56 protein-coding genes and 1 tRNA gene (1 of these 57 only partly in view) are annotated in these 56,058 nt (G+C 66.8%); 31 read left to right on the forward strand and 26 right to left on the reverse strand.

Annotation, left to right across the window (positions count from 1 at the left end; translation table 11 throughout):
* Both ACP7AB_RS14500 and ACP7AB_RS14505 read left to right on the forward strand, forming a co-directional pair.
* On the forward strand, positions 1–147 hold a 147-nt coding region (locus ACP7AB_RS14500), incomplete at its 5' end, for a hypothetical protein (protein WP_426046170.1).
* A 57-nt stretch (positions 148–204) separates the two neighbouring features.
* Positions 205–1,530, forward strand: coding sequence for an acetyl-CoA hydrolase/transferase family protein (locus ACP7AB_RS14505; RefSeq protein WP_425990498.1), 1,326 nt, complete (start codon positions 205–207; stop codon positions 1,528–1,530).
* A gap of 232 nt (positions 1,531–1,762) precedes the next feature.
* Here the strand turns inward: ACP7AB_RS14505 and ACP7AB_RS14510 are convergent, their stop codons facing one another.
* A complete protein-coding gene (locus tag ACP7AB_RS14510; protein ID WP_425990500.1) occupies positions 1,763–2,407 on the reverse strand; it encodes a YoaK family protein in 645 nt (214 codons plus the stop codon).
* 163 nt (positions 2,408–2,570) lie between these two features.
* On the opposite strand from ACP7AB_RS14510, the gene ACP7AB_RS14515 reads away from it, so the two are divergent.
* On the forward strand, positions 2,571–3,341 hold the full coding sequence (locus ACP7AB_RS14515) for a spermidine synthase (RefSeq protein WP_425990503.1): 771 nt from the start codon (positions 2,571–2,573) through the stop codon (positions 3,339–3,341).
* Here ACP7AB_RS14515 and ACP7AB_RS14520 read toward each other — a convergent pair.
* Both ACP7AB_RS14520 and ACP7AB_RS14525 read right to left on the reverse strand, forming a co-directional pair.
* On the reverse strand, positions 3,247–3,498 hold the full coding sequence (locus ACP7AB_RS14520; protein WP_425990504.1) for a helix-turn-helix domain-containing protein: 252 nt from the start codon (positions 3,496–3,498) through the stop codon (positions 3,247–3,249). The genes ACP7AB_RS14515 and ACP7AB_RS14520 overlap by 95 nt on opposite strands.
* A 40-nt stretch (positions 3,499–3,538) precedes the next feature.
* On the reverse strand, positions 3,539–3,979 hold the full coding sequence (locus tag ACP7AB_RS14525; RefSeq protein ID WP_425990506.1) for a hypothetical protein: 441 nt from the start codon (positions 3,977–3,979) through the stop codon (positions 3,539–3,541).
* Positions 3,980–4,219: 240 nt separating this feature from the next.
* Here ACP7AB_RS14525 and ACP7AB_RS14530 point away from each other — a divergent pair, with 240 nt between their 5' ends.
* The 4 genes from ACP7AB_RS14530 to ACP7AB_RS14545 are packed head-to-tail and all read left to right on the forward strand — an operon-like array spanning position 4,220 to position 7,690.
* Positions 4,220–4,591 carry a DUF983 domain-containing protein gene (locus ACP7AB_RS14530; RefSeq protein WP_425990508.1) on the forward strand — a complete coding sequence of 124 codons (372 nt, stop codon included), beginning with the start codon at positions 4,220–4,222 and terminating at the stop codon, positions 4,589–4,591.
* A 57-nt stretch (positions 4,592–4,648) separates the two neighbouring features.
* On the forward strand, positions 4,649–5,014 hold the full coding sequence (locus tag ACP7AB_RS14535; RefSeq protein ID WP_425990510.1) for a helix-turn-helix domain-containing protein: 366 nt from the start codon (positions 4,649–4,651) through the stop codon (positions 5,012–5,014).
* Positions 5,011–5,382, forward strand: coding sequence for a DUF983 domain-containing protein (locus ACP7AB_RS14540; RefSeq protein WP_303696851.1), 372 nt, complete (start codon positions 5,011–5,013; stop codon positions 5,380–5,382). The genes ACP7AB_RS14535 and ACP7AB_RS14540 overlap by 4 nt, the downstream gene beginning before the upstream one ends.
* Before the next feature lie 13 nt (positions 5,383–5,395).
* Positions 5,396–7,690, forward strand: coding sequence for an NADP-dependent malic enzyme (locus ACP7AB_RS14545; RefSeq protein ID WP_425990512.1), 2,295 nt, complete (start codon positions 5,396–5,398; stop codon positions 7,688–7,690).
* Positions 7,691–7,957: 267 nt separating this feature from the next.
* Here ACP7AB_RS14545 and ACP7AB_RS14550 read toward each other — a convergent pair whose 3' ends face one another.
* The gene (locus tag ACP7AB_RS14550; protein ID WP_425990514.1) at positions 7,958–8,956 is read right to left on the reverse strand and encodes a helix-turn-helix domain-containing protein; all 999 of its coding nucleotides are present in this window, start codon (positions 8,954–8,956) and stop codon (positions 7,958–7,960) included.
* A gap of 144 nt (positions 8,957–9,100) precedes the next feature.
* Here ACP7AB_RS14550 and ACP7AB_RS14555 point away from each other — a divergent pair, with 144 nt between their 5' ends.
* Complete coding sequence (locus ACP7AB_RS14555) at positions 9,101–9,919, forward strand: DUF2306 domain-containing protein (RefSeq protein ID WP_425990516.1); 819 nt, start codon at positions 9,101–9,103, stop codon at positions 9,917–9,919.
* A 61-nt stretch (positions 9,920–9,980) separates the two neighbouring features.
* Here the strand turns inward: ACP7AB_RS14555 and ACP7AB_RS14560 are convergent, their stop codons facing one another.
* Complete coding sequence (locus ACP7AB_RS14560) at positions 9,981–13,286, reverse strand: amidohydrolase family protein (protein WP_425990517.1); 3,306 nt, start codon at positions 13,284–13,286, stop codon at positions 9,981–9,983.
* 157 nt (positions 13,287–13,443) lie between these two features.
* On the opposite strand from ACP7AB_RS14560, the gene ACP7AB_RS14565 reads away from it, so the two are divergent.
* Positions 13,444–15,168, forward strand: a complete 1,725-nt coding sequence (locus tag ACP7AB_RS14565) for a DUF1800 domain-containing protein (protein ID WP_425990519.1) — start codon at positions 13,444–13,446, stop codon at positions 15,166–15,168.
* A gap of 10 nt (positions 15,169–15,178) precedes the next feature.
* Positions 15,179–16,729, forward strand: a complete 1,551-nt coding sequence (locus ACP7AB_RS14570) for a DUF1501 domain-containing protein (RefSeq protein ID WP_425990521.1) — start codon at positions 15,179–15,181, stop codon at positions 16,727–16,729.
* On the opposite strand, the gene ACP7AB_RS14575 is transcribed toward ACP7AB_RS14570, so the two are convergent.
* The 6 genes from ACP7AB_RS14575 to ACP7AB_RS14600 all read right to left on the reverse strand — a co-directional run bounded on the left by ACP7AB_RS14575 (position 16,726) and on the right by ACP7AB_RS14600 (position 22,151).
* Positions 16,726–17,247: a hypothetical protein gene (locus ACP7AB_RS14575; RefSeq protein WP_425990523.1), complete on the reverse strand. Its 522-nt coding sequence runs from the start codon at positions 17,245–17,247 to the stop codon at positions 16,726–16,728. The two genes, ACP7AB_RS14570 and ACP7AB_RS14575, sit on opposite strands and share 4 nt — an antisense overlap.
* Positions 17,248–17,257: 10 nt before the next feature.
* A complete protein-coding gene (locus tag ACP7AB_RS14580; protein ID WP_425990525.1) occupies positions 17,258–18,700 on the reverse strand; it encodes an MBOAT family O-acyltransferase in 1,443 nt (480 codons plus the stop codon).
* 1 nt (position 18,701) lies between these two features.
* Positions 18,702–19,502: a GDSL-type esterase/lipase family protein gene (locus tag ACP7AB_RS14585; RefSeq protein ID WP_425990527.1), complete on the reverse strand. Its 801-nt coding sequence runs from the start codon at positions 19,500–19,502 to the stop codon at positions 18,702–18,704.
* Entirely contained in the window at positions 19,499–20,377 is an 879-nt protein-coding gene (locus ACP7AB_RS14590) for a DUF459 domain-containing protein (protein ID WP_425990529.1), read from the reverse strand. The genes ACP7AB_RS14585 and ACP7AB_RS14590 overlap by 4 nt, the downstream gene beginning before the upstream one ends.
* Before the next feature lie 93 nt (positions 20,378–20,470).
* Positions 20,471–21,442 carry a peptidase gene (locus tag ACP7AB_RS14595; protein WP_425990530.1) on the reverse strand — a complete coding sequence of 324 codons (972 nt, stop codon included), beginning with the start codon at positions 21,440–21,442 and terminating at the stop codon, positions 20,471–20,473.
* Positions 21,443–21,620: 178 nt separating this feature from the next.
* A complete protein-coding gene (locus ACP7AB_RS14600; protein ID WP_425990532.1) occupies positions 21,621–22,151 on the reverse strand; it encodes a peptidase S1 in 531 nt (176 codons plus the stop codon).
* Between the two features lie 213 nt (positions 22,152–22,364).
* On the opposite strand from ACP7AB_RS14600, the gene ACP7AB_RS14605 reads away from it, so the two are divergent.
* The 5 genes from ACP7AB_RS14605 to ACP7AB_RS14625 are packed head-to-tail and all read left to right on the forward strand — an operon-like array spanning position 22,365 to position 25,897.
* Positions 22,365–23,069, forward strand: coding sequence for a CoA transferase subunit A (locus tag ACP7AB_RS14605; RefSeq protein ID WP_425990533.1), 705 nt, complete (start codon positions 22,365–22,367; stop codon positions 23,067–23,069).
* Positions 23,062–23,469, forward strand: a complete 408-nt coding sequence (locus ACP7AB_RS14610) for a carboxymuconolactone decarboxylase family protein (RefSeq protein ID WP_425990535.1) — start codon at positions 23,062–23,064, stop codon at positions 23,467–23,469. Before ACP7AB_RS14605 ends, ACP7AB_RS14610 begins: the two co-directional genes overlap by 8 nt.
* Entirely contained in the window at positions 23,466–23,930 is a 465-nt protein-coding gene (locus ACP7AB_RS14615; RefSeq protein WP_425990537.1) for a hypothetical protein, read from the forward strand. Before ACP7AB_RS14610 ends, ACP7AB_RS14615 begins: the two co-directional genes overlap by 4 nt.
* A gap of 2 nt (positions 23,931–23,932) precedes the next feature.
* Complete coding sequence (locus ACP7AB_RS14620) at positions 23,933–24,592, forward strand: 3-oxoacid CoA-transferase subunit B (RefSeq protein WP_425990539.1); 660 nt, start codon at positions 23,933–23,935, stop codon at positions 24,590–24,592.
* A gap of 42 nt (positions 24,593–24,634) precedes the next feature.
* Complete coding sequence (locus ACP7AB_RS14625; protein ID WP_425990541.1) at positions 24,635–25,897, forward strand: toxic anion resistance protein; 1,263 nt, start codon at positions 24,635–24,637, stop codon at positions 25,895–25,897.
* Here the strand turns inward: ACP7AB_RS14625 and ACP7AB_RS14630 are convergent.
* The 8 genes from ACP7AB_RS14630 to flgK form a co-directional block, all read right to left on the reverse strand.
* Positions 25,894–26,499 (reverse strand): ABC-type transport auxiliary lipoprotein family protein, encoded by a 606-nt coding sequence (locus tag ACP7AB_RS14630; protein ID WP_425990543.1) that lies wholly within the window; start codon positions 26,497–26,499, stop codon positions 25,894–25,896. The genes ACP7AB_RS14625 and ACP7AB_RS14630 overlap by 4 nt on opposite strands.
* On the reverse strand, positions 26,496–27,434 hold the full coding sequence (locus ACP7AB_RS14635; RefSeq protein WP_425990545.1) for an MlaD family protein: 939 nt from the start codon (positions 27,432–27,434) through the stop codon (positions 26,496–26,498). Before ACP7AB_RS14635 ends, ACP7AB_RS14630 begins: the two co-directional genes overlap by 4 nt.
* Before the next feature lie 9 nt (positions 27,435–27,443).
* Positions 27,444–28,262: an ABC transporter ATP-binding protein gene (locus ACP7AB_RS14640; RefSeq protein ID WP_425990547.1), complete on the reverse strand. Its 819-nt coding sequence runs from the start codon at positions 28,260–28,262 to the stop codon at positions 27,444–27,446.
* Positions 28,259–29,377, reverse strand: a complete 1,119-nt coding sequence (locus ACP7AB_RS14645) for an MlaE family ABC transporter permease (RefSeq protein ID WP_425990549.1) — start codon at positions 29,375–29,377, stop codon at positions 28,259–28,261. Before ACP7AB_RS14645 ends, ACP7AB_RS14640 begins: the two co-directional genes overlap by 4 nt.
* A gap of 107 nt (positions 29,378–29,484) precedes the next feature.
* Positions 29,485–31,080, reverse strand: coding sequence for a UdgX family uracil-DNA binding protein (locus tag ACP7AB_RS14650; RefSeq protein ID WP_425990552.1), 1,596 nt, complete (start codon positions 31,078–31,080; stop codon positions 29,485–29,487).
* Entirely contained in the window at positions 31,080–32,321 is a 1,242-nt protein-coding gene (locus ACP7AB_RS14655; protein ID WP_425990554.1) for a putative DNA modification/repair radical SAM protein, read from the reverse strand. The genes ACP7AB_RS14650 and ACP7AB_RS14655 overlap by 1 nt, the downstream gene beginning before the upstream one ends.
* 66 nt (positions 32,322–32,387) lie before the next feature.
* The gene (locus tag ACP7AB_RS14660; protein WP_425990556.1) at positions 32,388–33,344 is read right to left on the reverse strand and encodes a flagellin; all 957 of its coding nucleotides are present in this window, start codon (positions 33,342–33,344) and stop codon (positions 32,388–32,390) included.
* Positions 33,344–35,464 carry a flagellar hook-associated protein FlgK gene (gene flgK / locus ACP7AB_RS14665; protein ID WP_425990558.1) on the reverse strand — a complete coding sequence of 707 codons (2,121 nt, stop codon included), beginning with the start codon at positions 35,462–35,464 and terminating at the stop codon, positions 33,344–33,346. The genes ACP7AB_RS14660 and flgK overlap by 1 nt, the downstream gene beginning before the upstream one ends.
* A 396-nt stretch (positions 35,465–35,860) precedes the next feature.
* On the opposite strand from flgK, the gene ACP7AB_RS14670 reads away from it, so the two are divergent.
* The 8 genes from ACP7AB_RS14670 to ACP7AB_RS14705 all read left to right on the forward strand — a co-directional run bounded on the left by ACP7AB_RS14670 (position 35,861) and on the right by ACP7AB_RS14705 (position 42,788).
* Positions 35,861–37,294, forward strand: a complete 1,434-nt coding sequence (locus tag ACP7AB_RS14670; protein ID WP_425990560.1) for a flagellar hook-length control protein FliK — start codon at positions 35,861–35,863, stop codon at positions 37,292–37,294.
* Positions 37,295–37,298: 4 nt separating this feature from the next.
* Complete coding sequence (locus tag ACP7AB_RS14675; RefSeq protein WP_425990562.1) at positions 37,299–38,054, forward strand: flagellar hook assembly protein FlgD; 756 nt, start codon at positions 37,299–37,301, stop codon at positions 38,052–38,054.
* A 12-nt stretch (positions 38,055–38,066) separates the two neighbouring features.
* Positions 38,067–39,506 (forward strand): flagellar hook-basal body complex protein, encoded by a 1,440-nt coding sequence (locus ACP7AB_RS14680; RefSeq protein ID WP_425990564.1) that lies wholly within the window; start codon positions 38,067–38,069, stop codon positions 39,504–39,506.
* A gap of 173 nt (positions 39,507–39,679) precedes the next feature.
* Positions 39,680–39,964, forward strand: coding sequence for a DUF1153 domain-containing protein (locus ACP7AB_RS14685; RefSeq protein WP_271085516.1), 285 nt, complete (start codon positions 39,680–39,682; stop codon positions 39,962–39,964).
* A gap of 100 nt (positions 39,965–40,064) precedes the next feature.
* Positions 40,065–41,294 (forward strand): tRNA 2-thiouridine(34) synthase MnmA, encoded by a 1,230-nt coding sequence (gene mnmA, locus ACP7AB_RS14690; RefSeq protein WP_425990567.1) that lies wholly within the window; start codon positions 40,065–40,067, stop codon positions 41,292–41,294.
* Positions 41,295–41,395: 101 nt separating this feature from the next.
* Complete coding sequence (locus tag ACP7AB_RS14695; protein ID WP_425990569.1) at positions 41,396–41,599, forward strand: hypothetical protein; 204 nt, start codon at positions 41,396–41,398, stop codon at positions 41,597–41,599.
* Between the two features lie 212 nt (positions 41,600–41,811).
* Positions 41,812–42,303 (forward strand): hypothetical protein, encoded by a 492-nt coding sequence (locus ACP7AB_RS14700; RefSeq protein ID WP_425990570.1) that lies wholly within the window; start codon positions 41,812–41,814, stop codon positions 42,301–42,303.
* Between the two features lie 275 nt (positions 42,304–42,578).
* The gene (locus tag ACP7AB_RS14705; RefSeq protein ID WP_425990572.1) at positions 42,579–42,788 is read left to right on the forward strand and encodes a hypothetical protein; all 210 of its coding nucleotides are present in this window, start codon (positions 42,579–42,581) and stop codon (positions 42,786–42,788) included.
* Positions 42,789–43,092: 304 nt separating this feature from the next.
* Here the strand turns inward: ACP7AB_RS14705 and ACP7AB_RS14710 are convergent, their stop codons facing one another.
* Complete coding sequence (locus ACP7AB_RS14710; RefSeq protein WP_425990574.1) at positions 43,093–43,371, reverse strand: hypothetical protein; 279 nt, start codon at positions 43,369–43,371, stop codon at positions 43,093–43,095.
* Between the two features lie 155 nt (positions 43,372–43,526).
* Here ACP7AB_RS14710 and ACP7AB_RS14715 point away from each other — a divergent pair, with 155 nt between their 5' ends.
* The gene (locus tag ACP7AB_RS14715) at positions 43,527–44,093 is read left to right on the forward strand and encodes a hemerythrin domain-containing protein (protein WP_425990576.1); all 567 of its coding nucleotides are present in this window, start codon (positions 43,527–43,529) and stop codon (positions 44,091–44,093) included.
* Positions 44,094–44,221: 128 nt separating this feature from the next.
* Here ACP7AB_RS14715 and ACP7AB_RS14720 read toward each other — a convergent pair whose 3' ends face one another.
* Together ACP7AB_RS14720 and ACP7AB_RS14725 are read right to left on the reverse strand one after the other, a co-directional pair.
* Entirely contained in the window at positions 44,222–44,980 is a 759-nt protein-coding gene (locus ACP7AB_RS14720; RefSeq protein WP_425990578.1) for a glutathione S-transferase family protein, read from the reverse strand.
* Positions 44,977–45,480 (reverse strand): winged helix-turn-helix transcriptional regulator, encoded by a 504-nt coding sequence (locus ACP7AB_RS14725; RefSeq protein WP_425990580.1) that lies wholly within the window; start codon positions 45,478–45,480, stop codon positions 44,977–44,979. The genes ACP7AB_RS14720 and ACP7AB_RS14725 overlap by 4 nt, the downstream gene beginning before the upstream one ends.
* Positions 45,481–45,696: 216 nt before the next feature.
* On the opposite strand from ACP7AB_RS14725, the gene ACP7AB_RS14730 reads away from it, so the two are divergent.
* From ACP7AB_RS14730 to ACP7AB_RS14740, 3 genes are all read left to right on the forward strand, one after another.
* On the forward strand, positions 45,697–46,557 hold the full coding sequence (locus ACP7AB_RS14730; RefSeq protein ID WP_425990582.1) for an acyl-CoA thioesterase: 861 nt from the start codon (positions 45,697–45,699) through the stop codon (positions 46,555–46,557).
* Positions 46,558–47,013: 456 nt separating this feature from the next.
* Positions 47,014–48,123, forward strand: coding sequence for a tRNA guanosine(34) transglycosylase Tgt (gene tgt / locus ACP7AB_RS14735; RefSeq protein ID WP_425990584.1), 1,110 nt, complete (start codon positions 47,014–47,016; stop codon positions 48,121–48,123).
* Position 48,124: 1 nt separating this feature from the next.
* On the forward strand, positions 48,125–48,430 hold the full coding sequence (locus tag ACP7AB_RS14740; protein ID WP_425990586.1) for a hypothetical protein: 306 nt from the start codon (positions 48,125–48,127) through the stop codon (positions 48,428–48,430).
* A 146-nt stretch (positions 48,431–48,576) separates the two neighbouring features.
* On the opposite strand, the gene ACP7AB_RS14745 is transcribed toward ACP7AB_RS14740, so the two are convergent.
* The 3 genes from ACP7AB_RS14745 to ACP7AB_RS14755 all read right to left on the reverse strand — a co-directional run bounded on the left by ACP7AB_RS14745 (position 48,577) and on the right by ACP7AB_RS14755 (position 50,015).
* The gene (locus ACP7AB_RS14745) at positions 48,577–49,110 is read right to left on the reverse strand and encodes a hypothetical protein (protein ID WP_425990587.1); all 534 of its coding nucleotides are present in this window, start codon (positions 49,108–49,110) and stop codon (positions 48,577–48,579) included.
* Positions 49,111–49,122: 12 nt separating this feature from the next.
* The gene (locus ACP7AB_RS14750) at positions 49,123–49,788 is read right to left on the reverse strand and encodes a hypothetical protein (protein ID WP_425990589.1); all 666 of its coding nucleotides are present in this window, start codon (positions 49,786–49,788) and stop codon (positions 49,123–49,125) included.
* Between the two features lie 150 nt (positions 49,789–49,938).
* Positions 49,939–50,015, reverse strand: a tRNA-Lys gene (locus ACP7AB_RS14755).
* Between the two features lie 115 nt (positions 50,016–50,130).
* Here ACP7AB_RS14755 and ACP7AB_RS14760 point away from each other — a divergent pair.
* Positions 50,131–51,201, forward strand: a complete 1,071-nt coding sequence (locus ACP7AB_RS14760) for a CaiB/BaiF CoA transferase family protein (protein WP_425990617.1) — start codon at positions 50,131–50,133, stop codon at positions 51,199–51,201.
* On the opposite strand, the gene ACP7AB_RS14765 is transcribed toward ACP7AB_RS14760, so the two are convergent.
* The gene (locus tag ACP7AB_RS14765) at positions 51,198–52,937 is read right to left on the reverse strand and encodes an ATP-binding protein (protein ID WP_425990619.1); all 1,740 of its coding nucleotides are present in this window, start codon (positions 52,935–52,937) and stop codon (positions 51,198–51,200) included. The two genes, ACP7AB_RS14760 and ACP7AB_RS14765, sit on opposite strands and share 4 nt — an antisense overlap.
* Positions 52,938–53,095: 158 nt before the next feature.
* On the opposite strand from ACP7AB_RS14765, the gene ACP7AB_RS14770 reads away from it, so the two are divergent.
* The 3 genes from ACP7AB_RS14770 to ACP7AB_RS14780 form a co-directional block, all read left to right on the forward strand.
* Positions 53,096–53,356: a hypothetical protein gene (locus ACP7AB_RS14770; protein ID WP_425990621.1), complete on the forward strand. Its 261-nt coding sequence runs from the start codon at positions 53,096–53,098 to the stop codon at positions 53,354–53,356.
* A 91-nt stretch (positions 53,357–53,447) separates the two neighbouring features.
* Positions 53,448–55,265: an autotransporter assembly complex protein TamA gene (locus ACP7AB_RS14775; protein ID WP_425990623.1), complete on the forward strand. Its 1,818-nt coding sequence runs from the start codon at positions 53,448–53,450 to the stop codon at positions 55,263–55,265.
* Positions 55,262–56,058 carry the 5' end (the start) of a translocation/assembly module TamB domain-containing protein gene (locus ACP7AB_RS14780; RefSeq protein ID WP_425990625.1) on the forward strand. It continues 3,448 nt past the right edge of the window, so 797 of the gene's 4,245 nt are visible here — the first part of the coding sequence; its start codon is at positions 55,262–55,264; its stop codon lies beyond the right edge, outside the window. Before ACP7AB_RS14775 ends, ACP7AB_RS14780 begins: the two co-directional genes overlap by 4 nt.

A 56,058-nucleotide genomic window follows, 5' to 3' on the forward strand; every position in this document is an offset into this window, starting at 1 on the left:
CCCGGCCTGCCCAAGACCCGATCCGGCAAGATCATGCGGCGGATCCTCAGAAAGATCGCCGAGAACGATCTGGGGTCATTGGGGGATACGTCGACGCTGGCCGATCCGTCAGTGGTCGACGATCTGGTGAAGACACGGGGTGAGTAGGCCGCTTCCATCGAACCCGGCGAGGGTCCAACGTCGGCCGCAATCCGGAGCGTCTCATTGACCGCCATCGACACCCTTTACCGCCAGCGCCTGATGAGCGCGGCCGATGCTGCCGACCTGATCCCCTCGGGCGCCAGGATTGCCATGGCCCTGGGCGTCGGCCAGCCGCCCGCCCTGCTGAAAGCGCTCGCGGACCGTGCCGAGGCCGGACAGGTCGACGATCTTCGGCTCTACTATCTGCTGTCGACCTCGATCGCGGGCGACACCGTCCTTCGCTACGAGCTCATGGATCGCATCCACCCGTGCAGCCTGTTCCACAGCGCCATCGAGCGCCGTCTGAATGCGCGGGCGCGCGAGGACGGTCGCCCGGCCGTGGTGCAATTCATCCCGACCGGGTTCCAGCAAACACCGCGTATCCTGTGCCAGGAGATCGGGGTCGATACCCTGATCGCCACGGTCTCGCCGATGGACGCTGACGGCAACTTCTCTTTCGGCACCAATACCGACTACGCGCAGCCCGTTTCCAGAACGGCGAAACGGGTCATCCTTGAGGTCAATCCGCACATGCCGCGCGTGTTCGGCGACTGCACGGTCCATGTCTCGCAGGTCACCGCTCTGGTCGAGAACGCCGTCGCGCTGCTGGAAGTCGCCAAAGCCGCGCCGCAACCGGCCGACACGGTCATCGGCGGGCTGATCGCCGGTCTCGTCGAGAACGGCGCGACGCTGCAGATGGGCATCGGCGCCCTGCCGGATGCGGTCTGCGCCGCCCTCAAGGATCATACGGACCTCGGCATCCACACCGAGATGCTGACGCCGGGACTGGTCGAGCTGATGAAGGCCGGCGTCGTCACCAATGCGAGGAAGACCCTGCATCCGGGCAAGTCCGTCTTCGCCTTCTGCATGGGGGATCGATCGACCTACGAATACCTCGACCACAACCCGGCCCTGGAGGCCCATCCTGTTTCGTACGTCAACGATGTCCATGTCATCGGGCGGAACGAACGGATGGTCTCGGTCAATGCGACGCTGGAGATCGACCTGGACGGGGCCTGCTGTTCCGAGCACCTGAACGGCCACCAGTTCACGGGATCGGGCGGCCAGCTTGATTTCGTGCGCGGCGCCTATCTCTCGAAGGGCGGCCTGTCGATCATCGCCTGTCACGCGACCGCAAAGGGCGGCGCCGTGTCGCGTATCGTCCCACGGCTCTCGGGTCCGGTGACGACACCCCGCAATGACGTGCACATGGTCGTCACCGAATATGGCGTCGCCAATCTCAAGGGCCTGAGCAGGTCCGAGCGCGCCCGCGCCATCATCTGCCTCGCCGCCCCGCAGTTCCGCGACGAACTGGCTTCCCGTGTGAACGCGATGGGTGGGAGTCTCTAGAGGGGGATACTTCCAATGACCGGGATGAGACGATCTCCGGACCTTGGCCCCCGTCATGGCTGGGCTGGGAACGTCCCGGGCAGGTCTCCGAGCGAGGGGCCGGCGTCCGGGTCGGCAGACACGATGTCGGAGTCGGCCCGGACGCCGAGATTGTCGGCCTCGCCCTGTCAGACGATGATGTTGTTGCTTCGGCTCAGCACCTTGCGAGATCGCCGTGGGCGCGACCGAACCGTCACCGGCCGCGATCGAGGTCCAGCCTGGCTGTGACGAGCGTCAGCGTCGCCATGATGAGCACCGCTCCGAGAAGGGCGTGGACCCCAAAGCTTCTGTAGGCCAGCGCGCCCGTGACAGCGCCGGTCAGAAGGCCAAGCCAAAGCAACAGGAACGGCGCCCAGCCCAGGGGATCGCCGCCCAGAAGCGCGGCCGTGAGCCGCTTGCCGAGTTTCACCAGTGTTCCGGTCATATAGGTCAGGCCGATCCTGACCTCGCCATCCTCGGCAAAGACCGTGTTTTCCGCGCCCATAGCCAGCACCATCGGGATCACCGCCAGAACACCGGCGCCGAGCGTGTGAGCGAGCAAGGCCGTGGCCAGCAAGACCGTGACCAGGCCCAGGACGGCTGGGCGACGACGGGCCTTGGCGATGCGACCGGTGAGTGCGCCCAGCATCACCCCGACCACGAAGGTTGCCAGCAGCGCGGCTGCGAAGCCCGCCGTGGACGATCCGTCCGCAAGACCGATCCCCAATCTGGTGGAGTTTCCGCTCATGAACGAGACGAAGAAGCCGCCCGTCATCAGGAACCCGATCGAGTCGACATAGCCCGCGACACACGAAAAGCACGCGGCGAGGCCCCGGACCCGGCGGTCGTACTGCATCATCGGGGAGCCTCTCCGCTGGGCATCAGACTCATGCCTCCACCGAACAACAAGAAATCTGAAAACCGCACTTGAACATCTGATACATTATAAGTGATATACAACATATCATAACATGGCGCTTTCCCCGCAAGGTTGATGCGCCAACGGCGGGGGATTGACGCACATGATCGTGGTCCACGAGGTCAACGACGGCGGGCATTCAATCCGCATTACGGAATCGCTGAGGGATGGCGCCCGCCGCTATTTCGATGGTCCCGCCCTTTATACGGAGGTCGACGTCAACGGCGAGAACCGTCTTGGCTACATCGCGGCGATGGAGCGGCAGATGACCGGTGCATCGAACCTGCTGCTTCTCGGAACCGCCGGCGGCGCTCTGGCCACTCGCTTCAGCCGGGCAGGACGGGCGGTCACGGCGATCGACAACCGCGCGACGGTTTTCGAGATCGCCCGGAACTGGTTTCATATGCCCGACGAGGTCGAGTGCATATGCGCCGACGCGGTCGATTTCCTGCGTTCGAACACGCGTCGCTGGGATGCCGTCGCCGTGGACATCTTCCGTGGGACCGAGATTCCCGACTCCATGTTCGCCGCCGAGGTTGGCGAGGCCTTGCGGCGAGCCGTTGCGCCCGGGGGCGTCGTGGTCTGGAATGTAGCCGACAGTCAGAACGCCTGGCCCGTCTATGTCATCAGACGGATCATGCGCGTCGCCGGATTCGTGCCTAAGGTCGTCCCGGTCCTGGATATGGACATCGGCAATACCCTGGTGGTTTGCCGTGCCGACCTCGCACCCTCGTCGCCTACGGTCGGCGGGTCCCGGCCAGATCCCGGATCACCATCGGCTAATCACGTTCCAGAAGTCGCACGCCTCGCCCGGAACCTTCGCTCCGTCCTCCAGGCGCAATCAACTCCACCCCGGCCTCGTTCAGCGCATTGATCACCTTCTCCAGACTGTCGACAACAGCCCGCACGACACCCGTGCTCGCCTCCATGCGCTGAATTGTCGGGAGCGACAGTTGCGCCAGGCGCGCCAGTTCCTTCTGGTCGATACCGAGAAGCGCGCGGGCGGCCTTCATCTGAGAACCTGTGATCATGGGTCGGTCTATAATGATGTGTGGAACATCATCAACCGGGTCATGCCGGCCGGGCGGACGCGGATAGCACCGTCACGCCGCCGTCGATGACCAGATCTCTCCATTCGTGACTCCTCTGGCCGATGCCCGTCCTCGACATGTCGAGACCGGCGCTGGCCCACCCCGGGGCCTGCTTCAAAAGGCTCTTGACGGATTCCAGCGCCGAGGGACCATCAAAATTCAGAACCATCCGGTCGTGCCAGGCCGTGATGATCAAAGTCGTCGGCGTGGCGCGCTCGACCTCGACTTCGCGTGAAATGGGGATTGCGGACAGGCCGGTGTCCGGGTCGAGGAAGATGATCCGCCAGTTTGTGACGAGCGCCAGTCCGGGTCGGCAGACTGACCCATAGTCGCGAGACACGGCATAGCCCTCGAACAGCAGTTCGTCGGCCAGCAGTTTCACTGCCTGCTTCATGTCCATCAGCCGGCGCGTGATTTCCACGATGACATCCTCATGCGAGATACAAAAGTCGATATCCTAGATATCGATACTGATGTTTAGACCCTCGGCCTCACGAGGTGCAAGCGCGCTCCGGGTCAGTCTCGCTCCCGGGCCGGAGATCGACCTGCGCCATTGGAGCGAGTGATGTAAAATATCATTATTGACGCTTGAAACATCACTACAAGAGGCACATATGTCTCCTCGCGGGATCAAACCGCTTACCGGTGTGGAGCGTCTGTCGTGAAGAGTCCCAATCCCTTTTTCGCGGGGGCAAGGTGCAGATGCCCGCGGTGTGGAACGGGAGCGATCTTCTCCGGATTCCTGACGATACGGCCAAACTGCACCGTCTGTGGACTCGACCTCGCCAAGGCTGATCCGGGCGATGGGCCCGTCGTTTTCATCCTCCTGAGCGTCGGCGCGATCGGCTGCTTCGGGTTGTTGTTCACCGAGATGACGTTTCACCCCCCGGCCTGGCTGGAACTCGCTTTCTGGCTGCCCATGATGGCGATCCTCAGCCTCGGCGCGCTGAGGCCGTTCAAGGCCATCATGATCGCGCTTCAATTCCAGAATGCCGCCTCCCAGGCGCAGAACGACGAGACCGGGGATGTCTGACGCCCGGACAAACAGCCTGTCATTTCGCCATCCGGACCGTCTCTGGAAGTCGGCCCAATGATTTCGGGAAGTCAGGTTCGTGCGGCCCGGGCCCTCCTCGGCATCGATCAGAAACAACTCGCCAGTCTTGCGGGCCTGTCGCTCCCGACGGTCCAGCGGATGGAGCGATCCGAGGGGTCCGTAAGGGTCATCGTCGATAGCCTGGAGAAGGTGTTGCAAGCCTTCGCCATCGCGGGTGTCGAACTGATAGCCGACGGGTCTCCGAGCGCCGGGCGAGGCATCGGGGTGCGTCTGATCTTGCGCAACCAGAAAGCCCTGCCCGAGACGCGATCATCAACCAACACCTCCCGGGCGTCTCTGGACGCTCCCGAGTCCGCCGAGAGCGCGGGTTGTGGGGCTTGCTCGCCGGAACGGCTAGCATGACCGATGACGCGCCAGTCAGACGCAGCCCCTTCGCCGGCCTCAAGCGCGGGGCTCGGGGTCAATGCCCAAACTGCGGGAAGGGCCGGCTTTTCAGAGCGTACCTGAAGATCCGGCCGATCTGCGAGATCTGTGGTCATGACAACGGCCAGTATCCTGCCGACGACGCACCACCGTATTTCACCATCCTAATCGTCGGACATCTCGTGGTCGGTCCGTTGCTGGCCTTCCACGTCATCTTCACCTGGCCGCCCGGGCTCGTGCTTGCCGTGCTCCTGCCCGGCCTGACCGCCCTGATGCTGTTCATGTTGCCGATCGTGAAGGGCGCCGTGGTCGGCGTTCTTTGGGGCGTGGCCAAGCCCGCCCCCTGAAAAAATCCCCGCCATGACGCCTCAAGACCGCCGCGCGCGTGCCGACCAGGAAGCGCTCGATTTCCACCGTTGCCCCCGGCCCGGCAAGATCGAGGTCAATGCGACCAAGCCGATGGCGACGCAGCGTGATCTCAGCCTGGCCTATTCGCCCGGCGTGGCCGCGCCGGTTCTGGCCATCGCGAACGATCCGGCCGCCGCCTACGACTACACCTCCAAGGGCAACCTGGTCGGCGTGATCTCCAATGGAACGGCCATCCTCGGCCTGGGCAATCTCGGCGCTCTCGCCTCCAAACCGGTGATGGAGGGAAAGGCGGTCCTGTTCAAACGCTTCGCCGACCTCGACGCCTTCGACATCGAGGTCGCCACCGAGGACGCCGACGCCTTCATCGAGGTCGTCCGCCACATCGGCGCGACCTTCGGCGGCATCAATCTGGAGGATATCTCGAGCCCCGACTGTTTTCGGATCGAGGCGCAGTTGCAGGATCTGCTCGACGTCCCTGTCTTCCATGACGATCAGCACGGCACGGCCATCATCTGTTCGGCCGGTTTGATCAACGCCTGCGAGGTCACGGGCCGCCGACTGGAGGACGTCAAGCTGGTCCTGTGCGGCGCCGGGGCCGCCGGGCTCGGCTCCATCACCCTGATGAAGGCGCTGGGCGTCCGGGCCGAGAACACCACCCTGGTGGACATAGACGGGGTCGTCTATCGCGGCCGACCTCACGGCATGGACCAATGGAAATCGGTCCATGCCACGGACACCCCGCACAGGACTCTGGCCGATGCCCTGGTCGGGGCCGACGTGTTCATCGGCGTGTCTGCGAAAGGGGTCCTGACCCAGGCCATGGTCGCTTCCATGGCCGCCAACCCGGTCATCTTTGCGATGGCGAACCCCGATCCTGAGATCACGCCGGAGGAGGTTCTGGAGGTTCGGCAGGACGCGATCGTCGCCACGGGCCGGTCCGACTATCCCAACCAGGTCAACAATATCCTCGGATTTCCCTACATCTTTCGGGGCGCTCTGGACGTTCAGGCGAGCGCCATCAATCACGAGATGAAGATCGCGGCGGCGCGGGCCTTGGCCATGTTGGCGCGTGAGGACGTGCCGGACGAGGTCACTCTCGCCTACCAGGGCAAGAAGCTGAAATTCGGCCGCGACTACATCATTCCATCGCCCTTCGACCCGCGTCTGATCTGGTTTGTGCCGCCCTTTATCGCCGAGGCGGCGATGGCGACCGGGGTTGCCCGGCGGCCGATCGCGGATATGGACGAATATCGCGCCTCGCTCCGGCGTCGCCTCGATCCGTCGGCGGGCCTTATTCAGACCATTACCGCCAGCGTGCAATCCGCACCCAAACGGAAGGTCGTGTTCGTCGAGGGCGAAGAGCCGGCCGTCATCCGGGCGGCATACGCGTTCGGCGCCGAAGGTCTGGGGACGCCGATCCTCCTGGGTCGCGATGATGTCATTCGAGCCAATGCTCTCGATCTCGGCTTCGACGACGTCGGCGTAAGCGTTCAGATCGTCAACGCCCGACTGTCTCGGCGAAACACCGACTACGTCGATTTTCTGTATGGACGACTACAGCGCGAGGGCTACCTGCGCCGCGATGTCCAGCGTCTGGTCAATGTCGATCGAAACAGCTTCGCGGCCGCCATGGTGGCGCTTGGCGACGCCGACGCGCTCGTCACGGGCGTGACCCGCAATTTTGATCAGTGCCTCGAGGATGTCTCAAGAGCCATCGACCCCGAAGCAGGGGGCCGCATGTTGGGGCTCTCCGTACTGCTGGAGCGAGGGCGTACGATATTCGTCGCTGACACCTCGATTTCCGAACTGCCCACGCCGGAAGACCTGGTGGAGATTGCGTGTCAGGCTGCGGCCGCTGTGCGTCGCATGGGGCATACCCCGCGCGTCGCGTTTCTCTCGTCATCGAGCTTTGGCCATCCGCGCGGCGAGCAGCCGGCGCGCATGCGACGCGCCGTGACGCTGATGGACGAGCGGACGGTCGATTTCGAGTATGAGGGTGAGATGCCGCCGGATGTCGCCCTCGATGACCGTCTTTGGGCCAGCTATCCGTTCCAGCGATTGAGCGAGCCCGCCAACGTGCTGATCATGCCGACCATTCATTCCGCCACCATCTCCACAAAGCTTGTCCAGGCCATGGGAAGGGGCACCGTGGTCGGCCCCCTGTTATACGGTCTCAGCAAACCGGTTCAGATTTGCAGGCTCGGAGCCTCGGTTTCAAACATCCTGACGTTGGCGACCCTTGCCGCCTACCAATGCCCCCCTTCTGGCCAACCGGTCTTGAGGTAGGAATGGGTGTCCACTGATCCGCCCCCCTGAAACCGGATCACTGGACGGTGGAGTTTTCTGTTGGGATTTCCGGGGCTGGGGATCTGCGCCAATCGCGCAAGCCACACCGGCCGGTCCGCCACCCCACGGCGGTGTCCTTGCGCTTCTCCGGATTGCAGCTGATCGCCGGCCACGGGTCCATCAGCGCAGGCCTGGCTCTCCGGCGATGTCCAGCGTCGGCAACGGGACGCGACATAGCCCGGTCTTCGGATCAAAGCGCACCGTCGCTCAGGCGCCTTCGAACCGGCTCCGGACGGCGGCCCTGCGGAAGGCCCGGGGGGTCGAACCGACCTGATCCTTGAACGCCCGGTTGAAGGGACCGATCGACCCGAAACCACAGTCGAAGGCGATTTCCAGGATCGAACCGGTCTCCGCCGGATCGGTCAGCCGCGCCTTCGCCCGCTCGACCCGATGGTGGTTGATCAGGCGGTTGAAGTTCGCGAACCCCAGGGCCGCGCCGATACAGTGCGAGACCCTGTACTCGGGCTCCCCGAGCCGTGCGGCGACATCGCCGATCCGCAGGTTCGGCTCGCTGTCGATTCCTTCCGTCTGCAACAGGCGCATCAGCCGGTCGGCCAGACGTCTGTCCTCCTCGGTGGGCGCGCGTCGGACCGGCGAAGGTTCCGCGAGCGGATGCCGCACCCGGAACCAGACCGCCACCGTCGCCGCGCCGAGACCGACGAGGGCGCAGGCGCCTTTGATCAGGTTGTCGCGGAGCGCGTCTTCCGAAGCCCGGAACCCCAGGACGGACGCTCCGACCAGGAGGGCGTAGATCACGAGGAAGGCGAGCCGGAACCGCTTCTCTCCGGCGGGCAGGTCGCGCCTGTAGCGATGAAACGGCTCGACGAAGGTGAGCAGCAGGGCCGCCGATCCGCTCATCGCATAGAGGTTACCGGCCACCCGGGACGCCGCGCCTCCCGATGGGGCCAGCACCGCGACAGCGGCGCTCACCGCGACGAACAGGACGACGATCCGCGGCCACCAGGCGTCGCGCGCGGAGGAATCGAACAGGGCCCGGGTCAGCAGCCACGCCCAGCCGCAGGCCCCCAGGCCGAACACCGCGAAGGCCGTGGAGACATCACCCGTGGTGAGCCTGTAAAGGATGTAGCTGACGAACGACCCCGCCGCGGCCGCCGCATAGACCCGCAGCCGACCCGGTGACCGGCCGGGGCCTTGTTCGCTCGCACCCATCGCTGTCGAGCCGCTGAACGGCGTCGTGGTGAACATCCGGTCCTCCCCGGGGACGCCTTTTCATGACCGGGGCGCGCCGGCGAAACAAGAACTTCTGGCCGAATTCCAAATCGGCGAGACCCGGCGCGGCGCCGCCCGCATGCCTGTCGATGACCTCGATCGGAGGCCTCGGGAGATTCCATGTCGACGACTGATCAAACGCCGCCCGTGCGCGGCCTCGCCTCGAAAGCGCTGCGCTGGTCGGGCATGCTCTGGTTCATCGTCGCCGCCGTCGGCCAGACGGCCTTCATCGGCTTCATCGTCGCCTTCTACGGGGTGCGGACCGTTACCGGCGACTTCGCAGGCTGGAACGACAAGCCGCTGATCGACGGCTATATCGAGGGCGACCATACCGGCAATCTGATCTTCGCCGCCCACGTCCTGCTGGCCGCCGTGGTGACGCTCGGCGGGCTGATGCAGCTGATCCCCGTGATCCGCCGCAAACTGCCCGGCCTGCACCGCTGGACCGGCCGAACCTTCCTCGTCATCGCCGGTTTCATGGCGTTGAGCGGCATCTGGCTGGCCCTGGTGCGGGGCACCTATCTGTCGGTCATCTCGAACGTCGCCATCCTGATCGACGCCCTGCTCATCCTGGTGTTCGCCGGGTTCGCCTGGCGCAATGCCATCAAGCGACGCTTCGAGCCGCACCGGATCTGGGCCATGCGGACCTTCATGGTGGTAAGCGGCGTCTGGTTCCTGCGCGTGGGCCTGATGGGCTGGGTCATCGTCAACCAGGGCCCTGCGGGTCTGACGAAAGACATGAGCGGCCCGATCGACAGCATCATGACCTTCGGCAGCTACCTGATCCCCCTGACCCTGCTCGAGCTCTATTTCGCGGCCCAGCGCAGCAGCGGCGGCACCCTGAAGATCCTCGCCGCCCTCGTCGTGGTCGCGGCCGCCGCCTACACGGCGCTGGGCGTCGTGGGGACCGTCGCCTTCATGTGGGGCCCCTATCTCTAGGCCACTCGCCGGTTCCGAGCCTCCCGGACCGGAACCGGCGATCATGTGTCAGAGCGGCGACTCAGTCTCCGTTGTGCCCGTGCCCTTCCGCGTGGGTGGAGCCGACCGCGAAGCCCTGGTCGCCCTCACGCTCGAACCAGAACGGCGCCCTCGCCCGTTCCCGCAGCCCGACCTCGTTCATGTGGTCGTCGTAGAGGCGGCCGTTGGCCAGCGTGTACCGGATCGAGGTGGTGTTGCGGATATTCTCCAGCGGGTTGAAGTCCAGCACCACCAGATCGGCCAGCTTGCCGACCTGCAGCGAGCCCACATCCCGATCCAGCCCCAGCGCCCTCGCCCCGTTCAGCGTGCCGGCTCTCAGCGCCTCCAGCGGCGTCATCCCGCCCTGGGCCATCATCCACATCTCCCAGTGCATGCCCAGGCCCTCACGCTGTCCGTGGGCGCCGGTCGAAACGATCACGCCGAGGTCCAGAAGGCGTTTGGCCTCGCGCGCGATGGAGATGTGGTTCCACTCGCCCTCGGGCGCGGTCACCGGCCGCCGGGCGCGGGCGTCCAGCAGGCGGCGCGGCACATACTGCGTCAGGATCGGATGGTTCCAGACCTCGCTCTCCTGGTACCAGTAGTTCTCGCCGAACGCCCCGCCATAGGCGACGATCAGCGTCGGCGTATAGGCGACGTCCGACTGGCTCCACAGGTCGTGAACATCGTCGTAGAGGTTGGCCAGCGGGATCGAGTGTTCGATCGTCGTGTGGCCGTCGACCACCATGCTCATGTTGTGGTGATACAGGGACCCGCCTTCCGGCACGACGTTCATGCCAAGCTGGCGCGCCGCCTCGATGATCTGCTGGCGCTGTTCCCGACGCGGCTGGTTGTAGCTCTTCACGCTCCAGGCCCCGATCGCCTGCATCCGCCGCAGCGTCGACAGGGCGTCGTCCAGACTGTTGACCACCGCCGTGATCGGCGTCGCCGCGCCGTACAGGATCGTGCCGGTGGAGAAGATCCTCGGCCCGACCACCCGGCCGGCGCGGGCCAGCTCGGAATGGGCGAAGATTTCCGACGAGTCGTTCGAGGGATCGTGGATGGTCGTCACGCCGAAGCCCAGCGCCGCATAGTTGACCCAGCTCTGCTGCGGGATGATCTCGTCCGATCCCATCGAGCCGTGCCAGTGGGCGTCCACCAGGCCGGGAATGATGGTCTTGCCGGTCATGTCCACGACCGTCGCCCCAGCCGGAATCGTCACCTCGCCGCGTGCGCCGATGGCCTCGATGCGATTGCCGTTGGTGACGATGACACCGTCCTCGATCACCGTATCGCCGTTCATGGTGACGATCCGCGCGCCGGTCAGGGCCAGGCGTCCTTCGGGCCGATCGGCGACCTGCTGGAAGCCCAGGTTGATGCCGCTTTCCGGCGGCCTCGGCAGTTCCGCCGGCGCGCCTTCGACGAAGGCGAAGCCCTGATTCAAGTCGCGGCTGAACAGCTGCGGCCCCAGCGACCAGCTCAGCCGGCTTGAGTCACCCGACCAGTGCAGCCAGTCCCCTGCATCGCGCGTGAACCGCGTCTGCGGCAGGGCCTTGCCGTCCGACGACAAGGTCACCGGCCGCCCGGTCCGGGCGAAGGGCGCCACGAAAGCGTTGAAGCGCTCGGTCCAGGCGATCCAGTGCTCGTCCGGCGACAGCACATACTCCGCCGCCCATTCCGAGGTCAGGTGCACCCACTCGTCGTGGCCGCCCAGATCGACCGACTTCAACGCCGAGTTCCGCTCCACCCGGCCGGTGAAATAGATGCGCTCGTTCGAGGCGCCGAACTGGGGCGCGACGCCGCCATCAGTGACGAAGGTCGCCTCGCCGCCGGCAGCCGGGATGCGATAGATGCCCGGTTCGCGGCTCCACAGGCCCGAGGTCAGGAAGCCGTCCGCCACCTTGCGATAGACGATGGTCCGGCCGTCCGGTGAGAAGGTCGGCTCGATGTAGTGGCCCGGATTCGAGGTCACGACGCGGCTCTCGCCGCCGCCGGCCGGGATCACGCGAATGGTCCCCAGATCCTCGTCGTCCCAGGTCGTGTAGACGATCGACCGGCCGTCCCGCGACCAGGCGGGATAGAGCTCGAAATGGTCCGACTGGCGCGTCAGGCGACGCGGCGTCCCGTTCGGAAGGTCCTTGATCCACAGATTGCCGAGGGCCTCGTAGACCACACGCGATCCGTCCGGCGACGTCCGCGCCCAGCGCACCATTTTCACATCGAAGGTGTCGGGCGCCACATCGACCGGGAAGCGCACGGCCTCCTCGACGCGACGGGTGTCTGCGACGTGGAACGGGATGTCCGCCACCTCGCGCGAGGCGACTTCAATGCGGCGGATCTTGCCGCCGGCCCAGAAGACGATGGCCGAGTTGTCGGGCGTCCAGCTCATCGCCGGATAGACGCCGTGGACGGCCCAGGTTTCCTGCAGGTCGCGGTCGAGACCGGAATAGATCGCCGTCTCGCGTCCGCTCTCGATGTCCATCACGAACAGGGTCGACTGGTAGCGAACGCGCCGGACGAAGGCCAAACTCTTGCCGTCGGGCGACGGCGTCGGGCGGATCGATCCGCCCGGCCCGCCCAGGAACTCCTCGACCTCGCCCGTCTCGCGATCCAGCCTCTGGATGACATAGATCTCGGTGTTCACGTCCTTGGAATATTCGAACACCTCGCCCGTGGTGTTGTCGTCACTGAAGTACAGATAGCGACCGTCCGGCGAGAAAGCGGGTTCCCCGGAGTCCTTCTGCTGCGTCCGCCGCGTGGTGAGCTGGACACCGCCGCCGCCCGAGCGGTGATACATCCACATCTCGCCGGCCCCCAGCGACCGGGACGAGGTGAAGTGTTTGCGCGCCACGATGAACTCGCCGTCCGGCGACCAGTCGGGCGAGTTCAGCAGACGGAAGCTCTCGTCCGACACCTGCGTCGGGTTCGATCCGCCGCGGTTCATGACCCAGATATTGTCGCCGCCGTCACGGTCGGAGGTGAAGGCGATCTTCGTCCCGTCCGGCGAATATTTCGGCTGCATGTCCCAGGCGACGCCGGATGCGATGGCCCGCGCCTCGCCGCCGCCGATCGGCATGACATAGATGTCGCCCAGCAGGTCAAAGACGATCTCGCGGCCGTCCGGGCTGACGTCCAGCGCCATCCATGTGCCTTCGGTGACGTCGATGGCCGCGTCGTGCGCAGGGCCCGGCGGGTTCTGTACGTCCCACCCGGGCGTCTCGGCCTCGTCTTCAGCTCCCGGCAGAGCGGCCGGCGTGATCGCGGGTTCCGGCGGCGGCGTCGCAGTTTGGGCCCACCCCGTACTGGCTACGGACAGCGCCACCACGGCGCTTAACACGACACGCATCAGCATACGGAACACTCCCCTGCCCAAAGGCGCCGCTATCTCTAAGGCGACGCGGAAAGACGGTGAAGACGAAAACACCCTGTCCCCTGCGGAATCTCTTCCCTTCGACTGCGCAACGGTCCTAAGATCGCGCATACAAACCAGCGTTGGTCGGGGGACAAACGTGCGGAAGAACATTCATTTCAGCCGACTTCGCGCCTGGGCCCTGCCCTTTGCCCTGGCGATCGGCCTGGCCTCCTGCGGCGGCGGCGGTGGGGGAGGCGACGGCGGAACCACCCCACCCCCGACGCCTGCGCCCGTCCTCAGCGACGCGGATGCGGCCAAGCTTCTGACCCAGGCGACTTTCGGCCCGACCGATGCCGAGATCGATTCGGTGAAATCGCTTGGCTATGCCGGCTGGATCAACGCCCAGCTGGCCCTGCAATCCTCGTCGCACCTGGCCTATGCGGACAACCGGCTGGCGCAGTTGCGTTTGACTAATCCGACGGCAACGCTCGGCTCCAACCAGTTCTACGAGAGCCTCTGGCTCTATTCCGCGACCGGCCAGGCCCAGTTGCGCGAGCGGGTGAAACTCGCCCTGTCCGAAATCTTCGTCATCTCGCTGACGGACGCCAACATCGACGTCCGGGGCGCGGCCTCCTACTACGACATGCTGGGCGCGAACGCCTTCGGCAACTATCGCACCCTGCTCGAGCAAGTTTCGCTGCACCCGATGATGGGTGTCTACCTGACCCATCTGGCGAACCAGAAGGAGGACACCGCCACGGGGCGGACCCCGGACGAGAACTACGCCCGCGAGGTCATGCAGCTGATGTCCATCGGGGTTCAGGAGCTGAACACCGACGGAACGGTCCGCCGCGACGCCAACGGCGCCGCCATCCCGACCTACACTCCCTCCGACATCTCGAACCTGGCCCGCGTCTTCACCGGCTTCAGCTGGTACGCCGCCACGCCGACGAACTCGACCTTCGGCGGCGGCGGCCGCAACAACGACTCGTACGTCCGCTCGATGATTCTGTACCCACAGTATCACTCGACCTCGGCCAAGACCTTTCTCGGGGTGACCCTTCCCGCCGGTTCGACCGACGGCGTGGCGGAACTGACGACCGCGCTCGACACGATCTTCAACAACATCAACGTCCCGCCGTTCATCTGCAAACAGCTGATCCAGCGGCTGGTGACCTCCAATCCGTCGCCGGGCTACGTCAGCCGTTGCTCGACCGCCTTCATCAACAACGGCTCGGGCATACGCGGCGATCTGGCCGTCGTGGTGCGGACCATTCTGCTCGACGCAGAGGCGCGGGACATCAACTCAACTTCCAGCGCCACCTTCGGCAAGGTGCGCGAGCCGGTCATCCGCATGACCAACTGGATGCGCGCCTTCGGGGCGACCTCAGTTAGCGGCAACTATCTGCTGAACTCCACCAGCGCCAACACATCGCTCGGTCAGTCGGCGCTCGCCTCTCCGTCGGTGTTCAACTTCTTCCGCCCCGGCTATGTCCCGCCGAACACCCGGCTGGGCGCCCAGAACCTGCTGGCGCCGGAGTTCCAGATCGTCGACGAAGTCACCGTCGCCGGCTACGCCAACACCATGCAGACCGCGATCGGGACCGGCATCGGGACCGGCAGCGACGTCCGCTCGGCCTATACTCGAGAGGTCGCCATCGCCTCAGACGCCAACGCCCTGGCCGACCGGATGAGCCGGATGCTTCTCTACGGCCAGATGTCCTCGACCCTGCGCGCGCGGATCGTCGAGAGCGTGAACAGCATCGCCGTCCCGGCCGCCACGGGCTCCAACCAGGCGACGATCGACACCGCCCTGCTGAACCGCTCCCGACTGGCGGTCTACATGACGATGGTGTCTCCCGAATATCTGGTCCAGCGGTGAGGACGTCGCGATGACACACGGAAAATACAGCCGCCGCCAACTTCTCCGTGTCGGCGGGGGCCTGTCGATGCTGGGCGCCGCCGCGCCCTTCGCGGCGCAGCTCGCTGCCGCAGGGAACGCCGTCAGCCAGAGCGCGCCGGACTACAAGGCCCTGGTCTGCGTCTTCCTGTTCGGCGGCAACGACGCTCACAACATGGTTCTGGCGACCGACAACGACAGTTGGGGCCGCTACTTCGCCGCGCGCAACACCGGCAACGACCCTATCGCGCTGATGCCGGTGGGGACGCCTCCGACTCCGGTCGGCGCGACGAGTCCCGTCACGGGACGCATCGCGACGGCCGCGTCGCCCGAGGCCTGGGGGGGCGTCTTGCCGATCACGCCACGCACCCTCCAGCCGATCCCGGCCGGCACCAGCGCCGCGGTTCGCACCTTCGGCCTGCATCCCTTCATGGGACCGGCAAAAACCCTGTTCGATGCGGGGCGTCTTGCCGTTGTCGCCAATGTCGGGACCCTGGTGCGTCCGATCACCAAGGCTCAGTACGAGGCGCGCACCGTCGCCTTCCCCGCCAACCTGTTCTCGCACAACGACCAGCAGTCGACCTGGCAGGCGGGCCAGACCGAAGGCGCGAGGGTTGGCTGGGCCGGTCGTTTCGGCGACCTGCTGAACGGTATGAACGGGACCAGTTCACTGTTCACAGCCGTCTCCACCGCAGGCAACGCGGTCTTACTGTCGGGCCAGTCCGTCGTCCAGTATCAGATGAGCACGGGGGCCCAACCGGCCGTTGTCATCAACGGTCAGGCCGGCGCCAATCTGTTCGGATCGACGATCGCGCCCGCCCGTGTCCGCGAATTGATCACGGACACGTCCTCGGCCAGCCTGTTCGCCGCCGACTATGCGACCACCACCGGCCGGTCGATCGGGGCGGCGAACTCGCTGAACACCGCCTTCGCTTCAGCGGCGGTCACCGGGGTCGCGACCGCCCCAGCCTACCGCAACCCGATCACCGGTGCGACCGAGACCAACAGCCTGGCTGTCCAGCTTCAGACCGTAGCCCGAATGATCGCGGCCGCTCCGACCCTCGGGCTGCGCCGCCAGGTCTTCTTCGTCAGCCTCGGCGGCTGGGACACCCACGATTTCCAGAACACGGCCCAGGCCAACAACCTGGCCAAGGTCGCCCACGCCCTCAGCTATTTCGACGGTGCCGTGGGCGACCTGGGCGGCGTCAACATGCGCAACGCCGTCACGACCTTCACGGCTTCGGACTTCTCGCGAACCTTCACCACCAACGGCGACGGCACCGACCATGCCTGGGGCGGCCACCATCTCGTCATGGGCGGCGCGGTGCGGGGCGGTGACATCTACGGCCAGTATCCGACGCTCGGCGTAGACCTCGGAACCTTCCGCAACCCCGACATGAGCCGGAGCTACCTCGTCCCGACCACTTCGGTGGATCAGTACGCCGCCACCATGGGCCGCTGGCTGGGCGTGTCGGAAGCGAACCTGGACTCCATCTTCCCAAACCTCGGCAACATGGTCACGCGAGGTCTGGGCTTCCTCTAATCGCGGCGCTCGCCCGCCCATTCCGCATCTCGCGCCGCCTCGTAGCCGTCCCGCACCGTCTGTCTCGGCTGGTCGGCGCCCAGTTGCGCGATCTGTTCGGCCCAGACGTCGGCCATACGGCGGACGGTCGTGGTCACCCAGCCGGGAGCCTGTTGACGCGACCAGTTCTGGATCGACACCGCGTTGAAGATCAGCAGGAAGACAGTCGCCAACACGATGATGCGACTGGTCCAGCGACGGTCGCGCGCCGCCACCCCCTCCTCGTCCGGCGGCTCTCCCGGCGGGAAGGCGAACCGTCCCAGCGCCAGCAGCGGATTGACCGGCTCCTGAGCCGTCGGCAGGTCGTGGGCGTCGGCCGTCTCGATCCAGTCGCTGGGCGGGTCCTGCCGGACCTCCTCGACGGGATCGTCCAGATAGGGCTCGGCAGCCTCCCCCTCCAGTGGCGGGAAGGGGCTGGCAGGCAGGGCCGTCGGGAAGGGCGCCAGCGGGATTTCGGGATCGACGGGATGGTCGTTCATCTCGCCGCCCTCAGAACTGGAAATAGATGAAGGGGGCCACGCCGTCCGGGCGCACGGCCTCGACCAGCAGGATCGCCGCCCCGACCAGCAGACCCATGGTCAGGGACGGCGCCGGCTTGAGCCAGGTCGCGATCCCCTCGGCCGCACGCGGCGGCAGCCAGTGCATGGCCAGACCGCCCACGATCAGCGTCAGCAGGAAGGGCGTCACCAGGGTCGCCGCCTCGAACCGGCCCAGGCCCGTCAACACCTCCACCGCCATCGGGAAGGTCTCGGACCGGAACAGGATCCAGCCCAGGCAAACGATATGGAAGGTGACCAGCACGCCGAGCCAGGCCGGCGGGCCCTTCCGGTCGCCGTCCGCGCTCAAGTCGCCCTCAGGGCGATAGCGCGATGAGAATGCCGCGCGGCCCAGTCGCTCAACCACCTGCACCCCGCCGTGCAGCGCGCCCCAGGCCACGAAGGTCCAGGCCGCCCCGTGCCACAATCCGCCCAGCAGCATGGTGATGAAGACATTGAGGCAGGACCGGATCAGCCCCTTCTTGCCCCCTCCCAGCGGCACATAGAGGTAGTCGCGCAGCCAGCTGGACAGGCTGATATGCCAGCGCCGCCAGAAGTCCTGCATCGAACTGGCGCGATAGGGCTGGTCGAAGTTGCGCGGGAAGGAATAGCCCAACAGGGCCGCGATCCCGATCGCCATGTCCGAATAGGCCGAGAAGTCGCAGTAGATCTGGACCGCATAACCATAGACCGCCGCCATCAGGTCCAGCGTCCCATAGGCCGCCGGATCGAAGAAGACCGGGTCGACCAGTCGCACCGACAGTTCCGACGCGATCACCGTCTTCTTGAACAGCCCCCAGCAGATCAGCAGCAGCCCATGCGTCGCCATCTCCCTTGTCAGGCGCGGCGCGCGGTCGAACTGGGGCAACAGGTCCGACGCCCGCACGATGGGCCCGGCGACCAGATGCGGGAAGAAACTCATCAGCAGCATGACGTCCAGCAAGCTGCGCGCGACCGGCGTCTTCCGGCGATGCACGTCGACGACGTAGCTGATGCCCTGGAAGGTGAAGAAGCTGATCCCGACCGGCAGCACGATCTGCAGCAAGGGCAGGTCCCGCTCCCACCCGAACCGGGTCAGCAGGTCGCCCGCCTGTTCGACGAAGAAGCCGTAGTATTTGAAGAAGCCCAGGATCAGCAGATTGGCCGCGACGCCGAGGCCGACCAGCCACGTCCTTCGGCTCTGCTCGTCGGAGCGCGCGATCAGCGCAGCGACGCCCCAATTCAGCACCGCCGAGGCGATCAGCAGGGCGACGAACCGCCAGTCCCACTGGGCGTAGAAGAACCAGCTGGCCAGCAGCAGGAACAGCTTCCGCCGCCCGTTGTCGCGATCCAGCGACCAGGCGGTGAAATAGACGAACAGGAAGAACACGCCGAACGCCAGCGTCGGGAACAGCACCCTACCGGCTCCGCCGGTCGTAGGCCGCGATCAGGTCGGCGGCGAGCAGCGACCCGATCCAGTCGCCGCCGGGGCCGGTGAAATGCACATGGTCGCCGCGCATCAGCGGGGTCTCACCCAACGTCAGGGCATGGGCCGAACAGTCTCCCCCCATACGGCCCCTCCAGTCCCAGAACGCGACGCCCATCGACGCCGCAACCCGATGCTGCACGTCCCGCACCACCGCCAGAGTGTCGGGCGCCTTCCAGCGATGGTCCGCATCTCCCGCGCATCGGCCGCCCCCGTCGCCCCGCATCGCTTCGGGCGCCCCAAGGATCAGGATCGCCGTCCCGGGCAAGGCCTCACGCACCCGTTCGATCTGCGCCCGCAGCAGGGCCTCGTAGGCGCGCGGGTCGAGCAATTCGTCGAACCCCTCGTTGGTGCCATAGGCGAGGATGAACAGGTCCGGCCGGGCCCCGCCGTCGTCCAACAGCGGCTCGCGCTGCGCCATGGCATTGAGCGTCGCCCCGACCAGCCCGTGCGCATGCAGATGAATTGGAACGCCCTCGAACCGTCCCTGCAGCCGCCATAGCAGGGAGCGGGTGATGTCCCCGCCGGCCGTATGGCTGTCGCCGAACTGGACGATGCTCACCGGCCTGCGCTGTCCGAAGGCGGCGAAGAACGCGGTCAGTCCCTCCGACTGGCAGATTCCGCCCGGACAGGTCGCACTGACCGGCGACGGCAGGGGCCTGTAGGGGCGTTCCTGCGCAACGGCGGGGCCCGCCAGCGCCAGTCCAACGAGCAGGGCCAGAGCCCGGTTCACGCCGCCGGTTCTGCGACCGGACCTGGCAGGCCCGCGTCCCGCTTCAGTCGCGCGGCCACTGGCTCGGTGATCCGGAGATACCCGGCCATCGACATGTGGATCCCGTCGTTGGCCCGCATCAGACGCCGCCGCCCGGTGCCCGTCTCCGGCAGATAGGCGTCGTATTCGCCCTCGGCGTTCTGCGTGATGCCTTCAGTCTCGATATAAGGCACCCGCAGCGCCGCCATGCGCGCCGATACCACCTCGTTGATCAGCATCATCTTGGAGTCGAAGCTGGCTCGTTTCATCGCCGGCAGCCCGACCCAATAGACCGCCACGTTCTGACCCCGGAGCATCGCCACCAGGTCGTCGACCCGTCTGGCGTAGGCGGCCTTCCAGCCGTCGGTGCCGAAGTCGTGGACCTCGCCATCGATACTGATGCCCTGGGCGTCGTTGGTGCCGAACAGGATCACCGCCGCATCGATCGGCTGTTCGGCGATCTGACGCGCCGTCTTGGCCTGGATGTCGACGTAGTCGTAGCGGCTCAGACCCGTGGAGACCTCGCTGAACTTGGTCACCGTGACGCCCGGCTGGTCGCGCATCTCGCGGTAGAGGCCGGTCCACAGGCCGTCGGCCATGGAGTCCCCGAACACCCCGATCCTCAGTTGCCCGCGCGCGGCCCGTTCGGCCAGCGGCGTCAACACAGGCGCCGCGGCGGCCGTCACGACCGGCAGGGCGGCGGGTGCGATCGGCTCGGGGCCTGCCGATGCATTGGCGTTCCCGCCCAACATCAGGGTCGGACGACGCAGCCAGCCGCGGCCGTCCGGCGTCAGCGCCAGCCCGATCAGAACCCCGACGACCAGGGCCGCCGTCACTGCATTGATACCCGCGCGCAAACGTTCCACCCCGACCGGGAAACTCAAGTCCCGCTTATAGCCCGGCGACGCTCACCGCCGCCATGGCGCACGCGTCACGCACGAGGACAAAGCTTAACGGCCCAGTTCGGTCAGGAACAGCCGACCCGACACGCCCCGGCCCGCATAGGCGCCGACCCAGACGTCATAGACGCCCGATCGCGGGTTCCGGAACGTGACCTCCGGGTCTGCCTGGCCGCCGGAATCGTCGTCGCAATACCATTGTCCGTCCGGTCCGTTGATGACCAGGGTCGTGTCCCCGTCGGCCTCGACGCCGAACGTGAGGGGCAGGCTGCCGGACTCGTAGGTCAGCTGGAAATCGGGCGCCTCCGAGATCATGCCGACGCAGCCGCTGGCCACCGTCGAGGCGTCGATGCTGCCCCCCGAATAGAGCGGCAGCCAGTAGGGGTCCGGCGTGAACCCGGCCGACAGGTAATACTCGCCAAAATTGGCGGTCAGGCCGGAGTTGGGGCGGCTGGCGTCCGAATACCGGCCGTTGTCGTTGTTGCTGCCGCTGTCGCCATAGACCTGGCTGTTCAGCTCGGTGATGTAGAGCTGCGCCGCCGCGCCGTTGCCGCCATAGGCGCCGACGAAGACGTCATAGGTCCCGGACTTGGGATCAGGGATCGACATCAGCGGGTTGGTGCCGTCGCCGCTGTCGTCGTCGCAATACCACCGGCCGTCCGGCCCGTTGATGACCAGGGTCGTATCGTTCGAGCTGGTGACGCCGAAGATCAGCGGCAGGCTGCCCGCACTGTAGGTCAGCTGAAAGTCCGGGGCCCGCGCCACCATGCCGACGCAGCCGTTGGCGATGGCCGAGGCTTCCACGTCGCCGCCCGAGTACATGTCGATCCGGTACGGGTCGGGCGTGAAGCCGGACCTCAGAGACGCGTCGCCATAGGTCGCCCGCTGGCTGATATCCACGGCGGGGGCGGTGACCCTCTGCCCCTTCTGCCCCTTCTGGCCGCTCAGCGGAGCCGCCACCGACGCTCCGGTGGTCAGTACGAGGGCGCCGATCATCAGCGCGAGCCCAAAAGCGGTCTTCATCGTCTCACCTCCGTCGAACGATCCCCGTCGTCCGCACTCGTTGCAATGTTGCGCCCAAACCCGTCGGCGTCTTCATCAAAACGGGTGGCAGCGCCCGCTGGCTACAGGGAGCCGCGCACGATCCCATTCCCCTGACACGGATCAGATATCATCAGCTGGTGAAAGACAACCGTCCGCCTCAGCGAAGCTCGGTGATGAACAGCTCCGCGTCACCCGAATCGCCGCCGAAGGCCCCGACCCAGACGTCATAGACGCCCGATTGCGGACGATAGAACGAGACCTCCGGATCGGTCCCGCCGCCGGAGTCGTCGTCGCAATACCAGTCGCCGTCTGGCGCGTTGATGACGAGGGTCGCATCGCTGTAGCTCGACACCCCGAACGTCAGCGGCAGGCTGCCGGCGTCGTAGGTCAGCTGGAAGTCCGGCGCCCGCGAGATCATGCCGGTGCACTCCCCGCCCAGGCTGGACGCATCGAGCTCGCCGCCCGAGGTCACCGACACCGTATAGGGATCGTTGTCGAACCCGGCGCTCAGATACTCTTCGCCGTAGTTGGCCCGCGCGCTGGGGTCTGGCGCGCCATTGCCGCCGCCGTAGCTCCCGCCGCCATAGGCCGGCCCGGGCCCGTAGCCGCCGCCGTAGCCGGAGGGATCCTCGACGCAGCCCGACAGACCGATGATCGCCAGTGCGCCCAGCGCCAGAATGATCCGCATCTCGAAGTCCCCACGGAGCCCCTCGCTCCGCTTTCATCAGAGATCATCGATTGCCTGAAAACAACCTGTCGTCGGAAATCGTCAGGTTACGCGTCGGCCCGCTTACCATTGGCGCTCGCTGCCGGGCCTCGCTACCTTGCCCCCGCGCCCCGACCGCCGTATGGAGCGTTCAAGCACCGATATTCATCCATCGGTGAAATAAACGAGGAAGCGATGCGCAAGATCTACGCCGACGCCAAAGCGGCGCTTGAGGGCCTGACCTTTGACGGCATGACCGTCATGTCCGGCGGCTTCGGCCTGTGCGGCATCCCCGAGAACCTGATCGCGGGTCTCAAGGCCTCCGGCGTGAAGGGGCTTACCGTCATCTCCAACAATGCGGGCGTCGACGGCTTCGGCCTCGGCCAGTTGCTGGCGACCCGCCAGATCGCCAGGATGATTTCGTCCTACGTCGGCGAGAACAAGGAGTTCGAGCGCCAGTACCTCGCCGGCGAGCTCCAGCTGGAGTTCAACCCCCAGGGCACCCTGGCCGAGCGCATCCGCGCCGGCGGAGCCGGCATCCCGGCCTTCTTCACCGCCACCGGCGTCGGCACCCTGGTCGCCGAGGGCAAGGAAGTCCGCAACTTCGACGGCCGCGACTATGTCATGGAGACCGCCCTGGTCGCCGACCTTGCCATCGTCAAGGCGTGGAAGGCCGACGAGCGCGGCAATCTCGTCTTCCGCAAGACGGCCCGCAACTTCAACCCGATGATGGCCACGGCCGGCAAGGTCACGGTCGTCGAGGTCGAGGAAATCGTCCCCGTCGGCTCGCTGGATCCCGACAACATCCATACGCCCGGCGTCTATGTTGATCGCCTGTTCGTCGGCACGTTCGAAAAGCGCATCGAACAGCGCACCATCCGCCAGCATGCAGATGCCTGACGCCGAACGCGCCGAACGGGGCGCAACCTATATGGCCACCCTGGATCCGGGCCTCGAAGGCGCCCTGCGCAAGGGCATGGCCCCGATCGCTCCCGACTTCGCCGACATGATGGTGGAATTCGGCTACGGCGACATGATGAGCCGCCCCGGCCTCGATCCGAAGAGCCGCCAGATGGTCACCCTTGGCGCCCTGGCCGCGCTCGGCCATCCCGTCGATCAGCTGAAGGGCCACATCAACGGCGCCCTCTCGGTCGGCGTGACGCCGCAGGAGATCGTCGAGGCCCTGATGCAGGTCGCGATCTACGCCGGCTTCCCCGCCGCCACCAATGCACTGCGCGTCGCCAAACGCGTCTTCGCCGACCGGGGCGTCACCCCCCTGCCCCCTGCGGGGGACCAGTGAACCACCCGGGCAGCGGCGGCCGACTCGAACCGGCAAACTGGCTCTGGTTGGCCGGCGGAGGCAGTATTGCCGCCGCCTTGCTGCATCTCGCATGCATGTTCGGCGGTCCAGATTGGTACCGCTGGATCGGCGCAGGCGACGACATCGCGCGGGCCGTCGAGCGGGGGCAGATCCGACCCTACCTCCTGACGATCGGCATCGCGGCAATTCTTTTCGGCTGGGCCTGGTTCGCATTCGCAGCCGCCAGACTGATGCCGAGACCGCCTCTGCTGCGGACGGGGCTCGTGGCCATCATCCTTGTCCTGCTGCTTAGAGCGGCGGCCCTCTTCGTACCTGAACTCTGGGCACCCGAGACGGGTGCGACGTTCAAGATTGTCTCGTCTTTAATCGTTTTGGCGCTGGGCCTGTCGTTCCTGCTCGGGACGATCAAAGCCTGGCCCATATTGTCCGTGAGAACCTGACCATGCCCCGTACCCGCGAACAGCTCGCCGCCCGCGCCGCCCAGGAACTGCAGGACGGTTTTTATGTGAACCTGGGCATCGGCATCCCGACCCTGGTCGCCAACTACATTCCCGCCGGCATGGAGGTCACCCTCCAGTCCGAGAACGGCATGCTCGGCATGGGCCCCTTCCCCTGTGACGAGGACGTCGACGCCGACCTGATCAACGCGGGCAAGCAGACGATTACCGAGATCCCCGAGAGCGCCTATTTCTCCTCGGCCGACAGCTTCGCCATGATCCGCGGCGGCCACATCAACCTGTCCATCCTGGGCGCCATGGAGGTGGCCGAGAACGGCGACATCGCCAACTGGATGATCCCGGGCAAGCTGGTGAAGGGGATGGGCGGCGCCATGGACCTGGTGGCGGGCGTGAAGCGCGTCGTGGTCGTCATGGAACACGCCAACAAGCACGGCCAGTCCAAGGTCCTGAAGGCCTGCTCCCTGCCCCTGACCGGCACAGGGGTGGTCAGCCGCATCATCACCGACCTCGCTGTCTTCGACGTGAAGCCGGACGGCGCGGGCCTGGAGCTGATCGAACTGGCCGACGGCGTGACCCTCGAGGAAGTCGCCGCCAGGACCGAGGCGACATACACGGTTTCCCAATCCCTGAAAGCTACGGCATAGTTATTCCGGGATCGGCACGAAGAGGCCGCGACGGAGGGTGACATGGAAGTTGCGGGGTCGATCAGTCCGCCGGGCGGCGCGCCAAAGCCGGATCCCGAACGCGTGGCCACGCTGCGCTACACCATCGTCGACGAGCCCGAGACCTGCGCCGCCTTCGGCGAGAACGCCCGCGCCGCCCTCGCCTCGCTGAACGACCGCGCCCTGGCCGAGACCCGCAGCGGCGACCTTGGCGAATGCCTGCTTCTGCTGGATCAGGTCCGCAGCCACGTCGCCGGCCTCGATCCCGCCCGGCTGGAGCCGCGCGGCGGCCTCGCAGGACTGTTCGACAGTCGAGGCAAGCGGTTGAAAGCCTTCCGCGCCGCCTGGGACTCCACCGCCGCCACCGTGGCCCGGTCCGCCTCCGACCTCGGCGACCGCGCCGGCGCCCTGGCCCGCAAGAGCACGGCGCTGGAGACCCTGTGGTCCGAAACCCGGGACGCGATCGCCGAACTGGACGCCCATATCGCCGCCGCGCGAATCTGGCTGGACAACCAGACCCCGGCGCCCGCCACCGTTGAATCCGCGGCGCCCTCGGCCGAGGTCGAGACGCCCCAACCGACCGAAGAGGTCCACGAACAGGTCGAGGCCCAGGCCGACGACGAAACTCCCGTCTCGCCTGTCGAGGACAGGACCGAACCGGGACAGGTCGAGACTGTCGACGACCACGTCGAAATCGCGCCGACCGGGGAAGCGCGGGCGACCGATCCGATCCTTCCGCCGGAGGCCGAAGACGCACCCGTCGCCGAAGGCCTCATCGCCGCCGTCGAACCCCTGGAAGACGCGCCGGCCGAAGCCGGGGTCGTCGCGGAAGCGTCCGTCGAGCCTGAGGTGAAGATTGCACCGGAGGCGTCTGCGGCCCCGGAAGCCGGGCTGCAAACCGAACCCGCACCGCCGCCCGCGCCTGTCGCCTCACTGCCTCATCCGCTGGAAACCAGGCTCGTCGCCCTGGAGGCCCTTCGCGCCACGGCGATCGGTCGCCTGCCTCTGCTGCGCGCGGCCCAGAATGCCGACTGCCGCGCCCCGGCGGTGCTCAAACAGGTCTGCGACGGCGTCGAAGCCTGGCGCGCCGACTGGCAGGATGCTCTGGGCCTCGCGGGCAAACGGCCGAAGACGGTCCGCCCCGACCGCGTGCGGTTGTCGAACGCCTCGTCCGCCGTGACCGGGAGCATCACCGCCGCGGGTCATGAACTATCGGCCGCGCAGGGCCGCCGCGCCGAGCTCGACGCCCGCTCGGCGCCCGCTCCAGGGGCCGCACTGGCAGCCTAGTTCGTGGTCGCGTTCGCGTCGGTCCAGGCCACGATCTGAGTGTTCACATCCCGCGTCGCCAGGTCATAGGCCTCGACGATGGCTGAGACCCGATTCTCGCCGGCCGGCTGGCTGACCGTGAAGGTCTGTTCCGACACCACGGTCCGCTCCGGGAAGCGCAGCAGCCGCGCCCGCACCGTGATCACCACCGTCGGCGCCGCCCCGGCGTAGTCATAGCGGGTCTCGAACGTGCGCACGTCGACGTCCAGCAGACGCGTCGTCGGCGTCAGCTCACGCCGGCCGATCAGGCGGACCGTCCGCGCCTGGGAACCGAAGCGGGTTTCCAGCGCATCGCTGTACAGCATCAGGGCCGGCGAGACCCAGCGTGCGCCGGCGATATAGGCCGCTTCGGATCCGGTGACGCCCAGCAGCCGGTCGCCCTGCGACGCCTGCGGCATCTCGAGCGCGCGCAGCTTGATCTGCACCGGCGAGGCGACCGGCGTCGCGACCGGGCTCGCCGTGTCGCCGAAGCGATACAGCTGCACCGGGTCCGGCGACGACAGAAGCGCGCATCCGGACAGGGAGACGGCGGCGATGGCCGCGAGGGCGAGGGTGCGGATCATGGCTGGACCTCCAGTTCCTGGGACGGCGGCCGTCCGATGAAGTCACGCGGGCTGGCGCGCACGTCGTCCACCAACCCCTGCAAGGATTCCGTCGCCTCCTGCAGCCCCTGGATCGCCTCCAGCAGCTGCGGCACGCCGGTCGTGGCGAACTCCCCGGCCGGACCCTCGATGGCGTTGGCCGTGCGGTTGATCGAGGCGATGGCCTCGCGCGCATCAGCCGTCGCCTGGTTGATGTTCCGGACCGCCTCCGCGCCGTCCTCGTTGACCAGGCGACGCGCGTCGACGCCCAGGGCGCGGTATTCGGCGATGGCGCCGTTGGCGTTCTCCAGCGCCTTCTCAAGGTCTTCGAACATGCCCTTGCGCGCTTCCAGCTCGGTCGACAGCGCCTCGACGTTCTTCAGACTGGTCGAGAAGCTGCGGATATTGTCGTCCGACAGCACCCGGTTGATCCGGTTCAGCGCATCCACGGTCTGGGCCAGAACCGTGCCGGAACCCGACAGCAGCTCCGCGATCGGCGACGGCTGCGACTGGATCACCGGCACTACATTGTCCGGATACTGGGTCTTCAACAGGGCGCTGCCGTCCGTACCGGCGGTGATCTGGATATAGTTCAGGCCGGTGATGCCCTGAGGCTCCAGCTGGGCCCGCGAGGTCACCCGCACCGGCGTCGTGCCGTTTAGCCTGACCCGCGCGATGACCTGGTCGCCCTTGTCGGGATCCAGGTTCAGATCGGTGACCTCCCCGACCCGGATGCCGTTGAAGTGCACCTCGCCGCCCTCCGACAGCCCGCGCACCGGCCCGTAGAAGACGATGTCGTAGATGTCGTAGTCGTCGTTGAACTGCAGCCGGGCCAGCCAGATGGCGAACACCGCCAGCGCCGCCAGCAGGGCGACGGTGGCTATGCCCACGGCGGCGTAGTGTGCGTCTCGTTCCATCGTCTGTCCCTACGCCGCCTTGGTCGCCGCGCGTCCGCGCGGCCCCAGGAAATATTCCTTGATCCACGGGTGGTCGGATTTCTCCAGCTCCTGCACCGTGGCCTTCTCGATCACCTGCTTGTCGGCCAGCACTGCGACCTTGTCGCAGATGGCATAGAGACTATCCAAATCGTGCGTGATCATGAAAACAGTCAGACCCAGATCGTCCGACAACTTTCGGATCAGTTCGTCGAACGCCGCCGCCCCGATCGGATCCAGTCCCGCCGTCGGCTCGTCGAGGAAGATCAATTCGGGATCCAGCGACAGGGCGCGGGCCAGACCCACGCGCTTGCGCATTCCGCCCGACAGTTCGGCGGGCTTCTGGTGGTGGCTCTCGGGTTTGAGACCGACCATGGCGATCTTCATCTCGGCCAGTTCGCGAATGGTGTCCTTGGGCAGTTTGGTGTGCTCGACCATCGGCGAGGCGACGTTCTCAAGCACGGTCAGCGAAGAGAACAACGCGCCTTGCTGGAACAGGACGCCGGTGCGTCGCTCGACGTCAGCGCGTTCCGCGTCGGTCGCGCCACCGACATCATGGCCGAAAATCTTGATGGAGCCGCCCTCCGGCTCTTTCAGTCCGATGATGGAGTTCAGCAGCACCGTCTTGCCTGTACCCGACCCGCCGACGACGCCCAGAACCTCACCCCGCATGACGTCAAGATCGAGGTCGCGGTGGATCACCTGATCGCCGAACTGGCTCAGCAAACCGCGCACTTCGATCAGGGTCTCCGGCGTTTTGACGCCCGACGCGTCGTTGGCCGCGCCTGTTGTCGTCCGGGCCGCCTTCACAGGTTCAGCTCCAGGAAGATCAGGGCGAACACGGCGTCCAGGGCGATGATGGCGAAGATCGCCTGCACGACCGCGGCAGTGACTCGCCGTCCCAGGCTTTCCACGTCCCCGGCGACGGCCATGCCCTGACGGCAACCGATGGCCGCGATGACAACGGCGAAAACGGGGGCCTTGACCAGCCCCACCATCAGGTGCGTCCCCATGTCAGGGTCTTCGCTGACGCGCTGGAGGAAGAAGGCGGGGCCGTAGTCGAGCTGACTCCAGACCACCAGCATGCCCCCCAGGAAGCCCGAGACCATCCCGATGAAGGTCAGCAAAGGCACCATGACGAGCATGGCGGCCAGGCGAGGGATGACCAGGGCCTGGAACGGGTTGACCCCCATCACCTGCATCGCGTCCACCTCCTGGCTCATCCGCATCGAGCCGATCTCGGCCGCGAAGGACGAGGAAGAGCGCCCCGCCAGCAGGATCGCGGTGATGAGGACGCCGAGTTCCCGCAGCACGGCTACGGCGACCAGCTGCACGGTGAAGACGCCCGCCCCGAACTGGGTCAGCAGATCGGCTCCCAGGAAGGCGATGACCGCCCCAATGAAGAAGTTGGTCACGGCGATGATCGGCAGGGCGTCCAGGCCCGACCGCTCCGCCTGGCTCACCCAGGCGGGCCAGCGGATGGCGCCGGGATGCCGGAAGGCGGAGCCCGTCGCCCCCATCAGCCGACCCAGGAAGGCCATCGACAGCAGAATTTCGGCCGCAGCGTCGTGCACGCCATGGCCGATCTTGGAGAAGATGCGCACCAGGGGCGCCTGGCGTTTCGGCGGTTCGGCGCTCTGCCGCTCCAGCGTCTCGACCATCGCATAGATGCGGCCCGCCTCTGGACGCGTGTCGAAGGCGTTGGCGGGCATGGCGAAATTCGACGCCTGCACCAGGGCCAGGGCGCCGGCCGTGTCGAACCGGCCCAATTCGCTCAGATCGACGTGTTCGATGCTGTAGCCGCGCAGACTTTCCCCGAGACGGATCGCGGCCTGGTTGAGCCCCATAGTCGTCCAGTCGCCCGTGAGCTTCAGCACGGTCGCGTCGCCCCTGGCGTCCTCGATGTGGAAATCGGCCGTCCTCATACGCCCACCCTTAGACGAGCCCGGGCGAATCGCCCATGCCCGAACGCCGTGTCGGAACCGTATGGAAGACGGGCCGTCGTCCTTGGGCAACAGCCGTTACGCGAAGGCTACAGAAGATCGCGCACCGCCTTGAGATCGCGCACGAACAGAGCCCGCTCGCGGCCCTTGGCCTCCGCATCGGGATGGCGCAGCAGGTAGGCGGGATGGACCGTGATCATCGCCGTCGATCCATCGGACAGCGACAGCCGCCGGCCCCGCTCCCGGGTCACCGCGACGGGCCGACCCAGCACGCCCAGCGCCGCCGTACCGCCCAGCGCCAGGGTCACCATCGGACGCACCAGCCGCCGCTCCTGATTCAGCCACCAACGACAGGCGGAGACCTCGCTGTTTGTCGGCGTCCTGTGCAGCCGCCGCTTGCCCCGCGGCTCGTGCTTGAAGTGTTTCACCGCGTTGGTGACATAGACCTCCGCCCGGTCGATCCCCGCCTCCTCCAGCGCCGCATCCAGCACCTCACCCGCCGGCCCTGCGAAGGGCCGCCCGACCAGGTCCTCCTGATCGCCCGGTTGCTCGCCCACGATCATCAACCGCGCCTTCTTCGGTCCCTCGCCGCACACGCCTTGCGTCGCATCACTATAGAGGGGGCAGCGGCGGCAGGCCTGCACCCCGTGCCGCAGCTCCTCCAGATCGGACGCGACGAAACCCTCCTCATACGATCCATCGCGCACGGAGCGGGCGATGGCTTTGGCGAGGCGTGCGTTGGGCTCGGTGTGCGGACTGGCGACCATGACTTCGGTTCGAGCGTGCGACGCGGCGACCAATTCCGGGATCAACGATGCCTCCGGCAGGTTCTTCCAGTACCGTTTGGGCATCTCGCCCTGCATCGTCCGGACCTTTAGCCGGGCCGGATTGAAGGTCGAGGCGTAGTAGGTCTTCCAGAACTCCTCGATCTCGTCGTCCTGCGGCGCGTCGGCCGCATTCGCAGGCGGCCCGAAGGACAATTCACCCCCGCTCATCCCCGCGGAGGCGGGGACCCAGAAACAGGATCCGTCCGGCGTCAGGATCGACCATCGCATCGTCGTGAACCGCCGCACGAAGAAGCCCGAAGTCTTCTCCAGCACCCGATGCGCCGGCTCGAACCAGGCGACGAACACTTCTCCTGCGTCGTCCTCAACCGATCGAAACCGGACAAAGGCCTTCATCTTGTGCGATGCCCTGGAAACGTTCTTCGCCCGCTCCATCGCGTCTGCGACATCGCGATCCGACACCACCTTCATCAAATCCGGCTCGTCCCTGAGCCGCCAAAGCAGGCGGTACATCAGATCGAACCGGTCGGCGGAACGGTGCAGGATCACCTCCTGCGCCACGTCCACGAAGGCTTTGGGCACGGTGAACGGCCCTTCAATCCGTGCATCCCCCTCCCCTTTCAGTGCACCCCGGCGAAGGTCGGGGTCCAGATCACGGACGTCGCTCGTTCCCGCTCGGCTCAGGATCCGTGCGTCAGCCGCAATTCCCGTGTGGGCAACGGGATCCCGCCCTTCGCCGGGATGCATGGCGATGACGGTATCAAACAGCGAACCTGTCCCTTCCGCCCCCGCCACCACGAACCGCACAGCCGCCGGCTCCGCCCCGGCCAGCCGGAACGCCCGCGCAGCCTTCCGCCACCCGTCGAAATCCGTCTCGTGCGCCAGTTCAGCGATCGGCATCAGAACAGGCTCAACTGCTCGGCCTTCGGCTCCCCGACCAGCCGTTGCCGCAGATCGACCGCATCCGTAAGCCCGCCCGGGGTCCAATCCAGCGCCGTGATGAACGGCCGCACCTTGTCGATACCCCGGCACAGCCGCGCGATGTCCTCCAGCCTCAGCGTGCGATAGCGGCGCACCGAGATCATCCGGTCCACCGACTTCACCCCCAGCCCCGGCACCCGCAGCAGCATCACGCGCGGCGCCGTATTCACATCGACCGGAAACTGCGCCCTCTGATTCAGCGCCCAGGCCAGCTTTGGATCGATCGCCAGATCCAGCATCCCCTCCGTGGACGCCTCCCCGATCTCCGGCGCGGAAAACCCGTAGAACCGCATCAGCCAGTCCGCCTGATACAACCGGTGCTCCCGCATCAACGGCGGCCTCGACAGCGGCAGGGCCGAACTGGAATCGGGGATGGGACTGAAGGCGGAATAATAGACCCGGCGCAGGCCATAGCCGCCATACAGCGACGCCGAGCGGGCCAGGATCTCGGTGTCCGGCGCCCCGTCCGCGCCCACGATCAGCTGGGTCGACTGTCCCGCCGGTGCGAACTTCGGAGGCTTGGCGCGATCCTTCTTGGCCGGCTTCGCCGCCTCGACCTTCAACCGGACATAGGCCATCGCCTGCTTGATGACCCCGACATCCTTCTGCGGCGCGAACCGCCCCATCGCCTCGTCGCGCGGCAGTTCGATATTGGCCGACAGCCGATCGGCATAGAGCCCGGCCTCCTCGACCAATTTCGGGTCCGCCTCCGGGATCAGCTTCAGGTGGATGTAGCCGCGAAAGTCATGCGCCTCGCGCAGCGTCTTCGCGACCAGCACCAGCTGTTCCATGGTGTAGTCGCCGGATCGGATGATCCCCGACGACAGGAACAGACCCTCGATATAGTTCCGGCGATAGAAGTTGAGCGTCAGCTCCACCACCTCGTCCACGCTGAACCGCGCCCGCTGCACATTCGAGGACACGCGGTTGATGCAATAGACGCAGTCATAGATGCAGAAGTTCGTCAGCAGGATCTTGAGCAGGGAAACGCACCGCCCGTCCGGCGTATAGGCGTGACAGATGCCCATGCCCTCGGTGGAACCGATGCCCTTGCCGCCAAGGCTGTCGCGCTTCGACGTGCCCGAAGAGGAACATGAGGCGTCGTATTTGGCTGCGTCGGCCAGCACCGACAACTTCTTCCTGAGATCCAGCTGCGCCATCGTTCATGGTATGTTCCTTTTCAGGAACGACGTCCAGCGTGACCGTTCGTCTGTCCGGGACTGGACCTATCGCAGGTAATTCAACAGCGAGACTTCGCTGAGTTGCGCCACGACCTGAGCCGACGCCTGCACGGCGACCTGCGACAGCTGCAACTCCGTCACGGCCTTCAGCGGGTCGACGTCGGTGCGGCTCGACACCAGTTTCTCCAGCGACAACTGCTGCGCCTCATGGCTGGTGGTGATCTGTTCCAGGCGCTTCTGCAGCGAACCGTTGCGCGCCCCGGTGTCGACAGTCGCGGTCGAGGCCGCGTCCAGCCGCTTCATTTGCGCGGTCAGGAAGGTCTTCTGCGCATCGGTCGGCTTGCCGGTCAGCGGCCCGGTGGCCGGGTTGTCGTTGTAGGCCTTGATGTCGCGGAAGATCTCGAAAATGTGGCTCTGGGTGACGCCGTCGGCCTCGACGAATTTGAAGCCATCGGCGAGGTAGCCTGTCTCGACCGAGGTGTTCTCGGCGATCCGCGACACCGCCTTGATCTGGTCGTTGGCGAGGGTCGCGGCCACGCTCGGCGCGGCTGCAAGTTCGCTCAGGGTCGCCACCGTCACCGGCTGGTTGGTGGTGTTGGCCCCGGCGAACAGATAGCCGCCCTGATGGCGATAGTTCAGGCCGTTGGAGACCGACTGGAACTGGCCCTCCAGGTCCAGCATCAAGGTCGACGCCGAGTCCGAAGCCAGGACGCTGGCGATCGCCTCGCGCGCGGAGCCCAGGGCATCGGCGATCTGGTTGAGGGCCAGGTCCTGGGCGTCCAGCCGCGCCGTCACAGCCTCACCGGTGTTGAGGAAGCCCTGCACGCGGGACTCCGCGCCCTTCAGCGCCGTCAGCGTCTCCGAACTGCGGCCGTAGCCGGTCAGGTCAGTCGCAATCTTGCGGGTCGAGACCCGCTCGCCAGCGTCGGTCTGGGCCTGCTGCGCCTGCATCAGGTTCAGCAACGCCGACTGATAGTTTCCGGTTGTCGAAACGCGGCTCATCAGATCATCCCCAGCAGAGTGTCGTACATATCCTTGGCCGCCTGGATCAATCGGGCGGAGGCGTTGAAGGCCTGCTGATAGGTGGTCATCAGCACCAGCTCTTCATCCAGGTTCACGCCTTCATAGTTGGCCTGGCGCGCATCGGCCTCGGTGGCCAGCGCCTGGGCGCTGGCCTGTCGTGTCTTGGCCGCCTGGGCCCGCCCGCCGATCTCGCCGGACAATTCTGAAGCATAGCGCGACACCGACAGGTTGCCGCCGGGACTTTCCCCGGCCGCCGAGAACCTCGTCGTCCTCTGGCCCGCATCGGCCAGCGTCAGCGCGCCGCGTCCATCACCGGAGCTCAGCGCCGCTGTCCCGACCGGCGCGGCCAGGTTCAGCTGGGCCAGCGCCAGTTTCGAAGGGCTCTGCTGGATGTCGGTGCGCACCTTGAAGCCGTCCGCGCGCGACGCCCGAACCCCGCCACCCAGGCCGAACAGCTCGGTGGCCGAAACGCCCGAGGGAACCTGGATCGTGGTGTCTTCCAGCACGCTCATCCGCGGCGCCGGATCGCCCAGCGGCGTGAACTTCATCTCGCCGTTCGCATCCAGCGCAAAGCTGCCGTAGCGGCCGACGCCGGTCACGGTGCTGTTCAGGGCGGTCAGTATGTCGCCCACGGTCCCGCCGGCCGGGATCGCCACCTGGATGTCGCGGATCCTGGCCCCGCTCTGGCCGGTGAAGCGGAAGCTCAAAGTCTCGCCGGCGGTGAACCCGTGCGCCGACGTGGCGGTCATGCCCAGGTCGTACAGGGCGGGCCGCTCGCTGGAGATCAGGTCGTTCATCCCGAAATAGTGGGAGAAGCCGCGCCCGGCCTTGGCGCCGGGCGTCGCCGTGCTGTCGGCGATGGCGACACCGTTCGATCCCGTTGCGGCGATGCTCAAGCTGCCCCCGACGAAGCTGGCCGTCGCCGCGCCGCCCAGGGCGGTGTTCACGTCGGTCAGGAAGTTCGCCATCGGTGTGACCGCCCCGCCGTTGATGCTGACGCCGGTTCCCGAGAAGACCAGATCGACGCGGGTGGTGATCGCACCCGTCGTCGGGTTCACCACCGCGATCGTCGTCCCGCCGGTGAAGCCGGTCAGGGCGGTCGTAAGGTCCTGTCCCACGTTCTTCCCGGTCAGGGTGGTGGGCGGCGGCACTGCGGAGTTGGCGTTGTGCGCCCGGTTCAGTTCGTCGACGACGTGGGTGACCAGTTCGGCCAGCCGCTCCGCCGCCTGCGGCGCGTCGACGTCACGCAGTTCCAGCAACCCCTTGATCTCGCCGCTCTTCAGCCCGTCGGCGAAGGCGCGCTTGGTCCCGCCCGGCTCGGTGACCCAGATCTCGTTGAAGCCGGACTCGGCGTTGACCGTGCCCGCGCGATTGTACTGCAGCGTCGCCGCGCCCGCCCCGGCCAGCAGGATGCCGGCGCCGGTCCGGATCGACACCCCGCCGACCGATCGCTGCGACACCTGCACGTCCATCAGACTGGACAGCTCATCGACCAGCCGGGCCTGCTGCGTCTGCGCCCCCGAGGCGTCGCCGTTCAGCACCGTGGCCTTGGCGATATCGACGTTCAGCGTCTCGATCTGCTGCAGCAGGCTATTGGCCTTCTCGATGGCGCTCTGGATCCGGCCGTCCGCGTCCTCGCGCACGGCCTGTATCTGGCCGGAGATGCGGCCAGCCTCGTCGAGGATCGCCTGGGTCTTGAACAGGGCATCCTGGCGGCGGGGTCCCGACACGGCATCCTCGCCGGCCACGGCGAAGGCCGCGAAGATGTCGTCGATCTGGGAGAAGAAGCCCGTATCCCCGCCCGGGTCGCCGAACAGCGACTGGATACGGTCGTACAGTTCATAGCGCACGCCCTGGCGGCTGGCCTCGGCCCCTGCGCTGAGCGCCGCGGCCTGCAGGAACCGGTCGGTGGCGATGCGCACGCGCGCCACCTCGACGCCGGACCCGACGCCCTGGGTCGTCAGCGACACCTGGTCAGCGATCTTGCGGACGTATCCGGGCGTGTTGACGTTGGAGACGTTGTCGGAGACCACGCGCAACTGCGTCTGGGCCGTCTGCAGCCCCGAGTTGGCGATGTTCAGGATGGTGCTCAGGCTCATCCGATTAACCCTTCGCCCGGCAAGCCCTGCCCGGCAGGCTGCGCGTCTTGCCCAGCCGTGCGCGTATGCGGCGAGAGCAACACCTTGTTTTTCTTGAACATCACTGAACGCGACTGGACCATGGTGATTCAGATCGCAAACGGCGGGCCACACCCGGAACAGGGTGGCGCGCACCCGGAAAGGTCTTGGAAGGGCGCCGGGCAAAAAGCGACGTCTGCGCGGCAAGAAAGGTCGCTGACGCCCACCCCGGCAGCCTGGCCGACCGCATTAAATCTCTAGTGAAAACAGTTGGATGATATCGAGCGCGACGCTTGGCCCGACCCTTGCGACGGCCCATCCGAATGTTCCGGCGCAGCAGGCGCCCTTGTCCTCCAGTCGTGAATTGCCTGCCGCCGCATGTCCGCGCCCAGCCTCGCCATTCCTGCCGCGCCCGCCCTGGGCCACGCCGCTCCGAAGCGCGGCGCAGCGACGCCTGACGCCGATTTCGCGGCCATCCTGGACGAGTCCGCCCCGCCGGAAGCGCCCGCCAGAACGCCCGCCGCCACCGGTTCGAAGAACGAGACGGAAACCGTCCCCGCACCGGTCGAGGCCACCGCTGCCGAAGCTGTGGTCGATACGACTCCCGGCACGGACGAGATGACCGTCGCCGCCCCGGCGCCGCTGACCGTCGCACCGGTCGTCATCGAGGTTGTGACGACGGAAGCCGCCCCCCCCGTAGCGGGAACCCTGCCCGCGCCATCCGACGATCTCGTCCCTCCCACGCCCACGGCGCCCGCACCCACGCCGGGAGAGCAGCCCCGCACACCGGTCGGAGCGATACCTGCTGTCGAGGCCGACGCCACGGCCTCCGCTCCCATGCCGGCAGACCAGCCCGATCTCGCGGCCCTTCAGGCGGAACAGGCCAGGGCCGCCGCCCCGATGCCTGCCGCAGCTCCGGCCGCCGCGCCCGCCGCAGCCCTCGTGGCGCCGCCGCGTCCGGCGAAACCGGCCCCTGACCTTTCGACCTCCGCTGAAGCCGCCCCTGCGGAAGACGGACCGGCCGCCGCCACCGCCGCGGCGGTCGAGGCTCCGGCCGCTCCGGTCGATGCGCCCCGCACCCGCGACGTGATCGATCGCGCCCAGACGACCCGCGCCGAAGCCCGGAACGGCGCCTCCCCCGATCCCGATGCCTCGCCCCCGTCCGACGGCCCGGAGGCCACCGCCCCCGCCGCCACCGCCTCGACTTCAACCGCCTCGACCCGGCCGCCTGCCGCGCCCCCCGTCCCTCTCGTCCTGACCGGCGCCGATGAGGGGGTCTCGGCCCCGCTCGCCACGGCCGCCCAGCCGACGGACGCCCGCCCCGCCGAGACCGGCGTGTCCCTGGCCCTCTCCACCCTTTCCCGCGCCACCATCGAAACCACGGCCCAGATCGCCGCCCAGATCGTGCGCAAGCTGGAAGGCCGCTCGACCCGCTTCGAAATGGCCCTGACGCCGGAGGGTCTCGGCCAGGTCGACGTCAGCCTCGACATCGATGCGGACGGCAAACTCATCGCCCGGATGGCCTTCGACAATCCCCTGGCCGCCACCGAGCTGCGCGGCCGGGCCGATGAGCTGCGTCGCCAGCTCCAGGACGCGGGCTTCACCGTCGCTGACGACGCCCTGTCCTTCGCCGAGCGCGACGCCTCCGCCGGCCAGCAGGGCGGCTCGGCCTTCGACCGCCGGCCCGATCCCCGCAACGCCCGCGCCTTCGGCGCCGCCTCGCGGCTGGAGGCGGACGCCGACCGTCTGCTGACGCCGGGCCGCTGGATCCCTCTCACCCTGACGCCCGACCGCGTCGATATGAAGGTCTGACCCCATGGTCGACGCAATCACCGCCAACGAGGCCGTCAGCCGCACCGGAACCAGCCGCGCCAGCCTGGTCTCGAACTTCGAGACCTTCCTGCAGCTGCTGACCGCCCAGCTGAAGAACCAGGACCCGCTTTCGCCGCTCGATTCCAACGAGTTCACCGCCCAGCTGACCCAGATGACCGGTGTCGAGCAGCAGCTGCTCACCAACGACCTGCTGACCAGCCTGCTGGAGGCCCAGCAGGGCGGCGGTCTGGGCGGTGCATCCAACTATATCGGCAAGAACGCCACGGCGGCCTGGGGCGTCACCAAGCTGGACGAAGGCTCGGCCAACTGGTCCTACGAACTCGGCGCCGCGGCCTCCGAAGCCACGCTCCAGGTGCTGGACTCGAGCGGCAAGGTCGTCTGGACCGGCCCCGCCCCGGACCGCACGAGCGGAACCCATGATTTCGTCTGGAACGGCAAGACCACCGCCGGCGACCAGTTGCCCGACGGCGGCGTCTATTCACTGAAGGTCACCGCCATGAACGGGACGAACACCATCGAGTCCCAGGTCCTGACCCGCGGCCGCGTCACCGGCGTCGAGATGTACGACGGCGTCCCCTACCTCACCATCGGCAACTCGATCGTGCCTGTCTCGAGCGTCTTCGGACTGCAGGACCACGTCGCCGCCGCCGAAGCCTCCGCCGCCAGCGCCGAGGACGACGAGAAAAGCCTCGCCGCCCGCATCGCCGATGCCCTGAACCCCCTCAAGTTGCTTTCCTAAGGAGCCCACGTCGTGAGCATCAACTCAGCCCTGCTGGCCGGCGTGTCCGGTCTGACCGCCAACTCCGCCGCCCTGGCCGCCATCTCGCAGAACATCGCGAACGTGAACACCGTCGGCTACAAGCGGACCACCGTCGACTTCTCGACCGTCGTCAACGCCCAGAACCAGGGCGCCGGCTACTCTGCGGGCGGCATCCTCGGCACGACCCGAAACTATATCTCCCAGGCCGGTCAGCTTCAGCGCACGACATCCTCGACCGATCTCGGCATCGCCGGCCAGGGCTTCTTCGTAGCGACGGAGAAGTCCGAGGGCCTGGACGCCGGCGACGCCCGCCTGTTCACCCGCGCGGGCGCCTTCCGGGTCGACGAGTTCGGTTATCTGAAGAACACCGCCGGCCTCTATCTCCAGGGCTGGCCAGTGGACTCCGAGGGCGGGATCGTCCGCGACCCGTCGGACCTGAACAAGCTCAAGTCGATCAACGTCGGCTCGGTCGGCGGAACGGCCGAGGCCACGACCCGCGCCCAGTTGAACGCCAACCTGCAGTCCAGCCAGGCCGTGTCACCCGACATCGCCACCTACAGCCTGGCGACCAACTCGATGTCCATGTACGATGCCGAGGCCGGCACGGGCTTCAAGCCCGACTTCCAGATCACGATCCCCGCTTCGGATTCCAAGGGCGGCCAGCGCTCGATCGCCTACTCCTTCATCAAGACCGCCAACCCGAACGAATGGCGCGCGGAAGTCCATGTCATCCCGGCCAGCGACATCGAGAACGGCTCGACGCCGTCCAACGGCATCCTGAAGTCCGGCCTGGTCCTGTTCACCCAGGACGGCCGCCTCGACGTCGACGGCATGAAGGCGGCCGAAATCGCGACGCCGGGCACCATGCTGTTCGCCGATCCGTCCGTCGCCTCAATCACCCTCGGCGCCTCCGACCCCGCGACGGTAGGCACGGCCGTGGCGCCCCAGTGGCGCGACTCCCTCGGCATCGACAACCAGACCATCACCTTCGATCTCTCCGCCTCGGCGGGCGGCCTGACCCAGTACGACTCGGATTCGATCGTCCAGGCCGTGACCACCAACGGCACGGCCTTCGGCAACCTGTCGAACATCGAGATCGACGACGAAGGCTATATCACCGCCATCTTCGACAACGGCGTCACCCGTCGTGTCGCCCAGGTCGCCCTGGCCACCTTCACGAGCCCGGACAGCCTCGCGGTCGCCAACGCCAATGCCTACCGGGTCAGCCAGGGCTCCGGCACCTACAACCTCAAGGCCCCCGGCACCGGCGGCGCAGGTCTGATCGGAGCGTCCCAGCTGGAAGCGTCCACGGTCGATCTGTCGCTGGAGTTTACCGGCCTGATCACCACCCAGCGCGCCTACTCCGCCTCGTCCAAGATCATTACCACCGCGGATGAGATGTTGGCCGAACTTATCAGCATCAAACGCTGATCTTCAGGTAACGCGGCGTTCAGCTAGATGAAAATTTACTCAACAACCGGCCGAAACGGCGTTCCGGGAGAGGATGGATTTTATCCATTCCTTCACCACGACGCTAAACCCGGCCTTAGCGGCGCCTCGCTATCTTCACGATCAATTGGTGGTGGTGAATGAGGCAAAAGCCCATGTTGCAAGAGCGACGCGTGAACAAGCAAGGCGAGCAATATGTCGTCGGTCCGACGGGCACCCCCCTGACGATGCGTGACCTGCCGCCCGAGAATACCGACCGCTGGGTCATTCGTCGCAAGGCGGAAGTCGTGGCGGCCGTGCGCGGCGGGCTCCTGAGCCTGGACGACGCGCTTCTGCGCTACCGTCTGACGGCCGAGGAGTTCCTCGCCTGGCAGAAGGCGATCGACAAATGGGGCATGCAGGGCCTGCGCACGACGCGGATCCAGAACTACCGCTCCTGAAGGTCTCCTCCCGAGACGACGGCAACGGCCGCACCCGGCAACGGGGGCGGCCGTTGCCGTTTGGGGGATCGGCCTCGAAATCGTCTCCCATCCTGTCTATATGCGCGCCATGACGTTCCCATCCCGGCACGTGGGCGAGCCTGTTTGCCCGATCCCGACCATCGTCCCTGTCGACATCGACGAGGCGGTCGAGAGCGCGCGTCTGGCCGTCGGCCTGCCGGTCGGCTCGCGCGTCGTCGCGGCCATGTCGGGCGGGGTGGACTCCACCGTCGTCGCGGCATTGCTGCACAAGGCCGGCTACGACGTCGTCGGCGTGACGCTCCAGCTCTACGACCACGGCGCGGCGCTCAAGAAGAAGGGCGCCTGCTGCGCGGGTCAGGACATCCACGACGCCCGTCTGGCCGCCGAGATGCTGGGCATTCCCCACTATGTCCTCGACTACGAGAGCCGCTTTCGCGACGCCGTCATCGACCAGTTCGCCGACGATTATCTGCAGGGCCGCACGCCGGTCCCCTGCATCCGCTGCAACCAGACGGTCAAGTTCCGCGACCTGCTCGACGTCGCCCGCGACCTCGGCGCCGCCGCCATGGCGACCGGCCACTATGTCGGGCGAGCCGTCGCCGCCGATGGCCAGACCCAGATGCGCAAGGCCATCGACCCCTCGCGCGACCAGTCCTATTTCCTGTTCGCCACCACGCGCGACCAGCTCGACTATCTGCGCTTCCCGCTCGCCGGTCTGGAAAAGCCCGCCGTGCGCGGGGTCGCCCAGTCGCTGGGCCTCAAGATCGCCTCCAAGCCCGACAGCCAGGACATCTGTTTCGTGCCGTCCGGCGACTATCGCACCCTGATCGACCGCCTGCGCCCGCAGGGCCGCGAGGCTGGAGAGATCGTGCACATGGACGGCCGCGTTCTCGGAAATCACGCCGGCATCACCGACTACACCATCGGCCAGCGCCGCGGCCTGAACGTCGCCGTGGGCGAGCCCCTGTTCGTGACGAAGCTGGACCCCGAGAACCGCCGCGTCATCGTCGGCCCGCGCGAGGCCCTGCTGACCGCCTCCCTGACGCTCGACGAGACCAACTGGCTGGGCGACCACGCTTCGATCGAAGCGGCGGCCGAAGCCCATGCCCCGGTCCTCGCCCGCGTCCGCTCGACCCGCCCGCCCTCGCCCGCCCGTCTGACGCTTCGGGACGGCGCGATCTCGATCGTCTTCGAGACCGGGGAAGAAGGCGTCGCCCCCGGCCAGGCCTGCGCCCTCTACGACCCCGCCGATCCCGACCGTTTGCTGGGCGGAGGCTTCATCGCCAGCACCACGGCCGTGGCGGTCTAGCTCTGCGACAACCCGTCAGCCAAACTCGCCATCCGGTTGACTCGCACAACCTAATGGAGTGAGATTTGCGCGCGGGCTTTTCCGCATGGGAGGGTTGGATCATGATGAAACTGAAATTCGCCGCCGCCCTGGCCTCGTCGATGATTGTCGCCCTGACGCCGATTTCCGCCCACGCAGGCAGTCCCGCCTGCACCGCCTGTTACGGCTCTTGCTGGGATGCCTACAACGGCAACGATACGATGTTCTCCCAGTGCATCAACAGTTGCACGGACGAGAATGGCTACGCCTGTCCGGTTATACTCTAGGATAATCTTCGAACATCAGGCGGCCAGATTGCTTTCCTTCGCCATGAAGGACATCCAGTCCTGGCCGCCTCTTCTTGCGAAGCCAGGACGGAATGACCGTATCGTCTGCGATATCAATATTCCTGACCTTTGCACTCCTGCAAGCAGGTCAGCGGCATGACGGCGTCTACAGCGGCTCCTCAAGCCTCGTAGGCCTCGCGGATCAATACTGTATGGGTCCGGACGGCGATCAGGTTCTGACATGGACCTTGGCGGCCCGGAACGGTTTCATCCCCCTGAACATGGAAGACTTCCCAAATCTTCGGCTGCCCGGAGCCAGAGGACTGCGCGGGTTTACCAGGACCACTGACGGCGTCGAAATTCGCGTGCTCACCGCCGCCAATCGCGTGCGGCAATACGGCGAAGACACCTACTATCACCTCTGCTGGGTCAGCGCCGCTGACGCAAACCGGCGCGAAGTCGACCGGGAGCTGCAGGCGTATCTGGGCGTCCGCAGGTTCCGACAGGAAGGCGCCTTCATGTATCCGTGGGTGACCCAGCCGGACGGCTCGCGCGAGAGCGTGTCTCGTCGAGACTTCGACCTTCAAGGTTTCGGCCTGTCCAGAGAACGGGGAATGAAGGTCGTTCTGACCGGCGAGTGGCGTGGCCAGGTGTCGGTGACCTTCATGACGCCGGTCAGTTCCTGTGCGGACTGGTGCTACTGAGCCGCGGATGCGGAAAGGATTGGCTCCGATGGTCTGGTTGGGCCGCTAGCGTCTTCGAAACCGGACAAGAAGGCGTCGCCCCCCGGCCAGGCCGGCGCCCTCTGCGATCCCGCCGATCCCGACCGTCTGCTGGGCGGAGGCTTCATCTCCAGCACCACGGCCGTGGCGGTCTGGCCCTGCGACAACCCATCAGCCAAACTCGCCAGCCGGTTGACTTGCACAACCTATTGGGGTGAGATTTGCGCGCGAGCTTTTCCGCATGGGAGGGTTGAATCATGATGAAACTGAAATTCGCCGCCGCCGCTGTGGCGGCGCTGAGCATCGTCGCTCTGTCGCCGTTCTCCGCTTACGCACGCAGCGCATCCTGCACGGCCTGCTTCAGCGCCTGTTGGGATGGTTACAACGGCAACGACACGATGCTTTCGATGTGTTACAACAACTGCCAAGACGAGTCCGGCAGCACTTGTCCGGTGGTGCCCCGTTAATACTTAGCGGCTCAGTCGCGGGCAACATGTCGCGGCTGAGCCATTTGCGCCTGTCTCCGCTCGCTATTCATCGGATGCCATGAGTCTTGTCTCTCGGGTTTTGGTCTCGCCAGCCGCGCTGATTGCGACATCGTGGGGCCAAATGACGCCTCCAGCGCAAGCACCTTCTGATCTCACTGACCTCGCCCAAACTTACTGTTTCAGCGCGGACGGGGATCACTACGCGACCTGGGACAGGGCGCGACGAGACGGTTTCACCGAGCTTCGACCCGAAGACTTTCCGAACCTTCACATGTCCGTGGCCCTAGAATTGCGAGGATTTACGCGCACGCAAGACGATACGGAAGTTCGCATATTGACGGCGGGCACCTGGATCAACAGCGGCGAACATGGCCTTGCGCACTACAAATTGTGCTGGGTCAGCGCGAATCCGGCGGATCGGCGAACACTGGATCGGGATCTCCAGCAGTTCTTCGGCCATCGCGGCTTTCGCCAGTTGCATGCCCGCGTCTTCGCCTGGATTCCGTTGGCCGACGGGACGGAACGCCCCGTCACCCTTCGCGAGTTTCAGCGCGGCGGCCACCGTCTGTCTCGCGAACAGGGCATGCGCCTGGTCGTAGCCGGAAACGTAAGAGAAATGGCGACAGTAGCCTACATGGTCCCGACCGAGGACTGCGAGGACTGGTGTTACGGGTCGACCAGGGCGCGCTGACGCTGACCGGTCTGCTATAGGGCCGCATGTCCGACGACCTCTCCGCCCGCCAGGGCCTGCCCGAGCCGTATCGCTACCTGCTCGCCGACCTGCCCCGCGACCGTTGGCACGGCCATGAGGTCGCGGCCATGGCCCGGTTCTGGCTGCAGATGCACTCCGGCTTCCGCCGCGAGGCCGCAGCTATGGACGCCCTGACCGGCCAGTGGCGCTCAGGCGCTCTCGCCCTGCCCGACCTGCACCGCCGGCTGATCCCGACGCTGCAGTCGTTCCTCCAGCACCTCGACGGCCACCACAACATCGAGACCCACCACTATTTCCCGACCATGCGTCAGGTGGAGCCCCGCATCGGCGCCGGCATCGACCTGCTGGATCGCGACCATGACGTCATCCACGGCCATCTGGAGACCCTTTTCCAGACCGGCCTCGCCTTTCATCAAGGCGTCAGCGGCCCTGCGCCCACGGCAAGCGACGCCGCCGCCCGCCTCGCCGACGCCCTCGACAAGGCCGGTCCGTCGCTGTCCCGCCATCTCGGGGACGAGGAGGACATCGTCATCCCCCTGATCACCCGCCACGCGGATCACTTCAAAGGCTGAAGCCTGGAGCGTTCGGCCCTCAAAGGGGCTCAAAGGAGCGCGGACCTCCAGGTCCGCTCTTTGCGCCGCCGAAGAGCGGACCTGGAGGTCCGCGCTCCAAGGGCGCCGCAACTCACCTGTCGAACGCCCTAGGTCGGCGACATCGGCCCGCGCATGGCCCGCCCGCCGTCATGCGACCGCTCCGCCAGCACATAGCCATGCTCGGCCATCATGGCCGGCTGGTCCGCCAGCTTCGTCGTCATGAAGGCCATGGCCACAGCGTTCAGCCTGGCCAGCGGCGTGTCCCGCTCGACCCGTCCCAGCCAGCCCGCCAGCTTCGGCCAGCGTCCGGCGTCGACCTCGGTCCCCACGACCCGCGCGTTCAGGAAGGCCGGCGCCAGGCTGAAATCCGCCAGCCCCGCCTCAGCCCCGAACAGGAAGCCGCCGGTCGGCATCACGCTCTCCAGATAGTCGAACGTCTCGGGAATCTCGACCGCCCTGGCGTGCTCGACCAGGTCCTGATCCATCGGCTCCTTGAGGATGCGCGGCTTGATGGCGATCTGGAAGAACAGTTTCCAGCCCAGCACGTCGAACAGCCGGGTGTCGGCGTATTCCTCGATCCAGCGCGCCCTCGCCCGGTCCTTCGGATCGGTCGGCAACACCGACGGCGTGGGCCGGGTGTCCTCGATATACTGGGCGATGATACTGCTGTCGCACAGCGTCAGATCGCCCTCGATCCACACCGGGATGCGCCGCAAGGGGCTGATCTTCGAGAAGCGCTCGTCGCCCCGGAACGGGGTGATCGGATCGATGGCGACCTCGATCCCCTTCACCGCGCAGATCGCCAGGATCTTGCGCACATAGGGCGAGACCGGATTGCCGATCAGGGTGACCGGCGGCTGGCTCACGCCGCCTCTTCCGCAGTCGTTTCCCTGGGCATGACCTCCCCGACCGTCGGACAGTTCTCGACGCGGGTCAGCTTGATGTCGCGCCGGTTCACCAGCTCGCCGCAGCAGCTGCAGGCGAGGCGGGGCTGCAGGGAGTGGCCACAGGTCGCGTGGATCATGTCGAAACCCGCACTCTCCTCGCCATAGACATGCTTTGCCCCCCAGCCGTGCAGTGTGACCAGCACGTCGGACAGATCCTTGCCCTTGGCGGTCAGGACGTACTCGTTCCGCGGCGGCCGCTCCGAATACAGCCGCGGCTCCAGCACCCCGTGCTGCACCAGGGTCTTCAGCCGCGCCGCCAGGACGTTGCGGGCCACGCCCAGCCGCTCCTGCCACTGTTCGAACCGTTTCACGCCCTGGAAGGCGTCGCGGATGACCAGCAGCGTCCACGGATCGCCGATGACCTCGAGCGTCGCGGCGATCGAGCAGCTCTGGCGAGAATAGTCGGCTGTGCGTCCCATGACACGAAGGTGACGTCGCGTCAGCGGTTTGGCAAGAGGGTTGCCAAAAGGAACCCAGTAGGTCAGTCTTGTTTGGCTACGGACACGGCGAGCAGCCCTCGCGGCGTTCCTGCATTCCTGAACTGTGCGGGCGGCGACCTGTTTGCCGCCCGCCTCCTTTTCATCGTGGACCCCGGTATTCGCCGGGGTGCACGGAGGGAGATGGAAAGACCGACGATGCCCGAACAGACGATGACGGAAGCCCTGACCCTCGCGCCCGGCGACGACGGCGCGCTCAGCGCCGACCTGCACGGCGACTTCTCCAACGGTCGGCTCAACGCCCCGCCGGAGACCGGCTTCCCGTTCGGCGGCCTGATCGCGGCCTTGTGCGCCTCTGCGATGCAGCAGGGCCTCGGCATCACCGCCCCCCTGCGCAGCCTGTCAGTCCAGTACATGACCCCGGCCCGCTTCGGTCAGCCGATCCACTTCACGCCCCGGCTGCTGCGCGGCGGCCGCAGCGCCGCATTCGCCCAGGTCGACGTCACCCAGAAGGACAGGGAGGGTCAGGATCGCCTGACCAACCACGCCGCCGCCACCTTCGGCGACGACGTCCCCGGCCCGGCCCTGACCCCGCTGGCCGCCCTGCCTCCGCTCGGCGCGCTCCAGACCGGCCGCGACCTCGAAGGCCCGATGGCGCCGCGCTTCTCCCAGCACGTCGACTATCGTTTCGAGACCGGCCCCCACATCCTTCAGCCGGTCCCCGGCCGCCCCGTCATCGAGCGCTGCTGGATGAAGATCCGCGACGGCGGCCCGCTCGATGTCATCGGCCTCTGCTACCTGCTGGACGCGCTGTATCCGCCGGTCTGGACCGCCATCGACAAGCCGCTGGGCATGGCCACGGTCGATCTCCGCTACGACATCCTCACCGACCCGACGCCCGAACACTGCCCCGACGGCTGGGCCTTTTTCGAGTTCCGCATGCTCGACTTCGGCTCCGGCTGGACCGTCGACGAAGCCACCGTCTGGGCCACCGACGGCACGCCCCTGGCGCTGGCGCGACAACGCAGGAAGCTGGCGCCGGTGAGGCCTGCGCGCTGAATACGGCTGTGTGGATTCCGTGCATCCCCGCGAAGGCGGGGACCCAGTACTTTGGGCGACTGGCGATACCGAGCACACGCTGTCGGCGATCCCGCGCACCGTGCCTTGGCTAAAACCTGGGTCCCCGCCTTCGCGGGGATGCCCGGTTGGGGTGCGACCTGGTCCATACCCATCAACGGATCCCCGGAATCCACCTTTCAAATCAATGCCCGGCTCTGTTTAAAGCCTTTATCGCAGGCGCCCCTCGAAACCGTGCGACACTGCGCACGATCTTTGACAATTCTGCTCGCACACCGCCCCCGATGTAGACTCTGTCGACTCTATCGACTCCATTTTTGGAGTCGCGCCGACCCGACCGCTTCGAACGCTTCGGACGATGTTTTACAGTCCGCCCCGCCGTCTTCCCAAGGCCACGCCCCCGCTCTAAGACGCGCCTCCCCTTACCGAGACCCGCCCTTGCCCTTCCCGTTCGAGATTTCCGCCACCGAAGGCCGCGCCCGCACCGGCGTGCTCAAGACCGCGCGCGGCGACATCCGCACCCCCGCCTTCATGCCCGTCGGCACCGCTGCCACGGTCAAGGCGATGACCGTCGAACAGGTCAAGGCGACCGGCGCCGACATCATCCTGGGCAACACCTACCACCTGATGCTGCGCCCCGGCCCCGAGCGGATGGAGCGGCTCGGCGGCCTCCACAAATTCATGGGCTGGGACAAGCCGATCCTGACCGACTCTGGCGGCTTCCAGGTCATGTCCCTGGCCGGTATCTCCAAGGTCAAGGAAGACGCCGTCACCTTCGCCAGCCACATCGACGGCTCAAAACACGTCCTGTCGCCGGAACGGTCGATCGAAATCCAGGCCGACCGCATCGGCGCCGACATCTCGATGCAGCTCGACCAGTGCGTCGCCTGGCCGGCCGAGCAACCTGCTGCAAAAGCCGCCATGGAACTCAGCATCCGCTGGGGCGCCCGCTCGAAAGCCGCCTTCGGCACGCGCGAGACCCAGGCCCTGTTCGGCATCCAGCAGGGTTCCACCTTCGAGGACCTGCGCCGCCAGTCGTCGGACCAGCTTCGGGAGATCGGCTTCGACGGCTACGCCATCGGCGGCCTCGCGGTCGGCGAAGGCCACACGGCCATGTGCGAGGTGCTCGACTACGCCCCCGACATGCTGCCCGCCGACCGCCCCCGCTATCTGATGGGCGTCGGCAAGCCGATCGACCTGGTCGAGGCGGTGTATCGCGGCGTCGACATGTTCGACTGCGTCCTGCCCACACGGGCCGGCCGCCACGGCCAGGCCTGGACCTGGCACGGCCCCATGAACCTCAAGAACGCGCGCTTCGCCGAGGACCAGGATCCGCTCGACCCGATCCTCTCCGGCCCGTCCTCGCAGTATTCAAAGGCCTATCTGCACCACCTGATCCGCGCCGACGAAATCCTCGGCAAGATCCTGCTCAGCTGGCACAACATCGCCTTCTTCCAGGCCCTGACCGCCGCCATGCGCGACGCCATCCAGCACGGCCGCTTCGACCAGTTCCGCCGCGACTTCCACACCCGCCACACGTCGAACTGAGATGCGGATCGAGAAGTCAGGCTTCCACGCCTACAACACCTATCTCGAGGAACCGCCCCGCCCGGACGGCAACGAGACCGCCCTGCACCGCCACGTCATCATCATCGGCGGCGACAAATATTCCTTCTTCGCCCACTGGTCCGGCAAGTTCGCGCACAAGGGCGAGCGGATATCCTTCGACTGGGACTGGGACAGGACCGGCGAGTTCCGCAACATCGACAAGCCGTCGTTCGAAGCCTTCTCGAAGGATGGCGCGGTCCAGATCAGAGGAGATCGCAGCGATCCGCGCCGGCCGGGTGGCCGCTGACGGCAATCAATCCTCCCCCATTGGGGGGAGGTGGCGCGGCGCATCTTCGCGCCGTGACGGAGGGGGCCCGACGCAAGCGACAGCGTCTGGGGTTAGCCCCCTCCACCGCTTCGCGATCCCCCTCCCCCAGCGGGGGAGGAACAAGACTACCGTTGCGACCGTCCCGTCGGCTGGAACCAGGCGGGCGAGGCCGGCGGCGCACAGTCAGCCCGCATGCCCAGCCCTTTCAGGAAGGCCCGCCTCAGCCGCCCGGCCTCGACCGCGTCCTGAACCGCCTTCGACCGCGCCTGGGCCCCGGTCAGCTGCCGCACCCAGCTGCGGTACGGAATGAAGTCCGTCGTCGCGTCCCGGATGGCGGCCAGCATCGCCTCCGCCAGCGCGTCCTGGGTTCGTTCATTCAGGGTCGGACTGTCGGGCGCCGGCGGCTCGTCCCGATCGGGGCCCAAGGCCTCGTCCAGCCGCGCCACCTCGGCGCCGATGGTCGTGCACTGGTTCAGATTGCGCCGGTCATAGGGATTGGCCTGGGCCTGCAGCAACACGGTCGGGATCTGGTCCCGGCGCACGTTCAGGTCGACCAGCGGCGACGTCACCGCATCGCCGAAGCCGGCCCCCACCTGCCGTGCGGTCGAACAGCCGCCCAGCAGGGCCAGAACCGAGATCGAAAGGAGGACGCGACGCAACGGCACCAAAACCTAGCCCGCGTTCAACGGCCGGATCGACTCGGCTGTGAACGGCTGGATCTCGCTGCCGAAATTGACCCACAGCACGGTCGTCGGATCGCCGTCCTGCACATAGAAGACGTGATCGCCCGACATCTGCTCGCCCAGGTCGCCACAGGGCGGATCCATCGGCTCGCCGCTGCCGTCGCCGGAGGAGAAGGTCTCCCACCGGGTCTTGATCGGCTCGGGCGGCACCAGATGATAGATGCCCTCGGCCACGCCGTCATAGGTCGGGCGCGCCAGCACGCACTGGGCCGTGTGCGGCCCCGGCGACTTGGTCCGAATCTCGGCCAGGACGGCGTCGATCGGCGCGTCGGCGGCCTTCTTGAACACGATAATCGTCGGGCTGCGCGCGGTCTGGCCGTCGTAGGTCCCTTCCAGCGCGAAGCCCGGCAGGCTGGCGTCATGGACCATGTGCGTATTGCCGGCCTGGGGACAGGCATAGCTCCAGACCGACAGACCAGACCCTTGCGTCTCGCCCCAGGTGCAGTTGACGAAGGTCTCCTGCATCATCTGACTGGGCTGCGGCGCAGCGGCCTGGGTTGGAGCCGGACCGGCGTCGGCCTTGCCTTCGGTCTGGTTGCAGGCCGTCAGCCCGATAAGCGCGACCGAAGCCGCCATGATCCCGATGTTCCGCATGTCCGTCCTCCCCGAATGGTGCCGCACCATACCGGCGACCCGCACGAAGTCCACGCGGCCGACGGATCGATCATGAAAGGAAGGAGAACACTTGTGGCTCAAGCCGCGAGCAACCGCGTCGCAAGCGGTAGCCACCCGCAAAAGATAAGATGGTACGCCCTCTCGGGCTCGAACCGAGGACCCTCTGATTAAAAGTCAGATGCTCTAACCAACTGAGCTAAGGGCGCGCACCGCAATCCGAAACGGCTTGGGCGTTTCGCGGTTGCGCCTTCTGGTTCATCGAACCCGCCGGGTCAAGGCCTCACCTCGACCAAACTGACGACCGCAGCTAGCAAGGCCTCCATGAAACCTCTTTCCGGCGTACGCATCATCGAATTCGACGGCCTCGGTCCCGTGACCTTCGCCGGCATGGTCCTGGCCGATCTGGGGGCCGATGTGCTGCGCCTCAGTCGCGCTGACGGGGCCGGCGTCTTCGGCGATGTCGGCAACGCGGTCATGCACCGGGCGCGGACCGCCGTGCCCGTCGACCTCAAGTCGCCCACCGACCGCGACCGAGTCCTCGACCTGATCGCGAGCGCCGACGCCGTGATCGAGGGCTTCCGCCCCGGCGTGCTGGAACGACTCGGTCTTGGGCCCGAGGACTGCGCCGCCCGCAATCCGAAGCTCGTCTTCGGCAGGGTCACGGGCTGGGGCCAGACGGGTCCGCTAGCCCAGACGGTCGGCCACGACATCAACTACATCGGCCTGACCGGCGCGCTGCACGCCATGGGCGAGGCGGGTCGCCCGCCCGTCCCGCCGCTAAACCTCGTCGGCGACTACGGCGGCGGCGCCATGCTGCTTGTGACAGGCGTGCTCGCCGCCATCATCGAGGCCCGGACCACCGGCAAGGGCCGCGTCGTCGACGCCGCTATGACCGACGGCACGGCTTTGCTGTCCGCCCTGTTCTTCGCCATGACAGCGAGCGGCCTCTGGTCCGGCGAGCGCGGCGCCAATCTGCTGGACGGCGCCGCGCCCTTCTATCGCTGCTACGCCTGCGCCGACGGCAGGTTCGTCGCGGTCGGAGCGCTGGAGCCTCGCTTCTACGCCGCCTTGCTGGCCGGACTGGACCTCGAGGCCGCCGATGCGCCTCAGTTCCCGGTCAGCGGCTGGCCGTCGCTGGAAGCCAGGTTCACGGAACTGTTCGCGGACCGGACCCGCGACGAGTGGGCCGCCCATTTCGAGGGAACCGAAGCCTGCGTCACGCCAGTGCTGACCTTCGCAGAGGCCGCCGACCATCCGCACAATCACGCTCGAGAAACCCTCGCCGGCTCTCCGCTCCAGCCCTCGCCGGCCCCCCGATTCGATGGCCGGGTGGCGCCGATTGAGCCGTCGGCATCGCTTTCCTTGACTGAAGCCCTCTCCCGCTGGGTCTAGGCGACCTGCGCGTTCGTTTCTTCGATCGACTCGGCACAGGCCTCCGCCAGGGTCGCGGCCAGCAGTACCGGATCGATCGGCTTGGTCAGGAAGGCAAAGACCCCCGTCGCATCCCAGGCGGTGCGATGCACGTCCATGGCGTTGGCGGTCAGGGCGATCAGCGGCGTGCTGCGGTTCAGCCCCCCGGCCCGAATCTGCGCCGAGGCCTCCAGCCCGTCCATGACCGGCATCTGCATGTCCATCAGGATGGCGTCGAACCGCTGGGTCTTCGCGGCCTCTACCGCCTCGGCCCCGTTCTCGACCAGCAGGATGGTGCAACCGTGCGGCTCCAGCAGCAGGGACAGGATACGCCGGTTCACTGCGTGATCGTCGGCGGCAAGGATGACCTTGCCCTGCAACCCCGCCTGTTCGGCCACCCGACGGCGCGCCTCGGTCGCCGGCTTGGCCACAGCCTCCATCGGCAGGCTCAGCAAGAAGGTCGAGCCCTCGCCTTCGACGCTCTCGGCGGCGAGGCTCCCACCCATGATCTCGGCCAGGCGGCGGCTGATCGCCAGCCCGAGGCCGGTGCCGCCGTATTTGCGCGTCGTGCCCGCGTCGACCTGCTCGAAACTATCGAAGATGCGCGCCAGGCGGTCCGCCGGAATACCGACGCCGGTATCGGTCACCGCGATGATCAGATGATTGTCCTTCGCCCGCCAGTCGACCGCGACGGTGATCGCGCCGTCGTCCGTGAACTTCACCGCGTTGGACAGCAGGTTGAACAGCATCTGCTGCAGGCGCAGCGGATCGGTCCGGACACAGTCGGGCACATCGGGCTCGATCTCGATCTTCAGCCGCACGCCGTTGGCCTCGGCCTTGGGGCCCCAGAGCCGACCCAGCGATCCCAGCTTCTCGCGCAGGTCCATCACCGAGGATTCCAGCGTCATCTTGCCCGCCTCAATCTTGGACAGGTCGAGCACGTCGTTCAACAGGCCGACCAGCACGTCGCCGGAGTCCAGCAGCATCGACACATGCTCACGCTGTTCCCGATCCAGCCGCGTCCGGCGCAGCAGATTGGCGGCCGAGATGACCGCGTTCATGGGGGTGCGAATCTCATGGCTGATGACGGCCAGGAAGTCGGACTTGGCGGCGCTGGCTACCTCGGCCTTCTGGCGTTCCAGCCGCGCCTCCGCGTTCGCGGTCTGCAAGGCTGCCGTGGTCTTGCAGCTCTGCCGCACGGCGACGACCAGATGCATCATGTATAGCAGCCCACCCAAGGCGATCAGCATCTCCTGCGGCTTGCCGTCGACGATGGCGCCGACGATGGGCATGCCGAGAAAATAGAGGCTGTGTGGGATGACCGCCGCGAACAGCAGCGGCCGCACGTGGTGCATATGCAGGCTGACGTGCAGCAGGCCCCCGGCCACCTGGACAATGGCGAACAGTCGTCCTGCGTCGCCGCCAGCAACCCACAGATACGCCGCGATGCCGGAATAGACGATCACATTGACGGAGGCGGTGGCGCAAAGCGCGATCTTGTAACCAGACGAGGGCACGACCTGCGGCCGCTTGCGCAGCGGCCGGAATACGGCCCAGTCGAGCCCCTGCGTCGCCACCACCGCCCCGAACCACACGGCCGGCCAGAAGGTGTGGGTCAGGAACCACGTGGTTACGGCGATGAACGCCGCCAGACCGATCCGCGTCCTCAGTTCGCGGAACCGCACCTGGGCGATCATGGCATAGCCGTTCGCCGTCATTCTTGAACCCTCTCCCGTTCGATAGGAGTGTCGCGGCAATAGAAGAATGATTGGTTGCCAGAACGCCGTTGATCCAGCGTGACCGGCAACGTGGGACGAGTTATGGAACAGGGCTGTTCACGGCGCGTTCCAACGCCGCACTCCGGGGGAGATTTGAAATGAAGCGTTTGATGTTGCTCGTGGCTCTCGGGGCCGCCGGTCTGGCCGTCGCCGGCTGCGAAGACCCCATGTCCCAGCAGGTCGAGACCGCACCGCCGCCCATCGAAGCGCCCATCGCGCCGTCGGCGACCGACCAGGGCGTGCCCGCCGCAGACACCACAGCGCCCACGGGCGCTCCGCCCACCAACTCGACCCTGCCGCCCGAGCAGCGCTCTTCGGAAGAGACGGTTCAGCCCGAGAGCGAAACCCTGTTCTATTGATCGGCCGCAAGGTCGTCCCGATTCGCTGATTGAGGGGGGCCTCAGGCGAGCCTGGTCCAGTTCGGACCATGTCGCCGCTCAGGGTTGTATATTGACGTCGAGGTCCTCTCCCTTCTCACGCATCACCTCCGCGTTCCTCGCGGCGGCCCTCGGCTTGGGCGCCATGGGCGTCGCGGGGACCGCCTCGGCCGATCCACGCGCCCAGATCCGCGGCGACCTCGACGCCGAGCTGCGCACGGCCCTGACCCGCGCGATCGGCGAGGCCGACGGTCCTCCCACCAACGGCTTCGACGCCCGAAGGCGTGCTCGCGCCGCGATGGCCTCGGTCGAGGCCCTGCTGCGATCCGAAGGCTACTACCAGCCCACGCTGGCGGACATCGTCGAGGGAGAGGACAATCCAATCGCGATCGTCGAGATCACGCCGGGCCCGCGTTTCGTCCTCGCCGCCCCGACCATCCAGTGGATCACGCCCGAGCCAGAGCCCGCGGTCATCCGCACGGCCCAGGCCGAGATCGCGCTGGAGCCCGGCGATCCGGGTCGCGCCGCCGACGTCATCGCCGGCGAAGGCCGGATCATCGCCAGGCTGGCGCGCGAAGGCTATCCCGATGCCGTGACCCAGCCGCGTCGCGTCGTCGTCGATCACGCGACCCTCACCGTCGCCCCGACCTTCAACATCAACTCCGGCCCCCTCGTTCGCCTCGACGGCGTGCGGGTGGAGACGCGCGGCCCGACAAATCCCGCCTGGGTCAAGGGCCTCGCGCCCTGGAACGAGGGTCAGCGTTACGACCCCGAACTGGTAGCGGAGCTGGAGCGGCGGCTGCTGGAGACCGGCGTCTACGACGGAGTCGCGGTGGCCCTGACACCGGCGGACCAGACCAACCCGGCGGGCAACCGGCCCATCGTCGTCACACTCACCGACCGGCCGCGCCGGATCCTGGAGGCCGGCGCGACCTTCTCGACCGCCGACGGTTCAGGCGTGAACGGACTCTGGACCTGGTACAATCGCTTCGGCCGCGCCGACACCCTGCGGTTCGAAGCGCGTCTCGCCACGATCGACAGCCGCATCGGCGCCGACCTCAGCCTGCCCCACTGGCGCACGCCGGGCGAAACCCTGGCCCTGTCCGCCGCCATAGTGAACGAGGACACCGACGCCTATCGCCGGACCGCCGCCGTCGTGTCCGCCGACCTTCGCCAGCGCATCGGCAAGATCTCGTACTACAGCTACGGCGTCGGTCTGGACGCCGGTCGATACAATGAGAACCGCTTCGATCCGATCACACGGGCGCCGGTCAGCTTCGACCGCGATCTGGCGATCCTGACCGCCAGGGGCAGCGCCTATATCGATCAATCGAACGACCCGCTGAACCCCACCACCGGCTGGCGCATGACGCTGAATGTCCAGCCGACGGCGGTGGCGGGCGAGGATACCGTCCTGTTCCTGCGCACCGAGGCCCAGGCCACCGCCTACATGCCGGTCCAGGACAACGGCCGCACCGTCCTGGCCGGCCGCTTGCGAGTGGGCTCGATTCTCGGCGGCGATGAACTCAGCGTCCCGTCGGACCGGCTGTTCTATTCCGGCGGCGGGGGTTCGGTGCGCGGCTACGGATATCAGGGCGTCGGACCGCGCCTTCCCGACAACACGCCGCGCGGCGGTCTTTCGCTGTTCGAGGTTTCGGCCGAGGTCCGGCACGACGTGGGCAAGGGTTTCGGCGTTGTCGGCTTCGTGGATGCCGGGGCGATCGGCTTTGCCGAGACGCCAGACTTCTCCAACCTGCGCTACGCCGTGGGCATCGGCGCCCGCTACAACCTGTCCTTCGGCCCGATCCGCGCCGACATCGCCTTCCCGCTCGACAAACGCGAGGGCGACGCAGGCTTCCAGGTCTACGTCAGTATCGGCCAGGCATTTTGACCGAGCTCGTTCCCGACACGCCCGAAGCGCCCGAAACGCCGGCCAAGGCCGAAAAGCGCCGTCGTACCCGGCTTCAGGCCATCGCCTTCTTCGGTGGCTTCGCCCTGATCGGCCTGCTGGTCCTGACCCTGATCCTGGCCTTCGGCGGCCGGATGTATCTGGTCTCCGGCCCAGGGCGCGACCTAGTCACCAGCTTCGTCGCCGGCAAGAAGATCAGCCGCTACGGCCGCATCAATGTCGAGGGCTTACAGGGCGATCTGTTTGACGACTTCACCCTGGCCCGCGTCACCATCACTGATGAAAAGGGCGTCTGGCTTGAGGCGCGCGACGTCCGCGTGGACTGGAGCTATTGGCCCCTGGTCACCCGGCGGTTCCACGCCTCGGACATCACCGCCCGGTCGATCCGTCTGATCCGCCGGCCGGAGCTCGATCCGCCGGACGGCAAGCCGCCCCGGCCCATGCCGATCAGCATCGACATCGACCGGTTCACGGCCGACGTCGAACTCCTTGAAGGCTTCTCCCAGGAGTATGGTCGCTGGCGCCTGACCGGCGACGCCCGCGTCCCGCGCACAGGTGACAAGACGGCGACCGTCAGCGCCTACAGCCTGAACCGGCCGGGCGACTTCCTGCGCGTCACAGCCACCCTCGGCGACAAGCCGGAGGATCTGCGCCTGAACCTTCGCGCCAGCGAAGCGCAAGGTGGTCCGCTGGCCGGATCGCTGGGCTATTCGCCCGACCAGCCCTTTTTCGCCTCGGCCCTCGTCAACGGCGACATCGTCAACGCCACGGTGCG

It is taken from the genome of Brevundimonas sp. TWP3-1-2b1 (assembly GCF_049896165.1).
GTDB lineage: Bacteria > Pseudomonadota > Alphaproteobacteria > Caulobacterales > Caulobacteraceae > Brevundimonas > Brevundimonas subvibrioides_B.

Excerpts from the sequence above, each read along its gene's own strand:
- ACP7AB_RS14550 (WP_425990514.1), bottom strand. The coding sequence starts at position 8,956 with ATGTTCACCACGACGCCGTTCAGCGGCTCGACAGCGATGGGTGCGAGC.
- ACP7AB_RS14740 (WP_425990586.1), top strand. The coding sequence starts at position 48,125 with ATGCGGATCGAGAAGTCAGGCTTCCACGCCTACAACACCTATCTCGAG.
- ACP7AB_RS14515 (WP_425990503.1), top strand. The coding sequence starts at position 2,571 with ATGATCGTGGTCCACGAGGTCAACGACGGCGGGCATTCAATCCGCATT.
- ACP7AB_RS14670 (WP_425990560.1), top strand. The coding sequence starts at position 35,861 with ATGTCCGCGCCCAGCCTCGCCATTCCTGCCGCGCCCGCCCTGGGCCAC.
- ACP7AB_RS14545 (WP_425990512.1), top strand. The coding sequence starts at position 5,396 with ATGACGCCTCAAGACCGCCGCGCGCGTGCCGACCAGGAAGCGCTCGAT.
- ACP7AB_RS14660 (WP_425990556.1), bottom strand. The coding sequence starts at position 33,344 with ATGAGCCGCGTTTCGACAACCGGAAACTATCAGTCGGCGTTGCTGAAC.
- ACP7AB_RS14630 (WP_425990543.1), bottom strand. The coding sequence starts at position 26,499 with ATGATCCGCACCCTCGCCCTCGCGGCCATCGCCGCCGTCTCCCTGTCC.
- ACP7AB_RS14730 (WP_425990582.1), top strand. The coding sequence starts at position 45,697 with ATGCCCGAACAGACGATGACGGAAGCCCTGACCCTCGCGCCCGGCGAC.
- ACP7AB_RS14625 (WP_425990541.1), top strand. The coding sequence starts at position 24,635 with ATGGAAGTTGCGGGGTCGATCAGTCCGCCGGGCGGCGCGCCAAAGCCG.
- ACP7AB_RS14575 (WP_425990523.1), bottom strand. The coding sequence starts at position 17,247 with ATGAACGACCATCCCGTCGATCCCGAAATCCCGCTGGCGCCCTTCCCG.
- ACP7AB_RS14770 (WP_425990621.1), top strand. The coding sequence starts at position 53,096 with ATGAAGCGTTTGATGTTGCTCGTGGCTCTCGGGGCCGCCGGTCTGGCC.
- ACP7AB_RS14750 (WP_425990589.1), bottom strand. The coding sequence starts at position 49,788 with ATGCGGAACATCGGGATCATGGCGGCTTCGGTCGCGCTTATCGGGCTG.
- ACP7AB_RS14645 (WP_425990549.1), bottom strand. The coding sequence starts at position 29,377 with ATGAGGACGGCCGATTTCCACATCGAGGACGCCAGGGGCGACGCGACC.
- ACP7AB_RS14560 (WP_425990517.1), bottom strand. The coding sequence starts at position 13,286 with ATGCTGATGCGTGTCGTGTTAAGCGCCGTGGTGGCGCTGTCCGTAGCC.
- ACP7AB_RS14605 (WP_425990533.1), top strand. The coding sequence starts at position 22,365 with ATGCGCAAGATCTACGCCGACGCCAAAGCGGCGCTTGAGGGCCTGACC.
- ACP7AB_RS14535 (WP_425990510.1), top strand. The coding sequence starts at position 4,649 with ATGATTTCGGGAAGTCAGGTTCGTGCGGCCCGGGCCCTCCTCGGCATC.
- ACP7AB_RS14600 (WP_425990532.1), bottom strand. The coding sequence starts at position 22,151 with ATGCGGATCATTCTGGCGCTGGGCGCACTGGCGATCATCGGTCTGTCG.
- mnmA (WP_425990567.1), top strand. The coding sequence starts at position 40,065 with ATGCGCGCCATGACGTTCCCATCCCGGCACGTGGGCGAGCCTGTTTGC.
- ACP7AB_RS14610 (WP_425990535.1), top strand. The coding sequence starts at position 23,062 with ATGCCTGACGCCGAACGCGCCGAACGGGGCGCAACCTATATGGCCACC.
- ACP7AB_RS14520 (WP_425990504.1), bottom strand. The coding sequence starts at position 3,498 with ATGATCACAGGTTCTCAGATGAAGGCCGCCCGCGCGCTTCTCGGTATC.
- ACP7AB_RS14715 (WP_425990576.1), top strand. The coding sequence starts at position 43,527 with ATGTCCGACGACCTCTCCGCCCGCCAGGGCCTGCCCGAGCCGTATCGC.
- ACP7AB_RS14620 (WP_425990539.1), top strand. The coding sequence starts at position 23,933 with ATGCCCCGTACCCGCGAACAGCTCGCCGCCCGCGCCGCCCAGGAACTG.
- ACP7AB_RS14685 (WP_271085516.1), top strand. The coding sequence starts at position 39,680 with ATGTTGCAAGAGCGACGCGTGAACAAGCAAGGCGAGCAATATGTCGTC.
- ACP7AB_RS14760 (WP_425990617.1), top strand. The coding sequence starts at position 50,131 with ATGAAACCTCTTTCCGGCGTACGCATCATCGAATTCGACGGCCTCGGT.
- ACP7AB_RS14725 (WP_425990580.1), bottom strand. The coding sequence starts at position 45,480 with ATGGGACGCACAGCCGACTATTCTCGCCAGAGCTGCTCGATCGCCGCG.
- ACP7AB_RS14705 (WP_425990572.1), top strand. The coding sequence starts at position 42,579 with ATGATGAAACTGAAATTCGCCGCCGCCGCTGTGGCGGCGCTGAGCATC.
- ACP7AB_RS14765 (WP_425990619.1), bottom strand. The coding sequence starts at position 52,937 with ATGACGGCGAACGGCTATGCCATGATCGCCCAGGTGCGGTTCCGCGAA.
- ACP7AB_RS14650 (WP_425990552.1), bottom strand. The coding sequence starts at position 31,080 with ATGCCGATCGCTGAACTGGCGCACGAGACGGATTTCGACGGGTGGCGG.
- ACP7AB_RS14695 (WP_425990569.1), top strand. The coding sequence starts at position 41,396 with ATGATGAAACTGAAATTCGCCGCCGCCCTGGCCTCGTCGATGATTGTC.
- ACP7AB_RS14700 (WP_425990570.1), top strand. The coding sequence starts at position 41,812 with ATGGGTCCGGACGGCGATCAGGTTCTGACATGGACCTTGGCGGCCCGG.
- ACP7AB_RS14570 (WP_425990521.1), top strand. The coding sequence starts at position 15,179 with ATGACACACGGAAAATACAGCCGCCGCCAACTTCTCCGTGTCGGCGGG.
- ACP7AB_RS14675 (WP_425990562.1), top strand. The coding sequence starts at position 37,299 with ATGGTCGACGCAATCACCGCCAACGAGGCCGTCAGCCGCACCGGAACC.
- ACP7AB_RS14555 (WP_425990516.1), top strand. The coding sequence starts at position 9,101 with ATGTCGACGACTGATCAAACGCCGCCCGTGCGCGGCCTCGCCTCGAAA.
- ACP7AB_RS14510 (WP_425990500.1), bottom strand. The coding sequence starts at position 2,407 with ATGATGCAGTACGACCGCCGGGTCCGGGGCCTCGCCGCGTGCTTTTCG.
- flgK (WP_425990558.1), bottom strand. The coding sequence starts at position 35,464 with ATGAGCCTGAGCACCATCCTGAACATCGCCAACTCGGGGCTGCAGACG.
- ACP7AB_RS14635 (WP_425990545.1), bottom strand. The coding sequence starts at position 27,434 with ATGGAACGAGACGCACACTACGCCGCCGTGGGCATAGCCACCGTCGCC.
- ACP7AB_RS14655 (WP_425990554.1), bottom strand. The coding sequence starts at position 32,321 with ATGGCGCAGCTGGATCTCAGGAAGAAGTTGTCGGTGCTGGCCGACGCA.
- ACP7AB_RS14540 (WP_303696851.1), top strand. The coding sequence starts at position 5,011 with ATGACCGATGACGCGCCAGTCAGACGCAGCCCCTTCGCCGGCCTCAAG.
- ACP7AB_RS14595 (WP_425990530.1), bottom strand. The coding sequence starts at position 21,442 with ATGAAGACCGCTTTTGGGCTCGCGCTGATGATCGGCGCCCTCGTACTG.